Origin of the sequence: Streptomyces sp. NPDC005761 (assembly GCF_040630635.1) — a bacterium.
Lineage (GTDB): Bacteria > Actinomycetota > Actinomycetes > Streptomycetales > Streptomycetaceae > Streptomyces.
Window position 1 is genome coordinate 57,672 of sequence record NZ_JBEXXX010000018.1, and the last position, 56,089, is coordinate 113,760.

At 72.6% G+C, this 56,089-nt stretch carries 53 protein-coding genes and 1 pseudogene (2 of these 54 only partly in view); 26 read left to right on the top strand and 28 right to left on the bottom strand.

Going from position 1 to position 56,089, the window contains the following annotated elements; all coding sequences use genetic code 11:
• The 5 genes from ABZ434_RS18525 to ABZ434_RS18545 form a co-directional block, all read right to left on the bottom strand.
• Positions 1–2,042, bottom strand: the 5' portion of a protein-coding gene (locus ABZ434_RS18525) for a 3-hydroxyacyl-CoA dehydrogenase NAD-binding domain-containing protein (RefSeq protein ID WP_359137441.1). 88 nt of this gene lie to the left of the window's left edge; only the first 2,042 of its 2,130 coding nucleotides appear in the window; it begins with the start codon at positions 2,040–2,042; its stop codon lies off the left edge, out of view.
• Positions 2,039–3,265 (bottom strand): acetyl-CoA C-acyltransferase, encoded by a 1,227-nt coding sequence (locus ABZ434_RS18530; protein WP_359137444.1) that lies wholly within the window; start codon positions 3,263–3,265, stop codon positions 2,039–2,041. The genes ABZ434_RS18525 and ABZ434_RS18530 overlap by 4 nt, the downstream gene beginning before the upstream one ends.
• Before the next feature lie 244 nt (positions 3,266–3,509).
• Positions 3,510–4,784, bottom strand: coding sequence for a ribonuclease D (locus ABZ434_RS18535; RefSeq protein WP_359137447.1), 1,275 nt, complete (start codon positions 4,782–4,784; stop codon positions 3,510–3,512).
• Between the two features lie 125 nt (positions 4,785–4,909).
• Complete coding sequence (locus ABZ434_RS18540) at positions 4,910–5,572, bottom strand: response regulator transcription factor (RefSeq protein ID WP_093899280.1); 663 nt, start codon at positions 5,570–5,572, stop codon at positions 4,910–4,912.
• A gap of 244 nt (positions 5,573–5,816) precedes the next feature.
• Positions 5,817–6,476: a DUF3000 domain-containing protein gene (locus ABZ434_RS18545; protein ID WP_359137451.1), complete on the bottom strand. Its 660-nt coding sequence runs from the start codon at positions 6,474–6,476 to the stop codon at positions 5,817–5,819.
• 92 nt (positions 6,477–6,568) lie between these two features.
• Here ABZ434_RS18545 and hemE point away from each other — a divergent pair, with 92 nt between their 5' ends.
• On the top strand, positions 6,569–7,642 hold the full coding sequence (gene hemE, locus ABZ434_RS18550; RefSeq protein WP_359137454.1) for a uroporphyrinogen decarboxylase: 1,074 nt from the start codon (positions 6,569–6,571) through the stop codon (positions 7,640–7,642).
• Positions 7,643–7,666: 24 nt separating this feature from the next.
• Here hemE and ABZ434_RS18555 read toward each other — a convergent pair whose 3' ends face one another.
• Both ABZ434_RS18555 and ABZ434_RS18560 read right to left on the bottom strand, forming a co-directional pair.
• Positions 7,667–9,049 (bottom strand): FAD-dependent oxidoreductase, encoded by a 1,383-nt coding sequence (locus ABZ434_RS18555; RefSeq protein WP_359137457.1) that lies wholly within the window; start codon positions 9,047–9,049, stop codon positions 7,667–7,669.
• Between the two features lie 83 nt (positions 9,050–9,132).
• Positions 9,133–10,065 (bottom strand): DUF4349 domain-containing protein, encoded by a 933-nt coding sequence (locus ABZ434_RS18560; protein WP_359137460.1) that lies wholly within the window; start codon positions 10,063–10,065, stop codon positions 9,133–9,135.
• Between the two features lie 142 nt (positions 10,066–10,207).
• Between ABZ434_RS18560 and hemG the strand changes: the two genes are divergently transcribed.
• Both hemG and hemQ read left to right on the top strand, forming a co-directional pair.
• Positions 10,208–11,707, top strand: coding sequence for a protoporphyrinogen oxidase (hemG, locus tag ABZ434_RS18565; protein ID WP_359137462.1), 1,500 nt, complete (start codon positions 10,208–10,210; stop codon positions 11,705–11,707).
• Between the two features lie 4 nt (positions 11,708–11,711).
• A complete protein-coding gene (gene hemQ / locus ABZ434_RS18570; RefSeq protein WP_359137465.1) occupies positions 11,712–12,446 on the top strand; it encodes a hydrogen peroxide-dependent heme synthase in 735 nt (244 codons plus the stop codon).
• A gap of 134 nt (positions 12,447–12,580) precedes the next feature.
• On the opposite strand, the gene ABZ434_RS18575 is transcribed toward hemQ, so the two are convergent.
• The 5 genes from ABZ434_RS18575 to ABZ434_RS18595 all read right to left on the bottom strand — a co-directional run bounded on the left by ABZ434_RS18575 (position 12,581) and on the right by ABZ434_RS18595 (position 17,647).
• A complete protein-coding gene (locus tag ABZ434_RS18575; RefSeq protein WP_359137468.1) occupies positions 12,581–13,387 on the bottom strand; it encodes a TIGR04222 domain-containing membrane protein in 807 nt (268 codons plus the stop codon).
• Positions 13,388–13,451: 64 nt separating this feature from the next.
• The gene (locus tag ABZ434_RS18580; RefSeq protein ID WP_359137471.1) at positions 13,452–14,468 is read right to left on the bottom strand and encodes a TIGR04222 domain-containing membrane protein; all 1,017 of its coding nucleotides are present in this window, start codon (positions 14,466–14,468) and stop codon (positions 13,452–13,454) included.
• Positions 14,469–14,474: 6 nt separating this feature from the next.
• Entirely contained in the window at positions 14,475–15,776 is a 1,302-nt protein-coding gene (locus ABZ434_RS18585; RefSeq protein ID WP_359137473.1) for a DUF692 domain-containing protein, read from the bottom strand.
• Between the two features lie 185 nt (positions 15,777–15,961).
• Positions 15,962–16,699, bottom strand: a complete 738-nt coding sequence (locus ABZ434_RS18590) for a DUF4142 domain-containing protein (RefSeq protein ID WP_359137475.1) — start codon at positions 16,697–16,699, stop codon at positions 15,962–15,964.
• Positions 16,700–16,951: 252 nt separating this feature from the next.
• The gene (locus tag ABZ434_RS18595) at positions 16,952–17,647 is read right to left on the bottom strand and encodes a peptidyl-tRNA hydrolase (protein ID WP_359137674.1); all 696 of its coding nucleotides are present in this window, start codon (positions 17,645–17,647) and stop codon (positions 16,952–16,954) included.
• Between the two features lie 123 nt (positions 17,648–17,770).
• Between ABZ434_RS18595 and ABZ434_RS18600 the strand changes: the two genes are divergently transcribed.
• The 4 genes from ABZ434_RS18600 to ABZ434_RS18615 all read left to right on the top strand — a co-directional run bounded on the left by ABZ434_RS18600 (position 17,771) and on the right by ABZ434_RS18615 (position 20,469).
• Positions 17,771–18,448, top strand: coding sequence for an AIM24 family protein (locus ABZ434_RS18600; protein WP_359137478.1), 678 nt, complete (start codon positions 17,771–17,773; stop codon positions 18,446–18,448).
• 11 nt (positions 18,449–18,459) lie between these two features.
• Positions 18,460–19,317: an ATP-binding cassette domain-containing protein gene (locus ABZ434_RS18605; protein WP_359137677.1), complete on the top strand. Its 858-nt coding sequence runs from the start codon at positions 18,460–18,462 to the stop codon at positions 19,315–19,317.
• Entirely contained in the window at positions 19,314–19,985 is a 672-nt protein-coding gene (locus ABZ434_RS18610; protein ID WP_359137481.1) for an ABC transporter, read from the top strand. Before ABZ434_RS18605 ends, ABZ434_RS18610 begins: the two co-directional genes overlap by 4 nt.
• Before the next feature lie 292 nt (positions 19,986–20,277).
• Entirely contained in the window at positions 20,278–20,469 is a 192-nt protein-coding gene (locus tag ABZ434_RS18615; protein WP_359137484.1) for a hypothetical protein, read from the top strand.
• Positions 20,470–20,487: 18 nt separating this feature from the next.
• Here ABZ434_RS18615 and ABZ434_RS18620 read toward each other — a convergent pair whose 3' ends face one another.
• The 4 genes from ABZ434_RS18620 to zapE all read right to left on the bottom strand — a co-directional run bounded on the left by ABZ434_RS18620 (position 20,488) and on the right by zapE (position 25,015).
• A complete protein-coding gene (locus ABZ434_RS18620; protein ID WP_359137486.1) occupies positions 20,488–21,177 on the bottom strand; it encodes a polysaccharide deacetylase family protein in 690 nt (229 codons plus the stop codon).
• Between the two features lie 348 nt (positions 21,178–21,525).
• Positions 21,526–22,899 carry an alkaline phosphatase PhoX gene (locus ABZ434_RS18625; protein ID WP_359137489.1) on the bottom strand — a complete coding sequence of 458 codons (1,374 nt, stop codon included), beginning with the start codon at positions 22,897–22,899 and terminating at the stop codon, positions 21,526–21,528.
• A 514-nt stretch (positions 22,900–23,413) separates the two neighbouring features.
• On the bottom strand, positions 23,414–23,839 hold the full coding sequence (locus ABZ434_RS18630; protein ID WP_073734893.1) for an OsmC family protein: 426 nt from the start codon (positions 23,837–23,839) through the stop codon (positions 23,414–23,416).
• 84 nt (positions 23,840–23,923) lie between these two features.
• The gene (gene zapE, locus ABZ434_RS18635; protein WP_359137493.1) at positions 23,924–25,015 is read right to left on the bottom strand and encodes a cell division protein ZapE; all 1,092 of its coding nucleotides are present in this window, start codon (positions 25,013–25,015) and stop codon (positions 23,924–23,926) included.
• 35 nt (positions 25,016–25,050) lie between these two features.
• On the opposite strand from zapE, the gene ABZ434_RS18640 reads away from it, so the two are divergent.
• From ABZ434_RS18640 to msrB, 4 genes are all read left to right on the top strand, one after another.
• On the top strand, positions 25,051–25,821 hold the full coding sequence (locus tag ABZ434_RS18640; protein WP_359137495.1) for a pyrimidine reductase family protein: 771 nt from the start codon (positions 25,051–25,053) through the stop codon (positions 25,819–25,821).
• A gap of 143 nt (positions 25,822–25,964) precedes the next feature.
• Positions 25,965–26,417: an indole-3-glycerol phosphate synthase gene (locus tag ABZ434_RS18645; RefSeq protein ID WP_359137498.1), complete on the top strand. Its 453-nt coding sequence runs from the start codon at positions 25,965–25,967 to the stop codon at positions 26,415–26,417.
• 40 nt (positions 26,418–26,457) lie between these two features.
• On the top strand, positions 26,458–27,852 hold the full coding sequence (murC, locus tag ABZ434_RS18650; protein ID WP_359137501.1) for a UDP-N-acetylmuramate--L-alanine ligase: 1,395 nt from the start codon (positions 26,458–26,460) through the stop codon (positions 27,850–27,852).
• Positions 27,853–27,862: 10 nt separating this feature from the next.
• Complete coding sequence (gene msrB / locus ABZ434_RS18655; RefSeq protein WP_359137504.1) at positions 27,863–28,267, top strand: peptide-methionine (R)-S-oxide reductase MsrB; 405 nt, start codon at positions 27,863–27,865, stop codon at positions 28,265–28,267.
• A gap of 25 nt (positions 28,268–28,292) precedes the next feature.
• On the opposite strand, the gene ABZ434_RS18660 is transcribed toward msrB, so the two are convergent.
• Both ABZ434_RS18660 and ABZ434_RS18665 read right to left on the bottom strand, forming a co-directional pair.
• Complete coding sequence (locus ABZ434_RS18660; protein WP_359137506.1) at positions 28,293–28,754, bottom strand: hypothetical protein; 462 nt, start codon at positions 28,752–28,754, stop codon at positions 28,293–28,295.
• A 96-nt stretch (positions 28,755–28,850) separates the two neighbouring features.
• A complete protein-coding gene (locus ABZ434_RS18665; protein ID WP_359137509.1) occupies positions 28,851–31,301 on the bottom strand; it encodes a GTPase-associated protein 1-related protein in 2,451 nt (816 codons plus the stop codon).
• Positions 31,302–31,866: 565 nt separating this feature from the next.
• Here ABZ434_RS18665 and ABZ434_RS18670 point away from each other — a divergent pair.
• Entirely contained in the window at positions 31,867–32,763 is an 897-nt protein-coding gene (locus tag ABZ434_RS18670; RefSeq protein WP_359137512.1) for a LysR family transcriptional regulator, read from the top strand.
• 220 nt (positions 32,764–32,983) lie between these two features.
• Here the strand turns inward: ABZ434_RS18670 and ABZ434_RS18675 are convergent, their stop codons facing one another.
• The 4 genes from ABZ434_RS18675 to ABZ434_RS18690 all read right to left on the bottom strand — a co-directional run bounded on the left by ABZ434_RS18675 (position 32,984) and on the right by ABZ434_RS18690 (position 35,312).
• Positions 32,984–33,754: an oxidoreductase gene (locus tag ABZ434_RS18675; RefSeq protein WP_359137515.1), complete on the bottom strand. Its 771-nt coding sequence runs from the start codon at positions 33,752–33,754 to the stop codon at positions 32,984–32,986.
• Positions 33,755–33,935: 181 nt separating this feature from the next.
• Positions 33,936–34,346 carry a Rid family hydrolase gene (locus ABZ434_RS18680; RefSeq protein ID WP_359137518.1) on the bottom strand — a complete coding sequence of 137 codons (411 nt, stop codon included), beginning with the start codon at positions 34,344–34,346 and terminating at the stop codon, positions 33,936–33,938.
• Between the two features lie 76 nt (positions 34,347–34,422).
• Entirely contained in the window at positions 34,423–35,043 is a 621-nt protein-coding gene (locus tag ABZ434_RS18685; protein ID WP_148021529.1) for an L-threonylcarbamoyladenylate synthase, read from the bottom strand.
• A gap of 140 nt (positions 35,044–35,183) precedes the next feature.
• The gene (locus tag ABZ434_RS18690; RefSeq protein ID WP_359137521.1) at positions 35,184–35,312 is read right to left on the bottom strand and encodes a hypothetical protein; all 129 of its coding nucleotides are present in this window, start codon (positions 35,310–35,312) and stop codon (positions 35,184–35,186) included.
• A 174-nt stretch (positions 35,313–35,486) separates the two neighbouring features.
• Here ABZ434_RS18690 and ABZ434_RS18695 point away from each other — a divergent pair, with 174 nt between their 5' ends.
• The 6 genes from ABZ434_RS18695 to ABZ434_RS18720 all read left to right on the top strand — a co-directional run bounded on the left by ABZ434_RS18695 (position 35,487) and on the right by ABZ434_RS18720 (position 41,309).
• Positions 35,487–35,933 (top strand): MarR family transcriptional regulator, encoded by a 447-nt coding sequence (locus ABZ434_RS18695; protein WP_359137524.1) that lies wholly within the window; start codon positions 35,487–35,489, stop codon positions 35,931–35,933.
• Positions 35,934–36,249: 316 nt separating this feature from the next.
• Positions 36,250–37,086, top strand: coding sequence for an alpha/beta hydrolase (locus ABZ434_RS18700; protein ID WP_359137527.1), 837 nt, complete (start codon positions 36,250–36,252; stop codon positions 37,084–37,086).
• A 312-nt stretch (positions 37,087–37,398) separates the two neighbouring features.
• Positions 37,399–38,427, top strand: a complete 1,029-nt coding sequence (tdh, locus tag ABZ434_RS18705) for an L-threonine 3-dehydrogenase (protein WP_359137530.1) — start codon at positions 37,399–37,401, stop codon at positions 38,425–38,427.
• Between the two features lie 67 nt (positions 38,428–38,494).
• Positions 38,495–39,688, top strand: a complete 1,194-nt coding sequence (locus ABZ434_RS18710; protein ID WP_326739559.1) for a glycine C-acetyltransferase — start codon at positions 38,495–38,497, stop codon at positions 39,686–39,688.
• Positions 39,689–39,729: 41 nt separating this feature from the next.
• On the top strand, positions 39,730–40,650 hold the full coding sequence (locus ABZ434_RS18715; protein WP_359137534.1) for a LysR family transcriptional regulator: 921 nt from the start codon (positions 39,730–39,732) through the stop codon (positions 40,648–40,650).
• 95 nt (positions 40,651–40,745) lie between these two features.
• Positions 40,746–41,309, top strand: coding sequence for a cysteine hydrolase (locus ABZ434_RS18720; protein ID WP_359137537.1), 564 nt, complete (start codon positions 40,746–40,748; stop codon positions 41,307–41,309).
• Positions 41,310–41,381: 72 nt separating this feature from the next.
• On the opposite strand, the gene ABZ434_RS18725 is transcribed toward ABZ434_RS18720, so the two are convergent.
• Together ABZ434_RS18725 and ABZ434_RS18730 are read right to left on the bottom strand one after the other, a co-directional pair.
• Entirely contained in the window at positions 41,382–43,967 is a 2,586-nt protein-coding gene (locus tag ABZ434_RS18725; RefSeq protein WP_359137540.1) for an FtsX-like permease family protein, read from the bottom strand.
• The gene (locus ABZ434_RS18730; RefSeq protein WP_359137543.1) at positions 43,964–44,674 is read right to left on the bottom strand and encodes an ABC transporter ATP-binding protein; all 711 of its coding nucleotides are present in this window, start codon (positions 44,672–44,674) and stop codon (positions 43,964–43,966) included. The genes ABZ434_RS18725 and ABZ434_RS18730 overlap by 4 nt, the downstream gene beginning before the upstream one ends.
• 170 nt (positions 44,675–44,844) lie before the next feature.
• Here ABZ434_RS18730 and ABZ434_RS18735 point away from each other — a divergent pair, with 170 nt between their 5' ends.
• Positions 44,845–46,074: a sensor histidine kinase gene (locus tag ABZ434_RS18735; RefSeq protein ID WP_359137546.1), complete on the top strand. Its 1,230-nt coding sequence runs from the start codon at positions 44,845–44,847 to the stop codon at positions 46,072–46,074.
• On the top strand, positions 46,062–46,721 hold the full coding sequence (locus ABZ434_RS18740; RefSeq protein ID WP_359137549.1) for a response regulator transcription factor: 660 nt from the start codon (positions 46,062–46,064) through the stop codon (positions 46,719–46,721). The genes ABZ434_RS18735 and ABZ434_RS18740 overlap by 13 nt, the downstream gene beginning before the upstream one ends.
• Positions 46,722–46,727: 6 nt before the next feature.
• Here ABZ434_RS18740 and ABZ434_RS18745 read toward each other — a convergent pair whose 3' ends face one another.
• The gene (locus ABZ434_RS18745; RefSeq protein ID WP_359137552.1) at positions 46,728–47,114 is read right to left on the bottom strand and encodes a VOC family protein; all 387 of its coding nucleotides are present in this window, start codon (positions 47,112–47,114) and stop codon (positions 46,728–46,730) included.
• Positions 47,115–47,177: 63 nt separating this feature from the next.
• On the opposite strand from ABZ434_RS18745, the gene ABZ434_RS18750 reads away from it, so the two are divergent.
• Together ABZ434_RS18750 and ABZ434_RS18755 are read left to right on the top strand one after the other, a co-directional pair.
• Entirely contained in the window at positions 47,178–47,819 is a 642-nt protein-coding gene (locus tag ABZ434_RS18750) for a nucleoside/nucleotide kinase family protein (protein WP_359137555.1), read from the top strand.
• A gap of 147 nt (positions 47,820–47,966) precedes the next feature.
• Complete coding sequence (locus ABZ434_RS18755) at positions 47,967–49,097, top strand: aminopeptidase P family protein (RefSeq protein WP_359137558.1); 1,131 nt, start codon at positions 47,967–47,969, stop codon at positions 49,095–49,097.
• Between the two features lie 17 nt (positions 49,098–49,114).
• On the opposite strand, the gene treZ is transcribed toward ABZ434_RS18755, so the two are convergent.
• Complete coding sequence (gene treZ / locus ABZ434_RS18760) at positions 49,115–50,875, bottom strand: malto-oligosyltrehalose trehalohydrolase (RefSeq protein WP_359137561.1); 1,761 nt, start codon at positions 50,873–50,875, stop codon at positions 49,115–49,117.
• 165 nt (positions 50,876–51,040) lie between these two features.
• Here treZ and ABZ434_RS18765 point away from each other — a divergent pair, with 165 nt between their 5' ends.
• Complete coding sequence (locus tag ABZ434_RS18765; protein ID WP_359137564.1) at positions 51,041–52,396, top strand: GH1 family beta-glucosidase; 1,356 nt, start codon at positions 51,041–51,043, stop codon at positions 52,394–52,396.
• Positions 52,397–52,435: 39 nt separating this feature from the next.
• Here ABZ434_RS18765 and ABZ434_RS18770 read toward each other — a convergent pair whose 3' ends face one another.
• Positions 52,436–53,392: a GNAT family N-acetyltransferase gene (locus ABZ434_RS18770; RefSeq protein ID WP_359137568.1), complete on the bottom strand. Its 957-nt coding sequence runs from the start codon at positions 53,390–53,392 to the stop codon at positions 52,436–52,438.
• 174 nt (positions 53,393–53,566) lie between these two features.
• Between ABZ434_RS18770 and ABZ434_RS18775 the strand changes: the two genes are divergently transcribed.
• The 3 genes and pseudogenes from ABZ434_RS18775 (at position 53,567) to ABZ434_RS18785 (ending at position 55,797) form a co-directional block, all read left to right on the top strand.
• Positions 53,567–54,133 (top strand): FHA domain-containing protein, encoded by a 567-nt coding sequence (locus ABZ434_RS18775; protein WP_359137571.1) that lies wholly within the window; start codon positions 53,567–53,569, stop codon positions 54,131–54,133.
• A gap of 22 nt (positions 54,134–54,155) precedes the next feature.
• Positions 54,156–54,721, top strand: a pseudogene (locus tag ABZ434_RS18780) (LysR family transcriptional regulator substrate-binding protein); the annotation flags it as partial.
• A 47-nt stretch (positions 54,722–54,768) separates the two neighbouring features.
• Positions 54,769–55,797 carry a cytochrome P450 gene (locus ABZ434_RS18785; protein ID WP_359137574.1) on the top strand — a complete coding sequence of 343 codons (1,029 nt, stop codon included), beginning with the start codon at positions 54,769–54,771 and terminating at the stop codon, positions 55,795–55,797.
• Here ABZ434_RS18785 and treY read toward each other — a convergent pair.
• Positions 55,742–56,089, bottom strand: the final stretch of a protein-coding gene (treY, locus tag ABZ434_RS18790) for a malto-oligosyltrehalose synthase (protein WP_359137577.1). The gene runs 2,061 nt beyond the window's last position; the window shows 348 of its 2,409 coding nt (coding positions 2,062–2,409); its start codon lies beyond the right edge, outside the window — the gene reads right to left on this strand; it ends in the stop codon at positions 55,742–55,744. The genes ABZ434_RS18785 and treY overlap by 56 nt on opposite strands.

Here is a 56,089-nt window from a genome sequence, read left to right on the forward strand (position 1 = left end):
ATGCCGCCCAGGTGGAAGGGCCAGCCCGCGCCGGTGATCAGGCAGAGGTCGATGTCCTGGGCCTCGGCGACGACGCCCTCGTCCAGCATCAGGCCGATCTCCTGCGCCACCGCGTCCAGGACGCGGTCACGGGCCTGCTCCTCGGACAGGACGGTGTCGCCCTGCTTCAGGAGCGCGGCGACCTCGGGGTCCAGCTCCGGCTTGCCGGAGTCGTAGACGTAGAAGCCGCGCTTGCCGGCCTTGACGACCGCGGCCAGGTTCTCGGAGACCGTGAAGCGCTCCGGGAAGGCGCGGTTCAGGGTCTCGGAGACGTGGAGGCCGATGGCCGGGCCGACCAGCTCCAGGAGGACCAGCGGCGACATCGGCAGACCGAGGGGCTCGACGGCCTTCTCGGCGACGGCGACCGGGGTGCCCTCGTCGATGATGTTCTGGATCTCGCCCATGAAGCGGGTCAGGATGCGGTTGACGACGAACGCCGGGGCGTCCTTCACCAGCACCGCGGTCTTCTTCAGCTTCCGCGCCACGCCGAAGGCCGTGGCCAGCGAGGCGTCGTCGGTCTGCTCGCCGCGGACGATCTCCAGGAGCGGGAGGATCGCGACCGGGTTGAAGAAGTGGAAGCCGACGACCCGCTCGGGGTTCTTCAGCTTCGACGCCATCTCGGTGACCGAGAGGGACGAGGTGTTCGTGGCGAGGATCGCGTGTGCCGGGGCGACCGCCTCGACCTCCGCGAAGACCTGCTGCTTGACGCCGATCTCCTCGAAGACCGCCTCGATGATGAAGTCGGCGTCCGAGAAGCCCTCCGCCTTGTCCAGGACACCGGAGACCAGGGCCTTGAGGCGGTTGGCCTTGTCCTGGTTGATGCGGCCCTTGCCGAGCAGCTTCTCGATCTCGGCGTGGACGTAGCCCACACCCTTGTCGACGCGCGCCTGGTCGATGTCGGTCAGGACGACCGGGACCTCGAGGCGGCGCAGGAAGAGCAGGGCGAGCTGGCTGGCCATCAGGCCCGCGCCCACCACACCGACCTTGGTGACCGGACGGGCCAGGGCCTTGTCCGGAGCGCCGGCCGGGCGCTTCGCGCGCTTCTGGACCAGGTTGAAGGAGTAGATCCCGGAGCGCAGCTCGCCGCCCATGATCAGGTCCGCCAGGGCCTGGTCCTCGCGGTCGAAGCCGGCGCCCAGGTCGCCGTCCTTGGCCGCGGCGATGATCTCCAGCGCGCGGTACGCGGCCGGAGCCGCACCGTGCACCTTGGAGTCGGCGATGGCCCTGCCGCGAGCGACGGCATGGTCCCAGGCGTCACCGCGGTCGATCGCGGGGCGCTCGACCGTGACCGTGCCGTTCAGCACGTTCGCGGTCCAGATCAGCGACTGCTCCAGGAAGTCCGCACCCTCGAAGAGGGCGTCGGCGATCCCGAGCTCGTAGACCTGCTTGCCCTTGAGCTGGCGGTTCTGGTTCAGCGAGTTCTCGATGATCACCGAGACCGCGCGGTCGGCGCCGATCAGGTTGGGAAGCAGCGCGCAGCCGCCCCAGCCGGGGACCAGGCCGAGGAAGACCTCGGGCAGCGAGAACGCGGGCAGCGCCTTGGAGACGGTGCGGTACGAGCAGTGCAGGCCGACCTCGACCCCGCCGCCCATCGCCGCGCCGTTGTAGTACGCGAACGTCGGGACCGCGAGACCGGAGAGGCGGCGGAAGACGTCGTGGCCGCCCTTGCCGATGGCGAGCGCGTCCTTGTGCTCCTTCAGCAGCTCGACGCCCTTGAGGTCGGCGCCGACCGCGAAGATGAACGGCTTGCCGGTGATGCCGATGCCGGTGATCGCGCCCTCGGCGGCCTCCTTCTCGACCTGGTCGACGGCGGCGTTCAGGTTCGCCAGCGACTGCGGTCCGAAGGTGGTCGGCTTGGTGTGGTCCAGGCCGTTGTCCAGCGTGATGAGGGCGAAACGGCCCGCACCGGCCGGAAGGTCCAGGTGGCGTACGTGCGCCTGGGTGACGACCTCGCCGGGGAACAGCTCGGCCGCGCCCTTCAGAAGCTCAGTGGTGGAGCTCACTTGTCGCCTCCGGCGGTGTTGAAGTGCGGGTTCTCCCAGACGACCGTCGCGCCCATGCCGAAGCCGACGCACATGGTCGTCAGGCCGTAGCGGACCTCGGGCTGCTCCTCGAACTGGCGGGCCAGCTGAGTCATCAGCCGGACGCCGGAGGAGGCCAGCGGGTGGCCGTAGGCGATCGCGCCGCCGTACTGGTTGACGCGGGCGTCGTCGTCGGCGATGCCGTAGTGCTCCAGGAAGGCGAGCACCTGCACGGCGAACGCCTCGTTGATCTCGAAGAGACCGATGTCCGAGATGGACAGGCCGGCCTTCGACAGGGCCTTCTCCGTCGCCGGGATCGGGCCGTAGCCCATGACCTCCGGCTCGACGCCCGCGAAGGCGTAGGAGACGAGGCGCATCTTGACCGGGAGACCCAGCTCGCGGGCGACGTCCTCGGCGGCGAGCAGCGAGGCGGTGGCGCCGTCGTTGAGACCTGCGGCGTTACCGGCAGTGACGCGGCCGTGGGCGCGGAACGGGGTCTTCAGGCCGGCCAGGGACTCCATCGTGGTGCCCGGACGCATCGGCTCGTCGGCGGTGACCAGGCCCCAGCCCGTCTCACCGGCCTCGGCGTTGGTGCGGCGCACGGAGACCGGCACCAGGTCCTGCTGGATCTTGCCGTTGGCGTACGCCTTGGCGGCCTTCTCCTGCGAGCGGACCGCGTACTCGTCGGCGCGCTGCTTGGTGATCGTGGGGTACCGGTCGTGCAGGTTCTCCGCGGTCATGCCCATGAACAGGGCGGACTCGTCGACCAGCTTCTCCGATACGAAGCGCGGGTTCGGGTCCACGCCCTCGCCCATGGGGTGGCGGCCCATGTGCTCGACGCCACCGGCGACGACGACGTCGTACGCGCCGAACGCGATGGAGCCGGCCGTCGAGGTGACGGCGGTCAGGGCGCCCGCACACATGCGGTCGATGGAGTACCCGGGGACGGACTGCGGCAGCCCGGCCAGGATTCCGGCGGTGCGGCCCAGCGTGAGGCCCTGGTCACCGATCTGCGTGGTCGCGGCGATGGCGACCTCGTCGATCTTGGCGGGGTCCAGGTCCGGGTTGCGGCGCAGCAGCTCCCGGATGGCCTTCACGACGAGATCGTCGGCGCGGGTCTCGTGGTAGATGCCCTTCGGGCCCGCTTTGCCGAACGGGGTGCGGACGCCGTCGACGAAGACGACGTCCCGGATGGTACGAGGCACGGTGGCTCTCCTCCAGGGTGCGGGATGGCACTGCTGCGGGGCACGCCCGGGAGCGTGCCGCCACCCTCATGCTACTTGCGGGTAACCAGACTGCCCAGTCCTTGTGACGGGAGCGGCGAAGGTCACATCCGCAAAATGGCCCGGGCGGCCCCGTGAAGGGGCCGCCCGGGCCATGAAGAGAGACGATTCGAGCGGTTGTGGGCCGCGCCAACCTGGCGTGAATACGCCCCTGTCCGATGCCTTCTCAGGCCTCCGAAGCGAGCGCGCGCATCAGGATCGGGGCCACCTGTTCGATCTGCCAGCGCCGCGCCCCGTATCCGGACAGGGCGCTCTCGACCGTGTCCGGCGTGAGCTTCTTCGGCGGTTCCCAGCACACCCGGCGCACGGTGTCGGGGGTGATGAGGTTCTCCTGCGGCATGTGCAGCCGCTCCGCGAGCCCGGACACCGCCGTGCGCGCGGCCGACAGGCGGGCTGCGGCTGCCGGGTCCTTGTCCGCCCAGGCGCGGGGCGGCGGCGGCCCGGCCAGGGGCTGGCCGGGCTGCGGGAGCTCCGCATCCGGCAGCTCCTTCGCCCGGTCCACGGCCGCCTGCCACTGCTCCAGCTGGCGCCGGCCCATGCGGTGGCCGAAGCCGGGCAGCGCCGTCAGCGCGTGGGCGTTGGGCGGGAGCGCGAGGGCCGCCTCCACGATCGCGGCGTCGCCGAGGACCTTCCCGGGGGAGATGTCGCGGCGCTGGGCGATCTGGTCACGCATGGTCCACAGCTCCCGGACCACTGCCATCTGCCGGCGCCGGCGGACCTTGTGCATGCCGGACGTGCGTCGCCAGGGGTCCTGGCGCGGGGGAGCGGGCGGCGCCGAGGCGATGGCGGAGAACTCCTCCTGTGCCCATTCCAGCTTGCCCTGCCGGTCGAGCTCCTCCTCCAGGGCGTTGCGCAGGTCGATCAGCAGCTCGACGTCGAGTGCCGCGTAGCGCAGCCACGGGTCGGGCAGCGGGCGGGTCGACCAGTCGACGGCCGAGTGGCCCTTCTCCAGCGAGTAACCGAGCACGCTCTCGACCATCGCGCCGAGGCCGACCCGCGGGAAGCCGGCCAGCCGTCCGGCCAGCTCCGTGTCGAAGAGCCCGGTCGGCATCATCCCTATTTCGCGCAGACAGGGCAGGTCCTGGGTCGCCGCGTGCAGGATCCACTCGGTGCCCCGCAGCGCCTCACCGAGCCCGGACAGATCGGGGCAGCCCACCGGGTCGACGAGCGCGCTGCCCGCACCGTCGCGGCGCAGCTGTACGAGATAGGCGCGCTGCCCGTACCGGTAGCCGGAGGCGCGCTCGGCGTCCACGGCCACCGGGCCGGAGCCCGCGGCGAAGGCCGCGATCACCCCGGCCAGGGCATCGTCGGAGGCCACCACCGGTGGAATGCCCTCGCGAGGTTCGAGCAAGGGGATCGGCGCCGGGGCGACGTCGTCCGGGGGGGCGCCCCCGGTGGTTCGCAGTGAAGTGTCTGCTGCGGTCTCTTGGGCGTCGGTCACGTGTCAAGGGTATCTGTGTATGCACGGCGCCCGTCGACGGAATGATCCGTCGGCGGGCGCCGATGCATGTAATCCAGCCGGTTCCGCATCTCTGCACACCGGCGGGGGTGTCGATTCGTTGGGATTCAGTGGATGATGCCCGTCCGCAGGGCGACGGCGACCATGCCTGCGCGGTCTCCGGTGCCGAGCTTGCGGGCGATTCGGGCGAGGTGGCTCTTGACGGTGAGGGCGGACAGCCCCATGGAGACGCCGATGGCCTTGTTGGACTGTCCTTCGGCGACGAGCCGCAGGACCTCCACCTCGCGGCCGGACAGTTCGCGGTAGCCGCCCGGGTGGCTCGGGGTGCCGGGGGGCCGGCGGTGCATACGGGCGGCGGTGGCGCCGATGGGGGCGACGCCGGGACGGGTGGGGTGGCCGATGTTGGTACGGGTGCCGGTGACGACGTAGCCCTTGACGCCGCCCGCGAGGGCGTTGCGCACGGCGCCGATGTCATCGGCGGCGGAGAGGGCGAGGCCGTTCGGCCAGCCGGCGGCTCGGGTTTCGGACAGCAGGGTCAGCCCGGAACCGTCGGGCAGGTGGACGTCGGCAACGCAGATGTCGCGCGGGTTGCCGACGCGGGGGCGGGCCTCCGCGATGGACGACGCCTCGATGACGTCACGTACTCCGAGTGCCCACAGATGGCGGGTGACGGTGGAACGGACGCGCGGGTCGGCCACGACGACCATGGCCGTCGGCTTGTTCGGGCGGTAGGCGACCAGGCTTGCGGGCTGCTCGAGGAGAACGGACACCAGGCCTCCTGGGGAGTGGCGGGACGGGCCGGCTCGGGGATGAAGCCGGGGCGAACCGTGCTTGAAGGGTCATTGACTCCTTCGGCAGCAGACCCCTGCTCCTTTAGAGGAAGATCACGATTTGGTGAGTAACAATTCGGGCAAATAGGACGCGCGATCGATTGTACGAAAAGAGAGCCGGTGCCTGTGCGAGGTTCTGTGACACAGCGTCACGGAACCGGGCGAGTGGGAAGGCGGGGCAGCCCTACGAGGTCTGTGGACCGCGCCGCTGCGGAAGGGACACCACGGCGGCGTCCACCGGCTCCGAGGGCGGGAGGCCGGCGATCTGGCACAGCAGGTCGCCCCACGCCATCAGATGGGCCGCCGTGTCGGGCACCCCGCCCCGGCCCTCGCGCGGTGTCCACGACGCCCGGATCTCGATCTGCGTGGCCGGGCGCCGCGCCGCCAGCGCACCGAAGTAGTGCGAACCCGCCATCGTGACGGTGCCGCCCGCCTCCCCGTACGACAGACCGCGCGCCTCCAGCGCACCGGTCAGCCACGACCAGCACACCTCCGGCAGCAGCGGATCGGAGGCCATCTCCGGCTCCAGTTCGGCGCGCACCAGCGTCACCAGCCGGAAACTGCCCTGCCAGGCCTCGTGCCCGTCCGGGTCGTGGAGCAGGACGAGCCGCCCGTCGGCGAGGTCGTCCTCGCCGTCGACGACCGCCGCCTCCAGCGCGTACGCGTACGGCGCCAGGCGCTTCGGCGGCCGTGTCGGCTCCACCTCCAGCTCGGGCCTCGGGCGCGCCGAGCGCAGCGCGTCCACCGCCGAACGGAACGCGGGCGGGACGGACTCACCCTCCGCACTGTCCGCGCCGTCAGCACCATCGGATTGATCGGAGAAGTGTCCCTGCGCCGAAGCCATGCCGGGAAGAGTAGGCGGAACCGGAGCCGGGCGCGCGGAAGGACACCCGTGCGGGGCAGGGCTCATTACGCGCGCATGCGAAGATTCTGTGCGTGAGTGCCATTGACCGCCCCTCGGGCCACCAGACGAAGACCTCCGCCACCCATGAGTCGGCGTTCCTGAAGGCGTGCCGGCGCGAGCCCGTGCCGCATACGCCGGTCTGGTTCATGCGCCAGGCGGGGCGCTCGCTGCCCGAGTACCTGAAGGTGCGCGAAGGCATCCCGATGCTCGACTCCTGCACGATGCCGGAGCTCGTCGCCGAGATCACGATGCAGCCCGTCCGCCGCCACGAGGTCGACGCCGCTGTCTACTACAGCGACATCGTGGTCCCCCTCAAGGCCATCGGCATCGACCTCGACATCAAGCCCGGCGTCGGGCCCGTGATCGCCGAGCCGATCCGCACCCGCGCCGACCTGGCCCGGCTGCGCGACCTGACGCCCGAGGACGTCCCGTACGTCACCGAGGCCATCGGCCTGCTCACCGCCGAATTGGGGGCCACGCCGCTCATCGGCTTCGCCGGGGCGCCGTTCACCCTCGCCAGCTACCTCGTGGAGGGCGGGCCGTCCCGCAACCACGAGCACACCAAGGCCCTGATGTACGGCGACCCGGAGCTCTGGGCCGACCTGCTCGACCGTCTCGCCGAGATCACCGGCGCCTTCCTCAAGGTCCAGATCGAGGCCGGCGCCTCCGCGGTGCAGCTCTTCGACTCCTGGGTGGGCGCCCTGGCACCCGCCGACTACCGCCGCTCGGTGCTGCCCGCCTCGGCGAAGGTGTTCGACGCCGTCGCGTCGTACGGTGTGCCGCGCATCCACTTCGGCGTCGGCACCGGCGAACTGCTCGGCCTCATGGGCGAGGCCGGCGCGGACGTCGTCGGCGTCGACTGGCGGGTCCCGATGGACGAGGCCGCGCGCCGCGTCGGCCCCGGCAAGGCGCTCCAGGGCAACCTCGACCCCGCCGTGCTGTTCGCCCCGACCGCAGTCGTGGAGGCCAAGACCCAGGAGGTGCTGGACGCGGCCGCCGGTCTGGAGGGCCACATCTTCAACCTGGGCCACGGCGTGATGCCGGCGATGGACCCGGACGCGCTGACGCGCCTGGTCGAGTACGTCCACACCAGCACCGCCCGCTGACCTCGGCCGGAAGGCGGGTGCCGCTCAGGCGGTGCCCGCCTTCCGCAGCGCCGTCACCGTCTTGCGGGCCGCCACCAGGACCGGATCCCAGACGGGGGAGAACGGCGGTGCGTAGCCCAGGTCCAGGGACGTCATCTGCTCGACCGTCATGCCGGCGGTGAGCGCCACCGCGGCCACGTCCACCCGCTTCGCCGCCCCCTCACGGCCCACGATCTGCACGCCCAGCAGCCGCCCCGTGCGGTACTCCGCGAGCATCTTCACCGTCATGGTCCGCGCCCCCGGGTAGTAGCCCGCCCGGCCCGTCGACTCGACCGTCGCCGTGACGAAGCGCAGGCCCACCGCGCGGGCGTCCTTCTCGCGCAGACCGGTACGGGCGATCTCCAGGTCGCAGACCTTGCTCACCGCCGTACCGACCACGCCCGGGAACGTCCCGTAGCCGCCGCCGACGTTGGCCCCGATGATCTGGCCGTGCTTGTTGGCGTGCGTACCCAGCGCGATGTGGCGGGTGCGGCCCGCCACCAGGTCGAGGACCTCGACGCAGTCGCCACCCGCCCAGATGTTGTCGTGGCCCACCACCCGCATGGACAGGTCGGTGAGCAGTCCCCCGTGCGGACCGAGCGGCAGCCCGACGGCGCGCGCCAGCGTCGTCTCCGGCTCGACACCGATGCCGAGCACCACCACGTCCGCCGGGTAGGAGGCATCGGCCGTCTCCACGGCGCTCACCCGGCCGTCCGTACCGGTACGGATCGCGGTGACCCCGGCCCCGTTCACCGTCGTGATCCCCAGCCCGTCCATGGCGTCGTGGACCAGGCGTCCCATGTCCGGATCGAGCGTCGCCATCGGCTGCTCGCCGCGGTTGAGCACGGTCACCTCGAAGCCGTGCTTCAGCAGCGCCTCGGCCATCTCGACGCCGATGTAGCCGGCGCCGACGACGACCGCGCGCCGGCCCTTCGCACGCTCCAGGGTGTCGAGCAGGGCCTGCCCGTCGTCCAGGGTCTGCACGCCGTGGACCCCTGCCGCGTCCATGCCGGGCAGCGCGGGCCGCACCGGGCGGGCTCCCGTCGCGATCACCAGCTTGTCGAAGCCGGTCCAGGAGGTCTCGCCCGATTCCCGGTCCAGCGAACGGACCCGCCGCCCCGCGACATCGATCTCGGTCACCTCGGTGCGCATCCGCAGGTCGATGGCGCGGGCCCGGTGTTCCTCGGGGGTGCGGGCGATCAGGTCGTCCCGCTGCTCGACGTCACCGCCGACCCAGTACGGGATGCCGCAGGCGGAGTACGAGGTGAAGTGGCCCCGCTCGAAGGCGGTGATGGTCAGCTCGTCGGGGCCCTTGAGCCGTCGCGCCTGGGACGCGGCGGACATGCCCGCCGCGTCACCGCCGATGACCACCAGTCGTTCCGTCGCCATGCCAGGTCCCTTCGACGCCACTGCGAAAGGCCCACGCTACGGCGCGGCGGATCCCGGGGGCGCGGCGGCGCCCCCGGTGGACCTCACTCGCCGGCCGGCGGCTGCCCCGCCTTCGTGCCCCGGCGGCGCGACAGCATCCGCCACAGCACCAGCAGGAGGGCCGCGGCGGCCAGGAACGGGGCCGCCGCGCCCACCGCCACCGCGAGCCACCGCAGCATCGTCAGGAAGGCGTGCCAGCCGCCGCTCAGCGCGTCCAGGAACCCGGGGTCCCCCTCCTCCTCGGGCGCTGCCTCCGGTTCCATCAGGTCGAGCGTGATCGTGGCCAGCGCCGTACGGTCCTCGAGCGAGGCCTGCTGGGCGAGCAACGACTCCAGGGAGGCCTGACGGCTGCTCAGTTCGCCTTCCAGCGTGACGACGTCGGCGAGCTTGTCGGCCCGGTCCATCAGCTTGCGCACCCGCGCCACACTGGAGCGCTGGGTGGCGATCCGGCTCTCCACGTCGACGACCTGGTCGGTGACGTCCTTCGCGGTCGAGGTGCGGGAGAGCAGCTTCCCCGCACCCGACAGCTCGCGCAGCACACTGTCGTACCGGCCCTGGGGTACACGCAGGACGAGATGCGAGGAGTCGTGCGTGTCGTCGACCTGCTCGGTGGTTTCGCTCGCGACGAGCCCTCCCGCGTTCTGCGCGACCGTACGGGCGGTGGCTGCCGCCCGGGAGGCGCTCCGCACCTCCACGGACAGGGACGCGGTCCGGATGACGTGCGTCGCCGTAGCCGTCACCGGATCCGGCTTCTTCGGTGACCCCGGCTCCGCCCCGTCCTGCTTGGCGTCCGAGGCCGCCTCCCCGGCGCCCGCCTTGTTCTGGCCGGCCGCGGACAGAGCGCGTTCGTCGGAGGACGAGGCATCGTCGCTGTCGCCCGCCGCTCCGCAGCCACTCAGGGCCAGAACGGCGGTGAGCAGCCCGGCGGCGAGCGCGGTGCGCGTACGGCCGACGGCTCGTACGTCGGTACGGGTCATGGGTGCTGCCTGCATAACTGTCCCCCCAGGACGGGTGATTGATGGCTTCGGTTCGACGTACGAGGTGGCTCTGCGGGTTTCGGGGAACCGGTTTCGAAGCGGTCACGGTCGGGACTCGGAAGCGGTTTGAGAGAGTGGGGGTATGCAGCGTTCAACACACCGCGCGGACAGGGCCCCCGGTCACGTCGTCGTCATCGGCGGCGGCATCGCCGGACTCGCGGCCGCCCACCGGCTCCTCGGCACCGGTCTCAGGGTCACCCTCCTGGAGGCCACCGACCGGCTCGGCGGCAAGCTCATGACCGGTGAGATCGCGGGCGTGCGGGTCGACCTCGGCGCCGAGTCGATGCTCGCCCGCCGGCCGGAGGCGGTCGCCCTGGCCCGCGCGGCCGGCCTCGGCGGACGGCTCCAGCCGCCCGCCACCGCCACCGCCTCGCTGTGGACGCGCAACGCGCTGCGCCCCATGCCCAAGGGACATGTGATGGGCGTCCCCGGCGACCCGTCGGTCCTCGGCGACGTGCTCTCGCCCGAAGGCCTCGCCCGCATCGCCCAGGAACGCGACCTGACCCCGACCGCCGTCGGTGACGACGTGGCCGTCGGCGCGTACGTCGCCGACCGGCTCGGCCGAGAAGTCGTCGACCGGCTGGTCGAACCGCTCCTGGGCGGGGTGTACGCGGGCGACGCCTACCGGATCTCGATGCGCGCCGCCGTACCGCAGCTCTTCGAGGTCGCCAGACAGGCGGGCTCCCTGCTCGACGGGGTCTCCCGGATCCAGGAGCGGACCGCGGCCCGGCAGCAGGCCGGGCCGGTCTTCCAGGGCATCGACGGGGGCCTCGGCACCCTGCCGAATGCCGTGGCCGACGCCGTACGCGCCGGGGGCGGGGAGATCCTCACCGAGACCCCCGTGCTGGGCCTGACCCGCAGCGCCGACGGCTGGGACGTGCGCACCGACGCCCGGGTCATCGCCGCGGACGGCATCGTCCTCGCCGCCCCGGCATGGTCGGCCTCCACCCTGCTGGCCGCCGAGTCCCCGGCCGCCTCCGCCGAGCTCGCGGGCGTCGAGTACGCGTCGATGGCCCTGGTCACCATGGCCTTCCGGCGCTCCGACGTGACGGGCTCCAAGGCGTTCGACGGACGTTCCGGCTTCCTGGTGCCCCCCGTCGACGGCCACACCATCAAGGCCGCCACCTTCTCCACCCACAAGTGGCAGTGGGTCGCCGACTCGGCTCCCGACCTGTTCGTCCTGCGGACCTCGGTGGGCCGCTACGGCGAGGAGGACCATCTGCACCGCGAGGACGGCGAACTCGTCGACGTGTCGCTGAGCGACCTCGCCGCGGCGACCGGACTGGCCGCGAGGCCCGTCGCCACCGAGGTCACCCGGTGGATCGGCGGACTGCCCCAGTACCCCGTGGGCCATCTCGGCCGCGTCGCCCGGATCCGCGACGAGGTCGCCAAGCTGCCCGCGCTGCGCGTCTGCGGAGCGGTCTACGACGGAGTCGGCATCCCCGCCTGCATCGCGAGTGCCCACCGTGCCGCGGACGAGATCGTCCGGGACATCACGGGCGATGACGGCGGGAAGAAGGACGGGGAGATCATCGCCACTGCGACCCTGGTTCAGGGCACACGGAGCGAGGCGGGACAATAGCCGTATGAGTGCTCCTGAGACTGTGACATCAAGCAAGGCCCCCAACGCCGGCAAGAAGGCGAAGGACCTCAACGACGTCGTCCGCTACACACTGTGGTCCGTCTTCAAGCTGCGCGACGTGCTGCCCGCGGACACGGACCGCGCGGCGTACTCCGGGGAGGTCCAGGAGCTGTTCGACCAGCTCGCGGCCAAGGACATCACCGTGCGCGGCACCTACGACGTCTCGGGACTGCGCGCCGACGCCGACGTCATGATCTGGTGGCACGCCGAGACGTCGGACGCGCTGCAGGAGGCGTACAACCTCTTCCGGCGTACCCGGCTGGGCAAGGGTCTCGACCCGGTCTGGTCGAACATGGCGCTGCACCGCCCCGCCGAGTTCAACAAGTCGCACGTGCCGGCGTTCCTCGCCGACGAGACGCCGCGCGACTACATCAGCGTGTACCCCTTCGTGCGCTCCTACGACTGGTACCTGCTGCCGGACGAGGACCGTCGCCGCATGCTCGCCGACCACGGCAAGATGGCCCGCGGCTACCCGGACGTGCGCGCCAACACCGTCGCCTCCTTCTCACTCGGCGACTACGAGTGGGTGCTGGCCTTCGAGGCCGACGAACTGCACCGCATCGTCGACCTCATGCGCCACCTGCGGGCCTCCGAGGCGCGGATGCACGTCCGCGAGGAGGTCCCCTTCTTCACCGGCCGGCGCAAGTCGGTCGCAGACCTGGTGGCCGGGCTCGCGTAGCGAGCGGGTTCCGATCACCCCAACCCGGAAGATCAGACGGCGGAACCCGCGGCACCCTGTGCCGGCCGCCGTTCCAGCGACACCGGGTTCGGCTCCCGGTGCGGCGCGCTTCCCGCGCGCCGCACCGGTGTTCTTCACGTGACGTTCCTCGGGGCCCCGCCACCGCCGCCGAGCGCGGCCCGCAGCGCCGGATCGGCCACCGCGCGCACGCCCCGCACGGCCACCGCCAGCAGCACCTCGCCCTCCGGGCCGCCCGCTGACGCCGTGCGCGCGTCCAGGAGCCGCTGACCGGCGGGGGAAGCCCAGGAACCGTACGGATGCACCTCCATCCGGGCGATGGCCAGACAGCCCAGCGTCAGGGCGAGCGGCAGCCCGAACCAGACGAGCACCGGCACCCCCGAGCCGCCCGGACCCGGCTCCCGTCCGGGTGTGAGCAGAGCGGCGGTGCCCATCGAGGCCACCAGCAGCGCAGCCCCACGGACCGCCCGCACCGCCGACGCGATGTCCGTCGCCGCCCCGCCCGGCAGCGCCAGGCCCGCGGAGACGAGCCGGTCGGCGAGCGCGCGAACGGCGTCGGCGGCGGCCGCCGCCGAGCGGACCGGCGGTATCGGTGACTGGCCCTGCGGGCCGATGGCACGGATCACCGTGCGCTCCACCTCGTCGCGGCCGTCCGGGTCGACCACCGTCGCCCAGCCCGTGTGCGCGAGCAGCAGCCGACGGCGCAGATGCATCGTGACGAGCGCCAGATCGGCGACCCGGTGCGGGCCGCCGGCCAGGAACGCGGTCTCGTACAGAGTGAGTTCAGGGTCTTCCGCCGCGCGCCGGACCTCCCGGGACAACGCGCCCGACGGCGGGGCCAGGCGGGCGGCAGCGAGGCAGAGCCTGACACACGAGATGGCCGCCGCACCCCATGCGACCAGCAGGAACAGAACCCAGAGCATGCCGGATTTCTATGCCGCCCGGACCCGGAGCGCCAGCGGATTCCACGATGCGGACGTCGACCGCTCAGGAACTGCTGCCGCAGCTCGACCCCGAACCGCAGCTCGACCCGGAGCTGCAGCTGGACCCGGAGCTGCAGCTGGAGCCGGAGCTGCAGCTGGACCCGGAACCGCAGCCCGACCCCGATCCGCACCCGCTCCCGCCACCCCCTCCGCCGTCCCCGGCAGAGCTGCCGCAGCCGCCGTCGCCGGGGCTCGACCCGGCGCACCACACCACCGGCACGAGAAGCAGCCCCGAGGAGTCCGACGAGTGGGGAGAGGGCGCGGCCGCTCCGGGGGGCCGCATCCGGGCCGCCGTGGTCAGGTGCGCCCGGACCTCCGGGTCGTCGAGTGCCCGCGGCCCCGACGTCGCCACCCGATGGGCCGCGCCCGTCTCGTAGGCGTGGGCGGTACGGAACTCCGCCGCGGCCCGGCGGCCTGCCCTGGTGATCCGGGCACGGGCGGTGGCCGCGACGACCAGTCCGGTGACGGCCCCGCCGAGAAGCGCCGGGAGCACCTTGACGATGAACGGCACCGGCGCCTGACCGAGGCTGTCGGCGGAGGCGAACTCGGCGATGGTCAGCGCGAGGGCCACCGGCAGGCCGAGCAGGCAGAGCAGCCCCTGTGTCATCCCCCAGCGGCGCCATTTCCGGTTCGCCCCGGGCGCGTTCAGCAGCCCGCGACCGGCCAGACCGTCCCCGACCTCCTGCACGGCGGGATGGCGCATGACCGCGTGCCGCAGCGTGTGCAGGGCACCGTTCGGAGCCGCGGCCTGCTCGTGGAGCACGGCCCGCTCCACCGGGTCGTGTGCGACCGGCCGCTGGACCGCGACGATCCCGGGCCCACCGACGAGCAGACGGCCGTCCTCCAGCATCGCGGCGAGCGCGGTGTCCACGACACGGCCGGGCCCGCCGTTCAGGAAGGCCACCTCGGACAGGTCGAGGACACTGCCGCCGGGCCCCTCGCGGGCCCGGCGCGCCCCGACGACCAGGAGCATCGAGGAGACCGCCACGGCGAGCGTCAGGACCAGGGCGAAGATGTTCATTTGCCGTCACCTCCCTGCGAGTACGGAACGGGCCGCCCGGGCCAGCCGGGCGGTGCGGCGGGGCGGCCGGGGAGCCGACCGGTCCTGCCACCAGTGGGTCAGCCGGCGGCGGGCCGCCTCGTCCGCGGGGCGGTCGGCGATGAGCAATTGCTCGGCGAAGTCCAGGGCGTCACGGCGGTACCCGGCGGACATCGGACGGTTCCTGGCGTACGCGAGGAACGCGTCCCGGTAGCCGCGGCCCAGGATCTGAGGGAGCTCGGGGGCCACCTTGGCGACGACGTCGGCGCGCTTGGCGGCCAGGGCCCGGCTCTGGACGCCGAGCCGGCGGTGGTCGAAGCCCTCGGGGGCAGGGGTGCCCGCGACGAGGGCGGAGAGCAGTGCTGCCTGCGCGACCGCCACCCGGTCACGGAGTGCCTCCGGAGCCCCGGCCGCGTGCACTGGGGGTTCGGCGTCCGGCGTGCGGGGGACGGGCCGTCGCAGCCCACCCCGGCCGGCGTCGAGCGTGGCGCGGATCGCGTCCAGTTCATCCGCCAGTTCGGCGGCCGGCGGGAAGTCGTCGTCGCGCTCCAGCAGGACCCCGGGCGGGGCGACGCGGGAGCGGAGTTCGGCGAGGACGTCGAGCACCGGAGCGGTGACCGGGTGGGCGTGCGTGTCGTGCCAGACGCCGTCCTTCTCCACGCCGCCTGCCACGTGGACGTACGCGATGGCCTCCACGGGGAGTTCGTCGAGTGCCGTGGCCGGGTCCTCGCCCCGGTTCACGTGGTTCGTGTGCAGATTCGCCACGTCGATGAGGAGCCGCACCCCGGTGCGTCCGACCAGCTCCGCCAGGAACTGGCCCTCGGTCAGCTCCTCGTCCGGCCAGGAGATCAGCGCCGCGATGTTCTCCAGCGCCAGCGGCACCGGCAACGAGTCCTGCGCCACCCGCACGTTCTCGCACAGCACGTCCAGCGCGGCCCAGGTACGCGGCACGGGCAGCAGGTGTCCCGCCTCCAGCACCGGCGACGCGGTGCGCGCTCCCCCCGCCCGGACGAACGCGATGTGCTCGGTGACCAGGGGCGCCCCCAGCAGGGTGGCCCGCGCCGCCAGACCGGCGAGCCGGCCGGCGTCGGGGCGGTCGGCCCCGCCCAGGCCGAGGGAGACGCCGTGCGGCACCACGGTGACGCCGCGCTCCCTCAGCCGCACCAGGGAGGCGGGGAGATGGTCGGGGCAGAGATTCTCCGCGACCGCTTCCACCCAGTCGATCCCCGGCAGGGCTTCCACCGCGTCGGCGATCTCCGGTCGCCAGCCGATCCCGATTCCCAGCTCCATGACGTCCCCCTTCGCTGTACCTGCCGGGGTCATGACCCCGCCGCACAGCGGTGAACCCGAAGAAGGGGACGTTCAGAGCTCGATTTGAGGTTCCCCGGCGCTCCGCACCGGCTCGGCGCCGGCTCTCACGTGGTCCGCCGGCTCGGCGCCGGCTCTCACGTGGTCCGCCGGCTCGGCGCCGGCTCTCAGGGCATCGGCGCCGTGGAGGGCCGCGAGGTGAACGACTGGTCCCCGGTCGGGACCGCCGGGACCGGCTGGGGCAGGACCGAGCCCCTCGGCGCCACCGCGGGCCCCGTCGGGCTGGCCGTGGCCGCCCCCGCCGCCTCGCGGGCCAGGGCGTCGAAGTCGATGAAGCCCGTGCCCTCCAGCATGGTGATGTGGTCGAGCACGGTCACGTTGGCGTCGGTCGCCAGCTGCCGGATCAGCGAGTTGCGGGTGGTGTGCCGCACCTGGGCGATCAACGCGAAGACCTTGCCGTGCGCGTTCCGCAGCAGATTGGCGAACTTCCGCTCGTACTCCTGGCCGCTCGCCGCGGTCATCTCCCGTAGCCAGCCCTGCTGCTGTTCGGTCGGCTGGTTCGGCAGTTCCACACCCAGTTTGGCGGCCACCTCCCGGGACCTGCGGTCCAGATCCGTGTGCCCGACCACCAGATGGTCCCCGGCCGCCTTGATCGCCTCGGTCGGTGCCCGCTCGATCGCCTGCTGCCCGGCGGGCAGCTCCCAGAGTCCGGCCAGGCGGACCTTCACCAGGAAGTCCCGGTCGGTCGCGGAGAGCGGTCCCCACTGGGTCGAGACGGACGACGCCTGGAGGTTGGCCTGGCCGGTGCCGGAGCGGTCGGCGTACGACCAGACCGGGTAGGCGAGGGCGCCGAGCGTGGCGACGAGCGCCGCGATGATGAGGGCCGTTCCGTTGATGCGTCGCACAGAGGGTTCTCCCGGGCCGAGGCGTGACGGCGTCCAATCAACCGCCGGTCCAACGGCCGGGGACTGACCGGCCGTTCAACCTACTGGGCAGTATTGCCAGTGCGGTGGCGTCAGGAGGTACGTATCGGCGGACCGGGTTGTTCAACGGGCCGGGACGAATCCGCGGACGAAGGGTGGACGACGCGGCCGGCCGGCCGTCGCGCGGACCCACCTGGCCCGAGGGGCCCGCCGGCGACCCTGCCGAGAAGCCTGTCAGCGGCGCAGCGCCGGATGGTCGGCGACCACCGTGCACGAGCCGGGGGCGATCTCGGTGAACCCCGCGTCCTGCACCACCGGCAGCCCGCTCCTCGTGAGTTCCCGCCAGCGGTCCGCGTCCGGGGTGGCGACCGAGAGCGGGAAGCCCGCCTCGCGCCAAGCCTTGCGCTCCGTCTCCGACAACTCCCACCAGGCGAGCTGCGCCCCGTGCCCGGCCTGCGCCATCTCCTTGCCCGCCGACATGCCGAGATCCGGGTTCAGCCAGAGGACCGGGCCGGCCGGGCCGGGCGCGGCCGGCGGCTCGGGGTCGTCCAGCTCCGTCCCCGAGACCTGGAGTTTCGCGAGTTCCTTCGGCCAGCCGTCGAGCGGCACCGGCGGGAAGACGCGCACCTCGGCCCCGTCCCCTGTGACGGTGATGCCGGGAAGCGCGCAGGCCTTCCGCCACTCCGCGCCGCGCGCCCGCCGCACCACCTTCCGGATGCGGGCGTCCTGCCAGTCGCGCATCACCTGGGCCCACTCGCCCTCGCCCGTCGACCGCTCGTCGGAGAGCATCACCAGCACCGCCCGGGCGGCTGTGCGCAGAGCGTCGGTACGGGCCGGGGGCGCCGTCTTCTCGATGTGCACCACCAACGGGAGTACGTACTGAGGTGCTTCGTCACGGTTCGTCCGCTCGGAGCGGAAGGGGCTGTCCATCGGCGGACCGGCGGGAACGGACGAGGGCTCGGGGTTGTCGTTGCTGCTCACCCGTCACAGTCTGCCAGCCGCCCCGAAAACCGTTCTTGGCGGAATGGAACACTCCGGGTGAGGATGCACCGCATGAAGAGCGATCTCTTTTCCAGCGAGCACATGGCGCAGCAGGCCACCGCCCCCGGCATGACCTTGCAGAACGCCAAATCCATCAAGTACGCGGTCAACGGCGAAATGCACGCACGCCAGGGATCGATGATCGCCTTCCGCGGTGACCTCCAGTTCGAGCGCAAGGGCCAGGGCCTCGGAGGCATGCTCAAGCGCGCCGTCACGGGCGAGGGGCTGCCGCTCATGGCGGTCCGCGGCCAGGGGGAGGCGTGGTTCGCGCACGAGGCGGCCAACTGCTTCATCGTGGAGATGGAACAGGGCGACGTCCTCACCATCAACGGCCGCAACGTCCTGTGCTTCGACGCCACGCTCGCGTACGAGATCAAGACCGTGAAGGGTGCCGGCATGACCGGCGGCGGACTCTTCAACAGCGTCTTCAGCGGCTACGGGAAGCTCGGCCTGATGTGCGAGGGCCACCCCATCGTGATACCCGTCACTGCCCAGCAGCCCGTGTGCGTCGACACCGACGCGGTCGTCGGCTGGAGCGCCCACCTGAACACGTCGCTGCACCGCTCGCAGAGCGTCGGCTCCATGCTGCGCGGCGGATCGGGCGAGGCCGTCCAGCTCCGCCTGGACGGCGAGGGATTCGTGATCGTACGGCCCAGTGAGCTGAAGCCCGAGAAGGCGTCGTCCAACTGAGTACGGACCTCCTGCGACTGAACGGGGTGGGCCGCCGGTACGGCCTCGCCGGCCCCTGGGTGCTGCGCGGGGTCGACCTCGGGCTGCCCAGGTGCTCCCTCGTCCGCGTCGAGGGAGCCAACGGCACCGGCAAGTCCACCCTGTTGCGGCTCCTCGCCCGGATCGATGCCCCCACCGAGGGCCGGATCACCGGCGGCCGGCCGCGCACGGCGTACGTTCCCGAGCGGTTCCCGGCGGCGCTGCCCTTCACCGCCGCCGGGTATCTCGTGCACCTCGGCCGGATCCACGGGCTGCGTACGGCAGACGCGGCCGCGCGCGCGACGGAGTGGCTGACCCGGTTCGGGGCCGTGGAACAGGCCCGTACGCCGCTCGCGGAGCTCTCCAAGGGCACCAGTCAGAAGGTCGCCGTCGCCCAGGCGCTCCTGGCCGAACCGGAGTTGCTGGTGCTGGACGAGGCCTGGACCGGCCTGGACGCCGCCGCCCGGGCCGAACTGGACCGGGCCGTCGCGGCACGCGCGGCCGCGGGCTCCACCGTCGTCTTCGTCGACCACGACCCGCACCGGCTCGCGGACGCGGTCGACGTGGTCCTGCGGGTCGAGGGGACCGGACTGGCAGCGGCGCCCCTCGCCCCTGCCGCGACGGCAGCCGGCCCCCGGGTCCGGATCGAGGTGACGGGCCCGCCCGGTGCCCCGCTCCCCGCCGGACTGCCCGGCGCCCCCGAGCGGAGCGCCGCCGGGGACGGAGCGCTGCGGCTGACCGTCGCGGCCGCATACTCCGACGCCCTGTTGGGCGCCCTGCTCACGGCCCGCCCGCCCTGGCACATCAGGCAGCTCTCGGCTGTGCCCGCCCGCCCCGGCGAGGCGGCATGACCGCTCTGATCCGCTACCGGACCGCCCTGCTGCTGCGCTCCCAGCGCTGGCTCGCGCCCGTGCTGCTGTACGCGGCCTTCCTCGGTGTCGGGGTCAGCTCGGGCCAGCCCGTACTGGACTCGCTCGGCTACACCGCGGCCGGGCTGCTCCCCGTCACCGCATGGCTCGTGCAGGTCTGCGCCACCCAGGAGCCGCCCGCCGCCCGGACGGTCGTCGCCGCGGCCGCGGGCGGGCAGCCGAGGGCCCACCTGGCGGCCCTGCTCACCGCGCTGGGGTCCGCCGGGCTCCTGGGTACGGCCGCCACGGCGGTCGTGCTGCTGATCAGCGAGCCGGCGAGCACGGACCACAGCGTCGAGGTCCCGCTGCTTTCCGCCGGGCTCGCGGGACTGCTCGCCACTGCCTGCTGCCTCCTGCTGGGGACGGCGGTCGGGGCGCTGTGCACCCGGCCGCTGCTGCATCGGCGCGGCTGGTCCCTCGCGGCGACCGTGCTCGCGAGCCTGCTGGCCCTGGTGGCCGGCGGATCGCCGGCGAAGTACGCGGTGACGGGGCTGGTCACCGGCTCCCGCACCGGCACCGTCCACGTGCCGCTCCTGCCGCTCCTCGGCGCGGCGGCCGTGGCGACCGCGGCTGCCGCGCTCGCCTGCCGGCTCACGACGGTACGCGGCTGAGTGAGGGCTGTGCCGCGCTTCCTGGCGGGCGCACGACGACAGCTACGGCACCTCGCCGCGCTGTCGAAACGCCCCGAGTACGTCCCGTATGCGGGCGCCTCTCCGCCTTGCGATGCACCGCATCCGACGCCGCGCGCTGATCCACCAGGAATGGCGGGACAGCCCTTACAACCGCGTGCACGATAAGCGTCGCCGCAGGTCAGCGGCGCTCGTCGTCGCGGCGCCCGAGCCTTTGACCTGCACGGATGCAGCGACGGCTCAAATCGTGCACGAGGTCGTTAGGCTCGTACGCATGAACGAACCCGCGAACGAGTCGTACTGCGAGGCGCCGGCCGTTCCGACGCCCGACAGCGCCGCCGGACCTCCGTACGCCGAGTGCGTGCTGTGCCGGAAGCCGACCGAGTACGCGGCATCCGTCAAGGGCATCACGCTCTGCCCGGTCTGCGAGTGGCAGGAGGCCCAGCGCACGGCATGCTCCGGCTGACGTCCCGGCCCGGCCGGATCAGCCGGCCATCAGTTCCGACACCTTCACGAAGCGGTATCCGCGTCTCCGCAGCTCCGGAACCACCTGCTCCACCGCCTCGTCCGTGACGGGTGCCGCGCTGCGGGTGCAGTGCATGACGACCAGCGAACCGGGCTCCACCCCCTCCAGCACCTGCTCGGCCACCGCGTCCGCGTCCGTCGCGAACGCGTCACCGCTGACGACGTCCCACTGCACCGCGGTCACCCTCTCGGGCGCGAGCGCGCGCAGCGCGTCGTCGTCGTAACAGCCGCCGGGGAAGCGGAAGTACGGCACCACGTTGCGGGCGCCGGTCCTCCGGATCGCGCCGAAGGCCCGCTCCACCTCGTCGCGCATCGCCTCCTTCTCCACGACCGGCAGGCCGTAGCAGGGCGAGGTGAAGGCGTAGTGGCTGTACGAGTGGTTGGCGATCTCGAAGAGCGGGTCCGTGCCGATGGAGCGCGCCTGGGAGGGATACTCCTCGGCCCACCGGCCGGTCATGAAGACGGTCGCGGGCACCTTCAGCCGGCGCAGCAGCGCGATCAGTTCCGGATGGTCGAAGTGCTCACCGGCGGCCGCCCGCGGCCCCTCGTCGGCCGTCATGTCGGCGTCGAAGGTGAGCGCGACGACCTTGTCCGTACGGTGCGCCCCGCGCGTGAGGACGGGGGTGAGGCCGGCGGGCCCGGCCGCCATGGTGGGTGGGCCCTTCGCGGACGGGGACGCGGCCGGGGGAGCGGCGGAGGGGACCTGGACGGCGGCCGCTCCCCGGCGCGCGGCCGTGGGCCGGTCTCCGGGTGTCTCGGCCCGGCTCCCGCATCCGGCAAGCCCACCTACGAGGACCGCTCCCAAAACGGTCGCATTGGTAACTTTGCGTGCAAATGTGGTCACTGTGAGACGGTAATGGATCGCCATCCGGCTGAGTGGGTGGCGCCCCGTGCCCACGTTGATCAAAACCGATCAAATGAACGTTGCCGTCCACGAATCAGGAACGGGGCGCGCCGCCTCTGTGCTCAGCCGGCCGACGTCAGTACGTCAGCAGGGTCAGCGCCATGGACCCGTCACCGCGAAGGTCGTCCCCGGCGTGTAGCAGTTGACGAACATCGTCTCCTGGTCCGGCGCGAAGGTGACCCCGGCGAACTCGCCCCACTCCGGCTCCTCCGCCGTCCCGATGTTCTGCCGCCCGCGCGCCATGGCGTACACCTCGCCGCGCCGCGTCAGGCCGAACACATGCTGCGCCCCTCCGCCGTCCTCGCACACCATCAGCCCGCCGTCGGACGCCAGACAGATGTTGTCCGGCGACTCGCCCGGCAGCTGGATGTCCGTGTCCGGCCCGAAGGCGATGACCAGCGTCAGCCGGCGCCGCTTCGGCTCGTACCGCCAGACCTGCCCGAAGTGGTCGGCCGCTGAGCCCTCCGCGCTGTGCGCGAAGCTGGAGACGAAGTAGACGGAGGAGCCGCCCCAGTAGCAGCCCTCCAGCTTCTGGCCGTGGGTGATGCCCTTGGGCCCGAAGTCCTGGAAGCGGATGGCTGTTTCGGCGGCCAGCGGATCCGGTACGGGCACCCACTCGATCCCCTCGAAACTCGTCCCCGTCTCCTGGACCGCGGAAAGATCGGGGACGCCCGGCACCCGCATGGCCTCCAGCCGGCCGCCGGCCCGGAGCGAGCCCGTGCCGCCGAGCGGCTTCTCGGGAAGGAAGCGGTAGAAGAGCCCGAACGGCTTCTCGAACGCGTCCTCGGTCTCGTACACGATGCCGTTGCGTGGATCGATCGCGATCGCCTCGTGCTGGAAGCGGCCCATCGCGGTCAGGGGCACCGCGCCGGTGCGGTGCGGATTCGCGCCGTCCACCTCGAAGATGAAGCCGTGGTCCTTGGTGTAGCCGTTGGTGCCGGCCTTGTCCTCGGTCTCCTCGCAGGTGAGCCAGGTGTCCCAAGGCGTGCGCCCGCCGGCGCAGTTCACCGCCGTACCGGCGATTCCGACGCGCTCACCGAGGACGTTGCCGCGGCCGTCGAGCTCCAGGGCCGTGCAGCCGCCCTTGCCCATCGGGTCGTACGTGAGCCCCTCGACCGTCGGCACGGCGATCTTCGCGGTGACCCGGTTCTCGTGGTTGCGGACCAGCCGGACGCGCCCGCGAGGGCCGGCGAACGCCGCCATGCCGTCGCAGTTGCTGGGGACCGGCCCCTCGCCGGAACGGAGCGGGTCGCCCTCCCGGGACAGCACCCGGTAGCGGAACCCCTTCGGAAGGTCGAGCAGCCCGTCGGGGTCGGGCACCAGCGGGCCGTAGCCCGCGTGGCCGCGCGCGGCAGAAGTCCCCGCGAAGAGCTCGCTGAAGGCCCCGGTGAAGGCGATCGTGGCGGCGACACCGCTCGTGGCCAGGATTTGTCGTCGTGTGGCAAGACGTCGAGGTGCGGTTGACATGTGGCAACTCCCTGTTGGCGGACAGGTGACATGGCATTGTCAAAAGCAGGCCTGCCCCGTCGAGGCCCTCCATGAACGTTGTCACGGCCGACTGGCCGGTCCAGGCCCGACGCTCCGGGGCGGAAGCAGCCGGAAGGCCGACCGGGAGCCCGGCCGTGTGTCGAGTCCGGGCCGCCCCGGGCGCGCATCGGCGATGCGGCGATGGACGGCCCGAGACCCGAACCGGGCTCGGGGTAACCCGCGCCTGTCACGGGCCCGCGATGGAAACGTTCGAACACCTGCCGGGCGGCGTCCGTCGGAAGCCGGCCCGTCATCGGCGACCCCGACCACGCACGCCGGGGTCCCGGGGGCAGCGGCCCCGCTCGGGAGGCCGGTCCCTCCGGTGTCTGCGGGCCGGGATCCTGAGCGGGAGATCCAGGACGGCCGGAACGTGAACACGGTCCTCGTGTGCGGGGGAGCGCACAGCACTGTCCCCGGGCGGCAGGGCCGGCCCGGGGACAGTGGGGGAGAGGGATCAGGCGAGGGAGGCGCTCAGAGTGATCGTCGTGCCCGTCAGCGCCTGACTGACCGGGCAGTTCGCCTTCGCGTCCTCGGCCGCCTTGACGAAGCCGGCCTCGTCGAGACCGGGCACCTCGCCCTCGACCGTGAGGTGGATGCCCGTGATGCCGGTGCCGGGCTGGAAGGTGACCTCGGCCTGGGTGTTCAGCCGGGTCGGCGGGGTGCCGGCCGTGGCGAGGCCGTTGGAGAGCGCCATCGAGAAGCAGCTGGAGTGGGCCGCGGCGATCAGTTCCTCCGGGCTCGTCTTGCCGTTCGCCTTCTCCGCGCGGGACGGCCAGGAGACCGGGTACTCCCCGATCCCGGAGGAATCGAGGGTGACGACACCCTTGCCCTCGATCAGGTTGCCTTCCCAGACCGTGTGCGCCTGACGCGTGGTAGCCATGCTGGTTCCCTTCAAACGGAATGCGCGGTTGTACGGGGGTGGTGAGGCACTCCTTCGTGCCTCACCGGAGTCACGCCCCCGAACCTACTGCGCCACCAACCCCTTTGCGTCGCGCGCCAGCGCCGTGAGCCGGGAGATTGCCCGGAAGTACTTCTTCCGGTACCCGCCGTTCAGCATCTCCTCGCTGAACAGCCGGTCGAACGGCAGGCCCGAGGCGAGTACCGGAATCTCCCGGTCGTACAGCCGGTCCGCGAGCACCACGAGCCGCAGCGCGGTCGACTGGTCGGGTACCGGCTGCACCTCCGTGAGGCACACCGCCCGGATGCCGTCCGTCAGCGCGCCGTACCGGCTCGGGTGGACGCGGGCCAGATGGTCGAGCAGGGCGGGGAAGTCGTCCAGACTGGCGCCCTCGGTCGCGTACGCCGCCCTGGTGACCTGCTCCTCGGAGTACGGGGGCGGGGCGTCGGGCAGGCCGCGGTGGCGGTAGTCCTCGCCGTCGATGCGCAGCGGGCGGAAGTGCGAGGAGAGCCCCTGGATCTCACGCAGGAAGTCCGCGGCTGCGAACCGGCCCTCGCCGAGCTTGCCGGGCAGCGTGTTGGAGGTCGCGGCGAGCGCCACCCCAGCCTCGACCAGCCGGCTCAGCAGCGAGGAGACCAGCACGGTGTCGCCCGGGTCGTCGAGCTCGAACTCGTCGATGCACAGCAGCCGGTGACCGCTGAGGGTCTGGACGGTCTGCTGGAAGCCCAGCGCGCCCACCAGGTTCGTCAGCTCCACGAAGGTGCCGAAGGCCTTCAGCGAGGGCGCGGCGGGCGTGGCGTGCCAGAGGGAGGCGAGCAGATGGGTCTTGCCCACGCCGTAGCCCCCGTCGAGGTAGACCCCGCGCGGACCGCTCGGCGCCACGGCCTTCCTGCCGAACCACTTGCGCTTGCCGGCTCCCGTGGCGTGCGCCCCGCCGAGCCCGGACGCGAAGTCGGCGAGGACCTTGACGGCCTCGATCTGACTCGGCTGGGCGGGGTCGGGAACGTACGTGTCGAAACGCACGGAGTCGAAGCGCGGCGGCGGCACCATCTCGGCGACCAGACGGTCGGCGGGGACGTGCGGCTCGAGCGCGCACAGGGACTGCGGGGCCGTCTCGGCTATGGGGCTGGACCCCGGCACGGCGGTGGAGGAGGACACAACTCCCCAGCTTAGGCCGTGCCAGACTGCGGAACATGCGACGCCTGTTCCCTGTGACCGACCTGACAGCGGCCGACGACCGAGGCGAGTGGAGCCTGGACTCCCTCTTTGACGCCTACGCCTACCCGGAGACCGGCGGCCCCTGGCTGCGCGCCAACATGGTGTCGACGCTCGACGGCGCCGCCCAGCACGACGGCCGCTCGCAGCCGATCTCCTGCGAGAGCGACATGCGGATCTTCGGCGCCCTGCGGGGGCTGGCCGACGTCGTGATCGCGGGCGCGGAGACGGTGCGGCTGGAGGGCTACCGCCCCGCGCGGGCCCGGGAGGCCTTCGCCGCGCGGCGGGCGGCGGCCGGGCAGGGGCCCGCGCCGGCGATCGCCGTGGTGAGCGGGAGCATGGACCTGGACTTCTCGCTGCCGCTCTTCGTCTCGCCACTGGTTCCCACGCTCGTGCTCACAGGGGCGGGGGCGCCGCCCGGCCGGATCGAGACGGCCCGGAAGGCGGGCGTCGAGGTGGTGATCGCGGGGGAGGGCTCCCGGGTGGATCCTGCCCGGGTGGTGCGGGAGCTGGCCGATCGTGGGCACCGCCGGCTGCTGACGGAGGGCGGCCCCCGGCTGCTCGGCCAGTTCGTGGCAGCGGGGGTGCTGGACGAGATCTGCCTGACCCTGGCGCCCATGCTCACGGCCGGTGACGCGCAGCGGATCGCGGGCGGTCCGTCGGTGGCCGTGCCGGAACGATTCGCCCTGGCAGCGCTGCTGGAAGAGGCCGGGTTCCTCTTCTCTCGGTACCGTCGGATCCGACAATGAGCGGAATATTCCGTTCCGGTTAGCGTTCGGTGGGCAGAATGGATCTCGCAGACCCCGTGCGAGCACGGGGAAGGATGGTTTCAGCAGTGACCGGCGACGGCCACTGAAGCAGAAGGGCCCCTGTGGTGTTCACCAGCGTTTTGATGATCGAGAAGCCCCTCACTTCCGAGGACGTCGAGTTCGTCACCACCCTGCACGGGGAGGAGCGGGTCTCCTTCGTCGTGCTCATGCAGCCACGCGGTGACCAGGCGGATGTGCTGTTGCGGGCCATCGACGACCTGGCGATGGGCGAACTGAAGGAAGCGGCCAGGGAGAGCGAGGAGCCGGAGGGGAAGAACGCCAGACAGTCCGCCGAACTCGCGCTGGAGGTGTCCCTGGAGGCACTGCGCCAGTCGGGCTCGGAAGCCGTCGGCCAGGTGATCGAGAACCACCCCCTCGACAAGCTGAAGTCCGTCGTCGACGGGGCGGAGGCCGACGAGGTCATCGTCCTGACGGCCCCGCACTACGTGGAGGAGTTCTTCCACCGCGACTGGGCGTCCCGCGCCCGCCACAAGGTCGGCGTACCGGTGCTCAAGCTCTTCGCGCACAGCGAATAGGCTGGGAGCCCCTACCCGCACCACCCTGGGAGACACACGCATGGCACCCGGTATTCCTGCCGCCATGGAACGGCCGCACTTCATCGGCATCGGCGGCGCCGGAATGTCGGGCATCGCGAAGATCCTCACCCAGCGGGGCGCGAAGGTCGCGGGCAGCGACTCCAAGGAGTCCGCCACGGCCGGGGCGCTTCGCGCGCTGGGGGCGACCGTCCACATCGGACACGCCGCCGGGCACCTGGCGGACGACGCCACCTGCGTGGTCGTCTCCAGCGCCATCCGCGACGACAATCCGGAGCTGGTGCGCGCCGGGGAGCTCTCGATCCCCGTCGTGCACCGCTCCGACGCCCTTGCCTCCCTCATGCAGGGGCTGCGGTCCATCGCCGTCGCGGGCACCCACGGCAAGACGACCACCACGTCGATGCTGGCCGTCGCCCTCACCGAACTGGGCCTCGACCCCTCGTACGCGATCGGCGGCGACCTCGCCGGTCCCGGCACCAACGCCACGCACGGCGAGGGTGCGATCTTCGTCGCCGAGGCCGACGAGAGCGACCGGAGCTTCCAGAAGTACGACCCCGAGGTCGCGATCGTCCTCAACGTCGAGCTGGACCACCACGCGAACTACGCCTCGATGGACGAGATCTACGACTCCTTCGAGACCTTCACCGGCAAGATCGTGCCCGACGGCACCCTGGTCGTCTCCGCAGACCAGTCCGGCGCCGTCGAACTGACCCGCCGGGTGCGCGACCTGTCCTCGCTCAAGGTCGTCACCTACGGCGAGTCCCCGACCGCGGACGTACGCGTCCACAAGATCACCCCGAGCGGTCTGACCAGCGAGGTCACGGTCGTCCTGAACGGGAAGTACCTCACCTTCACCGTCTCCGTGCCCGGCCGCCACTACGCCCTGAACGCGGTGGCCGCCCTCGCCGCGGGCGTCGCCCTCGGCATCCCCGCCCACAACCTCGCCTCGGCCCTCGGCAAGTACACCGGGGTCAAGCGCCGCCTCCAGCTCAAGGGCGAAGCGGCCGGCGTCCAGGTCATCGACAGCTACGCCCACCACCCGACCGAGATGACGGCCGACCTCGAAGCGATGCGTGGCGCCGCCACCGACGCCCGGATCCTGGTCGTCTTCCAGCCCCACCTCTTCTCCCGCACCCAGGAGCTCGGAACCGAGATGGGGCAGGCCCTCGCGCTGGCCGACGCCTCCGTGGTCCTCGACATCTACCCGGCCCGCGAGGACCCGATCCCCGGCATCACCAGCACCCTGATCATCGACGCCGCCCGGTCGGCGGGCGCCGACGTCACCGCCGTGCACGACAAGGCGACGGTCCCCGAGGTCATCGCGGGAATGGCGAAGCCCGGCGACCTCGTTCTCACCATGGGGGCGGGCGACGTCACGGACATCGGCCCGCAGATCCTGGACCACCTGTCGAGCTGAGGGAGCCACCGTGCCGTACGACATCGAGAAGCCGGACGAGCAGTGGCGGGAGGAACTCTCCCCCGCCGAGTACGCCGTCCTGCGCAAGGCGGGCACCGAGCCGGCCTTTGTCGGCGAGTACACCGACACCAGGACCACGGGCGTCTACTCCTGCCGCGCGTGTGACGCTGAGCTGTTCCGCTCCGACACCAAGTTCGAGTCGCACTGCGGCTGGCCGTCCTTCTACGACCCGAAGGACACCGACGCGGTCGAACTGATCCAGGACCGCAGCCACGGCATGGTCCGCACCGAGGTCCGCTGTGCCCGCTGCGGCTCGCACCTGGGCCACGTCTTCGAGGGCGAGGGCTACCCGACCCCGACGGACCAGCGGTACTGCATCAACTCGATCTCACTGCGGCTGACGCCGGACGCCTGATCCGGTACGAGGACTGACGCGCGCGTCAGTCCTCGTCCGACGTCTCGGGCTTCAGCAGCGGGTGCACCACACCCGGGAAGACCCGGGCCCGCACCACCGGCTCGGCGGAGCCGCCCTGGATCACCGTCTCGGCGACACCCCAGGGGCGGCCGGGCAGCTCGACGATCAGCGTGTACGAGGCGGAGCAGCCGGTGCACTCGTACCGGTCCACCCACGTCTCCACCTCGGTGGTGCTCCCCGGGTAGCGCGCCACGTGGCGGTGGAGCGCGTGACAGCGTTCGCACCGCTCGCCCGGCTCGCACGTGCCTCCGCAGGGGCACGGCACGTCGAGGGAGTCCGCCGGGCGCCAGCGCTGCGTGAGGACGGCGTCGCGTGTGGCGCCCATGTCCTTCATCGCCTTGAGGTTCCGCGCGGCCACGTTGTACGACTCACCGGTCGCAGCCATCCGGTCGCGGATCACGTCCTTGCGCCCACGGTTCGTCGTCATCTGTTCCTCCTGGGGTTCACGCAGCCCGCCAGGAGCCCACGAGATCGTTGTGTCCCAACGGTACCCGGCGCGCGGGGCCCCCGACGACCCGCGCGTTCACCCCCGCCGTACCCGGCCCGCGATCCGCCGGCCGATCCGGCCCAGGGTGCCGCGGCCCCGGCGGTTCCAGTCGTGGAAGGCCTCGGCCCGGCCACTGCTCCCCGAGCGCCCCACGGCCTCCTCCACCGCCGCGATCCCGTCGGCGGACAGCGTGCGCACGGCGGGGCGCAGCACCTCCTCCAGCAGGGCGTCAGCGGTCCGGCTCCACTCCGCTCCGGCGTGCGGATGAGCGGTCCAGACGGCGAAGCAGTCGGCGGCGTACGCCGGTTCCGCCTTCAGCCGGGAGCGGACGCCGGCCTCGCGCGCAGCCCGGTCGTAGGCGGCGACGAGATCGGGGTCGCCGCTGTGCACGAGGGCGTACAGCTCGGCCTCCGGCCGCTCCGGTGCGAGCAGCCGTGTGGCGAGCGCCCCGAACGCATGGCGGAGCACCTCTGGCTCCACCGGCTCGGCGTCCTCGCGCAGCGCGCGGGCCCGCTCCGCCCACTCCGGGGCCGCCGCGCCCGACCGGATCTCGCGGGCGAACTCCAGGAGCAGCAACGCCCCGCGTTCCCGGCCATCGATCTCCTGCGGGAAGCCGCGCAGCAGGTCGTGGGCGAGTTCGGGCGCCTCCTCGTCCGTGGCGGGGGCACCGAGCGCCGCCGTGACCAGGTGCGACCAGGTGCCGGCCGTCCGGTGGGCGTCCGACGTGGCGGCCTCCAGCAGCATCCGGGCCTCGCCCGCCGTCACCGTGCCCTCCTCCCACACCAGCCCCACGGCCGTCCGCAGCACCAGTGGCTCCGCGAAGGGCGACATCCCGGCGGCCCTCAGCACCCGGTGCACCGCGCCCACCCGGTCCTCTCCGAAGCCCGCCTTGATCTCCGGCGCCTCGGCGCACATCCGCAGATGCGGAAGCAGCTGGGTGCCGGTGAACGGGAGCGGGACCCTCCCCAGCAACCGCTCGACCCCCGACGGGTCCTGCGGCGCGATCCGGTCCAGCGCACCGAGCAGGGCCGTACGGACGTCGAACTGCTCGTCCATCAGCTCCAGAAGCGCCGGCGCCCAGCCCGGCTCGCCCTCCCCGGGCTCCAGCAGGGCGGGCGCGAGCCGGCGGACGACCGAGGGCAGCAGCTCCGCGCAGTCCACACCCAGCAGCCGGGCCACCCGGAGGAGCTGCACCGTCCTGGCCACGTCGAGACCGACGCCCGCGCCGCTCAGCTCGGTCAGGATCTCCGGACCCAGCACCGAGGCGACGGCCACGCCCTCGGGACCACTGAAGGCGGTGCGGCCCGGAAGCTCCACCGAACCGTTGCCGCCCCGGACCGCCTCCGTGACCAGCATGGCGGCCAGCGGAGCCGTGGTCGTCACGGGCGAACGGCCGTCGAGCGCGGCGAACAGCCGCCCGGCGGCGTCGAATTCGGGGCCGGTGCGGTCATCGACGCCGGGCGCGGTGAGCGCGTCGATGAGCTGCCGGGTGCGCTTCGCGTCCAGCGCGTAGGGCCGCTCGGCGGCCCAGTCGGCCGCGGCGGCACGCCCGGCCGTGCCGAGGGCCGTCCCCGCGCACAGCGCAGTCACCGCCAGCGGTCCGGCGGCGAACGGTTCCCCGGGCAGTCCGGCCGCCTCGCGGAACAGCTCGGGCGCGCGGCTGCGCCAGATCCGGGCGGCCGTCTCCGCCCAGGCGTCGGCCCCGGTGCCCTCCGGGCGCGGTCCGGTACAGGTGTGCACGTGGATGCCGGGGCCGCTCAGTTCGTGCGCGTCCTGCGGCAGCACTCCGACGATCTGCTGCGGAGCGCGCTGCGGGTGGCGGGCGTACGTGGTGAACGTCAGCCGCTCGGCGAGCTCGTCGGGCAGTGCGACACAGGCCAGCGCGATCCACCGGGCCACGTCGTCGCTCTGCCGCTCGACGAGCACCACCTGACCGGAGGGCCCGTCCGGCCCGCACAGCCGACGCAGATCGGCCAGGACGCCCGCGAGCCAGGGGCCGCGGGAGACGGCGAAGTCGTTGAGCCCCTCACGGTCCCGGGCGTGACCGGTGGCGGGCAGGGCGGCGAGCGGGCCCGGCAGGGTGCGGTCCGGGGTGGTGGCCGACCAGCGGGCGGACCGGCAGGCGGTGATCGGGAGCGCCCCGCCCGGCAGCCGGGTGCCGGCCGGGAGATGGACCGCGTGCGCGTGGAAGCCCACGGAGGAGGACGGGGAGGAGCGGACCGGCACCGTCCGGGCCAGCAGATGGCTGCCGTCGGACAGTTGGCTGAAACTGAAACTCTCGGGCAGTGCGCGCAGTGTGGCGTCGGCGATCCGCGGCGCCGTGCCGGCGGGTGGTTCGTACGCCAGGAGCGGCCCCGCCTCGGTGAGCACGGACGCGGGTATCGCGGCGTCAACTGCGGTGAAACGGGCCGGTATCGGTTCGGCCTCGCCGGTGCCGGGGCCGTCCCCGCCGGTTGCGGAGGTGTAGTGCAACTGCGCGAGGCTCATGCGTCGGCTCTCTTCGTCCCTGCCGTGAAGGTCCCCTGCCACCCGCACCCGCCGTCCCGTGGTGGCCGCGCCGACCCGGGCAGAGCGACGACCCCGGCGGGGAGTGTTCCGCAGTCGCTGGGGCGACGCTATCAAGGACCCGCGTCCCCTTGCGGCGGGAAGGGCGGGCAAGAACGGCGGGGGCCGGAGCGGCGCGTCCCGGCCCCCGCCGGCACGAGGTCGGCCCAGCGTCCGAACTCCCCGGTGCGGTCGGCGCCGGGATGTCGTCCACCCCCCTGTCCGCCGAGCCTGCCGGGGCGCCGGAGACCACCGGCGCGCTGGTCATCGCGGTGCAACGCTGCTTCTCCGAGTCGGACATGGCGCCTGTGCGCTGGAGGATGCGGTCCGGTACGGATCGTGACGGGCCGTCGATCACCGCGTGGAGCCGGCAGTCGTCGTTGTTGCTCGGGGACCAGCCCTCGACCCGCTCACGGAATAGACGAGGCACTTCCCGCGATGTAACCGCTGTCAGTACGACGAATGCCGTGGGTGGGCCACCACCCATCGCGGAGAGGGACGGGAGCCGATGAGCCTTCGCCAGTTCGAGTACGCCCTGGCCGTCGCCGAGGAGGGCTCGGTGACGGCTGCGGCGGAGCGGCTGCGGGTTGCCCAGCCCTCCGTCTCCCAGCAGATCCGGAGCCTGGAGAGAGAACTGGGCGTGGAGCTGTTCGCCCGTACGCCGACCGGGCTGGTGGCCACCGTGGTCGGCCGGGCGTTCCTGCGGGAGGCGGAGGTCGCGGTGAGCGCGGCGCGGAAGGCGCGGGCGACCGCGCGGGCCGGTGCGGACGAGCTGGTGGGCGAGTTGGTGGTCGCTGCGCAGATGGGCTTCGGTACGCGGCAGCTGCCTGGTGCGCTCGAGGCGTTGCGCCTCCGCTTTCCCCGGCTGGAGGTGACCGTGTTCGAGGAGCCGAGCTCCGCGGAGCTGGAGCGGCTGTGCCGCCGGGGCGTGCTGGACCTGGCCCTGATGGCGGCGTGCGACCGCAGCCCCGCCGATGCCCACCACCTCGGTGACGAGGAGTTCGTCGTGGTGCTCGGCGACGGGCACCGGCAGCTTGCCGCGGACCGGGTCGACCTGCGCGATCTGGAGGGCGAGGCGTGGGTGAGGTTCGACCGTGACAGTGCGCTCGACGGCGTACTGATGAGCGTGCTGCGGGACAACGGTCTGACCCCCGCCACGGCCGCCCGCGTGTCGCAGACCGCGACGGCCGTGCGCTGGGCCGCTCACGGGCTGGGGGTGACGCTCGTCCCGGCCTCCGCAGTGCCCAGTGGCCACGAGCACCTGGTCCGCCCGGTGTTCCCCGCCGTGTCCCAGCCGGTCATCGCCGTGCTCCGGCAGGGGGCCGGGCCGGGGGAGACGGCTCTGCTCGACCTTCTGCGCGAGGAGACCTGGACCGAGTCCGCTCCCTTCACCCCGGTGTCCTGACACCGGGAGCTCAGGGCCCCTGAGCTCCCGGTGTCAGGGACCAAGGGCTGTCCCGCAATTCCTGGTGGATCAGCGCGCGGCGTCAGATGCGGTGCATCGCAAGGCGGAGAGGCGCGCATACTGGACGTATTCCTCGACCAACCCCCCATGAACGAAAGCGGTGGCGGTGCCTCGGCGCCGCCACCGCATTTCCTTTCTGTGTTCCGGAATTCCGTGGGAATCAGCCCCTGGGGAATTCCCCGCCGTCCACGGTGAGTATGTTTCCGGTCACCCAGCTCGCCCGGTCCGAAACGAGGAACAGCACCGCGTCCGCGATGTCGTCGGGCCGGCCGACGCGCCCCAGCGGCACGCCGCTGTCGTCCGCGCCCGTCCCCGGGACCAGGCGTGCCCACTCCTCCCGCGTGGCCTCGCCGCCGGGGGTCCCGGTCCTGCCGGGGCTGACGGTGTTGACCCGGACGCCGAACGGTGCCAGCTCCAGGGCCAGCCCCCGGCTGTAGTTCTCCAACGCGGCCTTGGCCGCCGTGTAGTGCAGGAACGGCGGGGGCGCGAACGGCGTCGCGGCCGAGGAGACGTGGACGATCGTGCCCGAACGCCGTTCCCGCATCCCCGGTGCCAGCAGTGCGTCCAGCCGTACCGACGCCAGGTAGTTCAGGTCCAGCTGGTTCTGCCACTCCTCGTCGGGGATGTCCGCGGTGTGCCGGAACGGCCCCGCCCCACCCGCGTTGTTGACCAGGATGTCCACTCCGCCGAGCACCTCCCGCGCGGCCGCGGCGAGCGTCTCCGCGCCGGCCTGCGTCCGCACGTCGGCCTCCACGAAGGTGACACCCTCCGGCAGTGCGCCCGTCGCCGACCGGGCGGTGGTGAGCACCTCGGCCCCCGCGTCGCGGAGTTGGCGCACGACGGCCGCTCCGATTCCGCGGGAGCCGCCTGTGACGAGGGCCCGCTTTCCGGTGAGTTCGCGCGTTTCCGAGCCATTCTCCGTCGTGGTCATGCCGCTGGTCCTCTCAGAAATGTCGTACACGTCCGCTCGACGGGAGTGGAATGCGTTGCCGTCGAGCTGTTTTGACGGTACGGCCGGGAGAGAATGAGAGGCAAAGACGAAATATCAGCGGGTGCCATAGGGAATTCCTATGGCGTCCTGCCCGTCCTCCTCCTGCGGGGAGCAGGGCGGTTCAGGAGTCGAGGACGGCGGCCACGGATTCGATCTCGACGAGCTGGTCGTGGTAGCCGAGCACGGTGACGCCCATCAGCGTGCTGGGAACGTCGTGGTCACCGAACGCGGCCCGGACCACCTTCCACGCGGTCACCAGGTCCTCCTGCCGGGTGGAGGCGACGAGCACGCGGGTGCTGATGACGTCCCGCACATCGGCGCCCGCGTCCTTCAGCGCGGTCCGCATGTTCTCCACGGCCTTGGCCGCCTGGCCCGCGTAGTCCCCGACGGCCGCCGTCGAACCGTCCTCGTTCAGCGGGCAGGCGCCCGCGAGGAAGATCAGCCGAGCCTCGGCGGGGGCCGTGGCGGCGTAGGCGTACTCGGCGACGTCGGACAGGGTGGCGGAGCGTATCAGTGTGACGGCACGAGGCATGGTCGGTGCGGTCCTCCGGTGTGAGGGATGGGGGAGTCGGGCCGGCGGGCCGGGGCTGCCCCCGGCCCGCGCCCGGCTACTCGAAGCGGGAGGGGTCGCCGGCTCCACGCCGTACGATCTCCAACTCGCCGCTGGAGAAGTCGATGACGGTCGTCGGTTCCGTGCCGCAGTCGCCTGAGTCGACGACGACGTCCACCTCGTGGTCGAGCCGTTCCTTGATCTCCCAGCCCTGGGTCATCGGCTCCTCCTCGTCCGGCAGGAGCAGGGTGCTGGACAGGAGTGGCTCGCCGAGTTCCTCCAACAGCGCCTGGACGACGGCGTGGTCGGGGATGCGGACGCCGACGGTCTTCTTCTTCGGGTGCAGCAGCTGACGCGGCACCTCCTTCGTCGCCGGAAGGATGAAGGTGTACTGGCCGGGGGTCGCGGCCTTGATGGCGCGGAACACGTCGTTGTCGATCTGCACGAACTGCCCGAGCTGGGCGAAGTTCTGGCACATGAGCGTGAAGTGATGACGGTCGTCGAGGTTGCGGATCGCGCGGATGCGGGAGATGCCGTCACGGCTGCCGAGCTGGCACCCGAGCGCGTAGCACGAGTCCGTCGGATACGCGACGAGTGACCCGGAGCGGATGCTTTCGGCCACGTTGGTGATGGTGCGCCGCTGAGGATTTTCGGGATGTACGTCGAAATACTTCGCCATCCGGCGAGTCTACGGCCGGGGCGGCAAGCGGTTCGAGGCAAAAGCGGGTTGTCCTGCCCCGGGGACGGGCAGGACAACCTTTTCGGGTGGTGGGGCGCCGCTCAAACCTTTTCGGCCAGGTCAGGCCTTGGTGGCGGTGACTACGGGCGTCGGGAGTCCGTGACGAGCGCATTCGCCTCGGCCGGTGCCCGTACGGGGATGAGTGCGGCGAGGACCGCCGCGGTGAGGGCGACGCCGCCGGAGCGGGCTGTGGGCCGGGGTGTGTTCACGGGGCTCCTGTGACTCTGCCGGGCCATGAAGGTTGCGTCCTGCATTTACCATGCGCAGTGCGCTGAAAGTGCATGATGCATATTGAGTGCATAATGCATAGCTGTGGTATATATGTACAAAAGAGGTCGCCCGCCCTGCGGGGAGGCGAGCCCGGCAGTCGAAGGAAGCCTCGCGTGGACATGCCTGTGGACCGGATCGAGTTCGAGACGATGCTTCTCGGGCGGCACATGAGTCTGCTGACCTCGCGAGGAGGCGGGCGGCTCGACCGGAGTGCCTACATCCTCCTGAGCCGCATCCGGGCCCAGGGCCCGATGTCCATCGGTCAGCTGCGCGACGCCTTCGGCCTCGACACCTCCACCCTGAACCGGCAGACCGCCGCGATGCTCCGGGTCGGGGTCGTCGAGCGCATCCCGGACCCGGACGGCGGGATCGCCCGGAAGTTCGCCATCACGGCCGAGGGCGAGCACCGGCTGGACAAGGACCGGGCCGAGAACCTGGACGGTCTGCAGCGCGTACTGGCCGAGTGGACCCCGGAAGAGGCGGCCCAGCTCGCGGACAGCCTCGCCCGCCTCAACCGCGACATCGAACGCCTCGACGGGCGGCCCTGGCCGCGGGACTGAGTGCGGCCGACGCCTCAGCGGGGCCGGGGGCCGGGGGCCGTTTCCGGCCCCCGGCCCCGCTGACGTGCGGCAGTCAGGTCCGGACAGCTCGGTGACGGCCCAGGTCCGGACCGCGGCGGAGGAGGGCCGCCTCCGGGGTGAGCCGATGCTGTGCCGACGATGCGGTCGGCGGTTGTCGGTCGGCGGCCCGGAGCCGTTGCATAGGAGGATGGGGCCGTCCTCGTTGTCGTGGCTGTCATCGGCGTCGGAAGTCCGGCCCCGCCCCTGGGTACGGTGAGGGGACGAGCAAGGGACTGACGCCGAAGAGGGGTACCGCATGGCCGAGTTGGAGCTTTCCGCAGGTGTCGTCGAGTACGAGGACACCGGCGGGGACGGGCCGGTCGTGGTCCTGCTCCACGGGGTGGCGATGGGCGGCTCGTTGTGGCGGCATGTCGTCGCGGACCTGAGACAGGGGTACCGGTGCGTCGTGCCGACGCTGCCCCTCGGCGGCCACCGGAGACCGATGCGGCCCGAGGCGGATCTTTCGGTCCTCGGCGTCGCACGGCTGGTCGCCGAGTTCCTCGACGCACTCGGCCTCACCGACGTCACCCTGGTCATGAACGACTGGGGCGGGGCCCAGGCCCTGGTCGCGGACGGGCGGGACCAGCGGATCGGCAGGCTGGTCATCACCTCCTGCGAGGCGTTCGACAACTTCCCGCCCGGCCTGCCCGGCAACAACCTGTACGCCGCCGCCAAGATGCCCGGCGGTCTCAAGGCGGCCTTCACCCTGCTGAAGCTCAAGCCGATGCGGCGACTGCCGATGACGTGGGGCCGGATGAGCAAGCGGCCCGTTCCGGACGCGGTGATGGACGCCTGGTTCCGGCCGTTGTGGACCTCGCCGGAGATCCGCCGCGACCTCAGGAAGTACGTCCTGGGCGTGCCGCCGAAGGCCGAGCTCCTGCGCTGGGCGGAAGCCCTGCGCACCTTCGACCGGCCGGCACTCGTCGCCTGGGCCTCGGAGGACCGCGTCATGCCGCTGGAACACGGACGCCGGCTGGCCGGAATGCTGCCCGAGGGCGAGCTGGTGGAGATCGCCGACAGCTACACCCTGATCCCGGAGGACAGGCCGCAGGAGCTCGCCCGGCACGTCCGGGAGTTCCTGCGGGCCACGTGAGGGCGCGGTGCGCCCGCACCGAACGGAGCAAGGGGCGCTCCGCGCGGTGCGCCCGCACCGAACGGAGCAAGGGGCGCTCCGGCCCGTTCAGCACGGCGTGAAGCGGAGCTGCGGGCGCGCTTAAGAAAACCTCGATGGACCTGGGGCGCGGGGTACGGCAGATTTCTCCGTGACGGCGGAGGATGGTGCGCGGCAGCCGGTCGAACGCGCTGCCACGCCGTCCTTCTCATACTTCCCCGGGCCGCAGGCTGCCTTCGGCATGCCCCCGGCCCGGGGCCATCAACGCCGCACCAGGTACAGGGAGCCGCAGCCGTGAAGGCACTCGTGAAGCAGAAGGCCGAGCCGGGACTCTGGCTGATGGACGTGCCCGAGCCGGAGACCGGCCCCTCGGACGTCCTGATCAAGGTGCTCCGTACCGGCATCTGCGGCACCGACCTGCACATCCGTAACTACGACGGCTGGGCCCAGCAGTCCATCAGGACCCCGCTCGTCCTGGGCCACGAGTTCGTCGGCGAGGTCGCCGCGATCGGTTCCGACGTCATCGACATCGCCGTCGGTGACCTGGTCAGCGGCGAGGGCCACCTGGTGTGCGGGAAGTGCCGCAACTGCCTGGCCGGCCGCCGTCACCTCTGCCGCTCCACCCTGGGACTCGGCGTCGGCCGCGACGGGGCCTTCGCCGAGTACGTCGCGCTGCCCGCCTCCAACGTGTGGGTGCACCGGGTCCCCGTCGACCTGGACATCGCCGCGATCTTCGACCCGTTCGGCAACGCCGTGCACACCGCCCTGTCCTTCCCTCTGGTCGGTGAGGACGTCCTGATCACCGGCGCCGGCCCGATCGGCATCATGGCCGCCGCCGTCGCCAAGCACGCCGGCGCCCGCAACGTCATGATCACCGACGTCAGCGAGGCCCGCCTGGAGCTCGCCCGCAAGGTCGGCGTCAGTCTCGCCCTCGACGTCGGCCCGCAGACCATCGCCGACGGTCAGCGGCAGCTCGGACTGCGCGAGGGCTTCGACATCGGCCTGGAGATGTCCGGCCGCCCCGAGGCGATGCGCGACATGATCGCGAACATGACGCACGGCGGCCGGATCGCGATGCTCGGCCTGCCCTCCGACGAGTTCGCCGTCGACTGGTCCCGGATCGTCACCTCCATGATCACGATCAAGGGCATCTACGGCCGCGAGATGTACGAGACCTGGTACGCCATGTCCGTCCTCCTGGAGGGGGGCCTCGACCTCGCCCCCGTGATCACCGGCCGGTACGGCTACCGCGATTTCGAAGCGGCCTTCGACGACGCGGCGAGCGGACGCGGCGGCAAGGTCATCCTCGACTGGACCGTCTGACCACGGCCCGCCCGACCTCCTGCCGCCTCCGTCCGGCCGCCTCCGTACCCAGCTGGGAGACACCTACATGTTCGACTCCGTACGCGACGACATGCGCACCACCCTCGAAGAGATCGAGGCCGCCGGGCTGCACAAGCCCGAGCGCGTCATCGGTACCCCGCAGTCCGCGACCGTGGCCGTCACCGCCGGTGGGCGCCCCGGCGAGGTGCTGAACTTCTGCGCCAACAACTACCTGGGTCTCGCCGACCACCCCGACGTGATCGCCGCCGCGCACGAGGCACTGGACCGCTGGGGCTACGGCATGGCCTCCGTCCGCTTCATCTGCGGCACCCAGGAGGTCCACAAGGAGCTCGAGCAGCGGCTCTCCTCCTTCCTGGGCCAGGAGGACACGATCCTCTACTCCTCCTGCTTCGACGCCAACGGCGGAGTCTTCGAGACCGTCCTCGGCCCGGAGGACGCGGTCATCTCCGACGCCCTCAACCACGCCTCGATCATCGACGGCATCCGCCTGTGCAAGGCCAAGCGCTTCCGCTACGCCAACCGCGACATGGCCGACCTGGAGAAGCAGCTCAAGGAGGCGTCCGGGGCACGGCGCCGCCTCGTCGTCACCGACGGCGTCTTCTCCATGGACGGATACGTGGCCCCGCTGCGCGAGATCTGCGACCTCGCCGAGCGCTACGACGCGATGGTCATGGTCGACGACTCGCACGCCGTCGGCTTCGTCGGTCCCGGTGGCCGCGGAACCCCCGAACTGCACGACGTGATGGACCGGGTCGACATCATCACCGGCACGCTCGGCAAGGCGCTCGGAGGCGCTTCCGGCGGCTATGTGGCCGCCCGCGCCGAGATCGTCGCCCTGCTGCGGCAGCGCTCGCGCCCGTACCTGTTCTCCAACTCGCTCGCCCCGGTCATCGCGGCGGCCTCCCTGAAGGTCATCGACCTGCTGGAGTCCGCCGGTGACCTGCGCGAGCAGCTCAATGCCAACACCGCGCTCTTCCGTACCCGGATGACCGAGGAAGGCTTCGACGTGCTGCCCGGCGACCACGCCATCGCCCCCGTGATGATCGGGGACGCGGCGAAGGCAGGCAGGATGGCGGAGCTTCTCCTCGAGCGCGGTGTGTACGTGATCGGGTTCTCGTACCCGGTCGTCCCGCAGGGCGCGGCCCGTATCCGTGTCCAGCTCTCCGCCGCACACTCCACGGCTGACGTGAACCGCGCGGTCGACGCCTTCGTCGACGCGCGGGCGGCTCTGGGGGAGTAGGCGCGACGGGGGCGCCCTCGCGACCTGGGACAATAGGTCACATGATCGATGCACGGCGGCTGCGCATCCTGCGTGCGGTGGCGGACCACCGCACGGTGACGGCCGCGGCCGCCGCGCTGTATCTGACCCCCTCCGCCGTCTCCCAGCAGCTTGCCGCGCTGGAGCAGGAGACCGGACACCGGCTGGTCGAGCGGGGCGCCCGAGGCGCCCGGCTCACCCCCGCGGGGGAGATCCTGCTGGCACACACCAACGCGGTGCTGGCGCAGCTGGAACGGGCCGAGGCGGAGCTGGCCGCGTACAGCGCGGGCGACGCCGGTACGGTCACCGTGGCCGCGTTCGCCACCGGCATCGGCCTGGTCCTCGCCCCCGCGATCGCGGCCCTGAACCGGACCGCACCCGGCATCAAGGTCCGCGTCCAGGACGCCGAGGGCGACGCGAGCGTCCCCATGGTGCTGGACCGGCAGGTCGATGTGGCGGTCGCCGTCGAGTACCGCGGCGCACCGGGTGAGGACGACCGGCGGCTGACCCGCGTGCCCCTGTACTCGGAACCGTTCGACGCGGTGCTCCCGGTGGGCCACCGGCTGGCCGGCCAGGAGCAGGTGGCCGTCGCCGACCTGGCGAAGGACGGGTGGATCGGTCCCTACCCCGGCAACCCCTGCCACGACGTCGTCGTCCTGGCCTGCGAGTACGCCGGTTTCGCACCGAACCTCGAGCACTCCTCGGACGACTTCCACGCGGTCGTCGCACTCGCCGGCGCCGGCGCCGGAGTGGCCCTGGTACCCCGTTCCGCGCTGCGCGGCGTGGCTCTGGCCGGCGTGGTGGTCCGCCCGGTGCAGGGCAGCGCCCCGACGCGCCGGGTCTTCGCCGCGGTACGCCGGGGCGCCGAGGCCCATCCGCTGATCGCCCCGGTGCTGGAGGCACTGGCGGGCGCCGCGGGCGACGACGTCCTCGGGGCGGGCTGAGCCCCCGGTCCCCTGCGGATCTCCCGAATGCCCTCGGCGGTCCCCACCGACCGGTCAGACTCTCTCGTGCCACCCGGCGACGAGAGGACAGCGGCATGGCGAAGAGCGCACTGCTCGTGATGGACGTCCAGAGCGGCATCGTGGACATCACCGGCGCCGACGCCCGATACCTGGAGCGCCTGAACCGGGCGATCGAGGGCGCCCGGGCGGCGGACATCCCCGTGATCTACGTGGCCATCGCGCTGCCGCCGGGCGATCCGGAGGTCAGCCCGCGCAACCGCGTGATCACGAATGCCGTGCGGGCCGGCTGGTTCACCGCGGGCGGGCCCGGCACCGCGATCCATCCCGCCGTCGCGCCCCGGCCGGGGGACGCCGTGGTCACCAAGAGGCGGGGGAGCGCTTTCTCGGGCAGCGACTTCGACCTGGTGCTCAGGGCTCGCGACATCGACAGTCTCGTCGTCACGGGCATCGCCACGAGCGGGGTGGTGCTGTCCACCCTGTGCCACGCCGTCGACCTGGACCTCGGCCTCACCGTCCTGGTGGACGCCTGCCACGACACCGAGACCGAGCTGCACCAGGCCCTCACCGGGCATCTGTTCCCGCGGTGGGGCGACGTCGTCACGGTCGAGGACTGGCTGAGGGCCCTCGCTGCGCGGTAGTCGACGACTGGCTCGAGGCCCTTGCCGCGCAGTACGCGGGACTTCCGGAATGCGCCCTGGGCCCGCCCCGGATCACCGCCCGCCGCCGCGCGCCCCCGGGAACAGCGTGCCCACGGCCGCCGCCGCGGTCACCGCCCCCGCCAGGACCGCGTACTGCACCGGCGGCAGGTACGGCAGCCCGCCCGTCGCCGGGAGCGCGAACGCCAGCAGCGGGATCGCCGCGACCACGGTCCCGATGGCCAGACCCGCCACCGCCACCAGGCCCGTCTCCAGCACCCGCATCCGCAGCAGCTGACCGCGCCCCGTGCCGACCAGCCGCAGCAGGCGGAACTCCGGGCGACGGCCGACGGAGATCAGGGCGAGGGTGCTGACTACGGCGAGCAGCGCGAAGCCGCCGATCACGCCGACGCCGATGACGATCAGGGCGTCACCCCGGGCGGAGGACGACGGGCTGATCCGCACGTCGTCCGGGGTCGCCGGACGTACCTCCAGTCCCTCGTACGGCGCCAGCGCACGCCGTACGGCCGACGTGGCGTCCTCGCCCGCCGAGCGCACCAGGATCTGCCGGTCGCGCGGAGCCGAGACATGCCCGGCCAGTGCCTCCCGGGGCAGCATGAACTCGCCCAGCCCCAGGGACCGTTCGTAGAGCGCCACCACTTCGGGCCGTACCCGCGTACCGTCCCCGAGACGCAGCGTGACCCTGTCCCCGACACCGATGCCCAGGTCGTCGGCCCGGTCCTTGCCGACGGCGACCGAGCCCCGGCCGGAGAGAGCGGCCGGGTCGCCCGCCGTGACCCGGGCGTCGAGCGTGCCGGCCCACTGGCCGGCCGTGAGACCCAGTACCGGGAAACGGTCCAGCGCCGGGTCGCCGGCCTCGCGGTGGGCGAGGACGACGGACGACCGCAGCAGACCCGTCGCCGCAGCCACCCCGGGCGCCCCGCGCACGGCCTCGGCCGCCTCCGCCGGGATACCCGCTGCGGGGCCCGTCACCACCAGGTCCGCCCGCAGCGCGTCCGCAGCCTGCCGGCCCGCGGCCCGCTCCAGCGTCGTGGCGGCCGCCAGCTGCACGCACACGAACGCGACGACCAGCACGATCGGAGTGAGCGCCGCACCGAGCCGGCGGTTGTGCGCGGCGGCGGACCGGGCGGCCAGGAATCCGGAGACCCCGCCCGCACGCCGCACCGGTGCGCCGAGAACCCGCATCGAGATCCGGGCGATCCACGGACCGAGCAGCGCCACCGCGATGATCAGCGAGGTCGCCGCGCCCGACGCGGCGAGCGCCGCGGCCTGACCGCTCTGCGTGGCCGCCGTACCGGCCGAACCGAGCCCGGCGACCGCCAACAGCACACCGGCGCCCGTGCGCCACCGCCCCGGCTCACCCGGCTCCGGCGCCCGCGCCGCGCTCAGGGCCGCCGCCGGCCGCATCGCGGTCACCGCACGCGCCGCGAGCAGCGCCACCGGCCGGGCGGCCAGGGCGACGAGTGACGCGCCCACGGCACCGGCCGCGACCGACAGCCACAGCGGGACGGGCAGCGGCAGCGGGTCCGTGCTCAGCAGCGACCGCATCAGCAGCCCGAGCGGCACGGCCCCGGCGGCGCCCAGCACCGCGGCGGCGACCGCGACCCGCCCCGCCTCACGGCCGACCGCCGACCTGAGCTGCCGCGGCGTCGCCCCGACCGCCCGCAGGAGCGCCAGTTCGCCGGAGCGCTGGTGCACGGCCTGGGAGATGGTGGTGGCGATCACGAGGAGGGCCACCATGACGACGGTTCCGGCGATCGACGCCAGCATCGCCAGCAGATCGCCGCGTCCGCCGAGTGCGTCGACGTGCTCCGCCTCGCCCCGTTCCGCCCCCGTCAGGACGCGCAGACCGCGCTCGCCTCCGTCGTGTCCTGCCACGACCCCGGCCAGGGATGTCCGCAGCGCGTCGGCGGACACACCCCGCTCGGCCACGACGCCGATCGCGTCCACCGTCCCGGGATGTCCGGCCAGTTCCATGAGCCGTGCCTCGGTGAAGAACACGGCGGGCGCGCCGCCCCGGTGAGCGGTGCCGGCCACCCCGCTGACGGTGTACTGCCGTGCCGCTCCGCCCATTTGCAGTGTGACGCGCCGACCCGGCTCGCCGCCCTCGGCCACCAGCGCCGCGTCCACGACCACCTCGGACGCCGACCTCGGGGCGCGCCCCTCGGAGAGCTCGTACGCGGAGAGCGCGGCCGAGGGCCAGGAGCGGCCCACCGCCGGTGCCCCGCCGCCCACGGACACCGGAACGGAGTCGTCCGCCACGGCCAGCGCGACGCCGTCCGCCGTTGCCGCCCTCGCCACGACGGCACGGTCCAGCCGCACCCGTTCCGGCAGATGGGCGGTGGCCGTCCGCGGCTCGCTGCCCCACGGCTTCGCCGTGTACGAGACCCGCTGATCGGCCACCACCACCGCGTCGGCCCCGGCATAGCGCTCCACCGGCGGCCGCGCCAGCAGCAGCGAGCCGAGCACCAGCGCGAAGGCGCCGAGCAGCGCGGCCGCGGCCGTCACCGCCGCGAACACCGCGGTCCAGGCCCGGCGATGGGCTGTCAGTGAGCGACGGGCCAAGAACGCCGAGGCCCGCCGGCTCCCGGCCCGCACGGCCACGCGAACCGGCTTACTTCGTGCATCGGTGGACGTCATCGCAGCCGGCCGCCGTCCATCGTCAGGACCGTGTCCGCCCAGCTCGCCGCCACCGGGTCATGGGTGACCATCACGACCGTGCGGCCGTCGAGCCGTACCGCGTCCCGCAGCAGGCCCAGCACCAGCGCCGCCGACTCCGGGTCCAGTGATGCCGTCGGCTCGTCCGCGAAGACCACATGCGGTTCGGTCACCAAGGCCCGCGCCACCGCGACCCGTTGCTGCTCACCGCCCGACAGCGTCCCCGGTGCGTCGCCGCCCCGGCCGGACAGTCCGACCCGGTCCAGCAGCCGCCGCCCGCGGTTCAGCACCCCCACCTCCCCGGGATCGGCGCCGGCCAGGACCAGCGGCAGCACGACGTTCTCCTCGATGCTCAGCGACGACACCAGGTTCAACGCGTGCGACTGGAAGACGAAGCCGATCCGGTCCCGGCGCAGCCGGGTCAGCGCCGCCTCGGAGAGTGCGCCGAGGTCGGTCCCGGCGATGTGCACCGTGCCCGACGACGGCCGGTCCAGGCCCGCCGCGCACTGGAGGAAGGTGCTCTTGCCCGACCCCGAAGGACCGACCACCGCGGTGAAGCTCCCCACGGGGACGACGCAGCTCACCGCGTCGAGGGCAACCGCCTCCCGGCCACTGCCGCGCCGCCCGTGGCGCCGGCTCACCGACTTCAGCTCCAGCGCCGCCGTGCGCACTGCCGTGGTTGTCTCCACCGTGGTCCCCTCGCTTCTTGACGTACTTCCTGACCTGCGTAAACGCTAGGAGGGCGAGGGGGGCGGGGCGAGGGGGCGCACTCCCGGACCGGGGGTGCAGCCAGCACCACCACGGCCCGGGGTGACCGCTCCACTCCGGCGGCGGTCAGGCCCCCGTACCGTGGTGCGGCATGAGCACCACCCCCACCCCGCTGACGCTTGCGGTCCGCCGTTCCTGGCATGCCTCGCGCTATGTCCTCATCGGCGTCCCGATCGCGCTGTTCGCGTACGTCGCGACGTTTCTGGTGGTGGCAGCGCTGCTGTTCGCGGTCGTGGTGATCGGGCTGCCGGCGCTGCCCGAGGCGGCCAAGGCGCTGCACCGGTTCGCGGAGTTCGAGCGGCGCAGGGCGGCGACGTACCTCGGCGTCCCTTTCCGGCCGATGCCGTATCCGCCGCTCGACGGCGGCGAACTCGCCGCGCGGGTCAGGCACGTGCTCTCGGACCCCGTCGTCCGGCGCGAGGCGCTGTGGCTGCCGTTCCAGGCGGTGGCCGGCAACGTCATCGGCTACCTCGCGATGGTGCTGTGGCCGGTCGGGCTGCTGGTCGACGGGATCGCGCTGACCGTCGTGCACCTGCTGGACCGGCGGAGCACCGACGAGTACGGCACGCCGCCGCCCGAGCGCCGCGGCCTGGCCCTGCGCTGGCACCCCGTACTCGCGGAACTGTCGGCGAGCTGGACCCGGTCCCTGCTGACTGCCCCGCACTCCGCCGGACTCGCCGAACGCGTCGTCCAGCTGACGGAGAGCCGGGCCGGGGCTGTCGAGGCGCACGGCGCCGAACTCCGCCGTATCGAACGGGACCTGCACGACGGCGCGCAGGCCCGCATCGTTGCCCTGTCGATGCGTATCGGCCTGGCCAAACAGGTCCTGGACCGGGACCCGGACGCCGCGCGGCAGCGCCTGGACGAGGCCCAGGACGGCGTCGACGCGGCGCTCGCGGAGCTGCGGCACGTGGTCCGCGGCATTCACCCGCCGATCCTGACGGACCGCGGACTCGCGGGAGCCGTACGAGCGTTGGCCGCGGACTCGGCCGTTCCCGTCACGGTGGAGCTCGACGGCGTCGAGGACGGGCTCCGCCTGCCGGCCGCCATCGAGGCCGCCGCCTACTTCGTCATCGCCGAGGCACTCACCAACATCGGCAAGCACAGCGGTGCGACGCTCGCGCGCGTACGGATCGACCGGGCCGACCACGCCCTGCTCGTGGCCGTCGGCGACGATGGGCACGGCGGCGCGGACGAACGCGGCGGCAGCGGGCTGGTCGGGATCAGGCGGCGGATCGCCGCCCTGGACGGCACCACCCGCATCAGCAGCCCCACCGGGGGGCCGACGGACATCGAAGTGGAGCTGCCGTGCGGATCGTGATCGCCGAGGACAACGTCCTGCTGCGGGAGGGGCTCATCCTGCTGCTCACCAGCTCGGGCCACGAGGTGGTCGCCGACGCCGCGGCAGGCCCCGAGGTGCTGCCCGCTCTGCTGGAGCACCGCCCGGACGCCGCCGTCCTCGACGTACGGCTGCCGCCCACGTTCCGCGACGAGGGGCTGCGCGCCGCCGTCGCCGCCCGCAAGGAAATGCCCGGCCTGCCGATCCTGGTCCTCTCCCAGTACGTCGAGGAGACCTACGCCGCCGAGCTGCTCGCCCAGGGCGCCCAGGGCATCGGCTACCTGCTCAAGGACCGGGTGGGCCGCGTCGACCAGTTCCTCCAGGCCCTGGACCGCGTGGCATCCGGCGGCACCGCGCTCGACCCCGAGGTGGTCAGCCAGCTGCTGACCCGCAAGGCGTCCGCGAAGCCGCTGCTGAGTCTCACGCCCAGGGAGCGGCAGGTGCTGGAACTGATGGCCCAGGGCAAGGCGAACGGCACCATCGCCACCGAACTCGTCGTCACCGAAAGAGCGGTGAGCAAGCACATCGGTTCGATCTTCGCCAAGCTCGGCCTCGAACCGGACGACGGCTCGGTCCACCGCAGGGTCCTGGCGGTTCTGGCGTACCTGGAGGGCAACGGGGCGCGCTGAGCGCACTCACGCGGGCTGGAGCAGATCCCAGCGGTTGCCGTACAGGTCCTCGAAGACCGCGACCGAGCCGTAGACCTCGTGCCGCGGCTCCTCCAGGAACCGGACCCCCGCCGCCAGCATGCGCGCGTGGTCACCGGCGAAGTCCTCGGTGTGCAGGAAGAAGCCGACCCGCCCACCGGTCTGCGCCCCGACACTGGCCCCCTGGACCTCGTCCTTGGCCCGGGCCAGCAGCAGCCCCGTGCCCTCGGTGCCGCGCGGGCGCACCACGACCCAGCGGGAGCCGTCGCCCCGGTCGGTGTCCTCCACCAGCTCGAAGCCGAGGGCGTCGGTGTAGAAACCGAGTGCTTCGTCGTAGTCGCGGACGACCAGGGTGACCAGGGCGATGTGGGACATGGGATTCCTCGCTGGACAGAAGGGGGAGAAAGGCCGCCAGGCCCGTAGCGGGACACTATCGTCATGGACACCAGCGACCTCACCGGGCTTACGGCCCGCGCCCGCCGCCTCGCCCTGGCCGGGGGCCGCCGCATCCTCGGAATCGCCGGGCCGCCCGGCGCCGGAAAGTCCACCCTGGCGGAGCAGCTCGTCGACGCACTGGGAGCGCTCGCCGTCCTCGTCCCGATGGACGGATTCCACCTGGCCCAGGCCGAACTCGAACGGCTCGGCAGGGCGGAGCGCAAGGGCGCGCCCGACACCTTCGACGCCGCCGGGTACGCGGCTCTGCTCCGGCGCCTGCGGACACCGGAGCCGGGGACCGTCGTGTACGCCCCCGCCTTCGACCGGTCCCTGGAGCAGCCCGTCGCGGGCGCCGTCCCCGTACCGCCGGACGTGCCGCTCGTCGTCACCGAGGGCAACTACCTCCTGTACGGGGAGGGCGCCTGGGCGCCGGTGCGGGGGCTTCTCGACGAGGCGTGGTTCCTGGAGCTCGACCAGGACGTACGCATCCGCAGGCTCGTCGACCGGCATGTGCGGTTCGGCAAGGCGCGGGCACGTGCGGAGCGCTGGGTGGCCGGTTCCGACGAGGTCAACGCGCGGCTCGTAGCCGCCGGCCGTGACCGAGCCGACCTGGTCGTACGGCTCGGTCACGGCTCGCGGTCCTGACTGCTCGCGCGCAACCGCCCCGGCGGGCAGGATGCGAGGAGCCGTTACAGCCACAGGTCCACCACGTCCCGCGCGAACGACCGCTGGAATGCGCACCATGTCCGGGTTCACGGCCACGATGTCCCACGCACCGCCAGGAGGCTCCGCATGACCAGCCCGTACCAGCCCGTGCCGTTCACCGCCGACGACTACCGGGCCCGGATGACGCGTGCCGCCGAGAGTGCCGCAGCCGCCGGACTGGCGGGCGTGCTGGTCGCGCCGGGCCCTGATCTGGTCTACCTGACGGGGTACCGGCCCACCGCGGTCACCGAGCGCCTCACCGTCCTCGTGCTCTCCGCCGGCCGGGATCCGGTGCTGGTCGTGCCGACCCTGGAGGCCCCGGACGCCGAGAAGGCCGTCGGCGCGCCCGCGCTGACCCTGCGCGACTGGACCGACGGCAAGGATCCCTACGCCGTCACCGCACCGCTGCTCGACGGACAGGGCCGGTTCGGGATCAGTGACAACGCCTGGGCGATGCATCTGCTCGGCCTCCAGCAGCTCCTGCCCGGGACCTCGTACGCCTCCCTCACCGAGGCGCTGCCGATGCTGCGCGCCGTGAAGGACACCCATGAGCTGGAGCGGCTCGCCGCGGCCGGGGCAGCCGCCGACGCCACGTACGACGAGATCCTCAAGGTCCGGTTCTCGGGCCGCAAGGAGACCGACGTCGCGGCCGATCTGTCCCGGCTGCTGACCGAGTCCGGGCACTCACAGGTCGACTTCACCGTGGTCGGCTCCGGACCGAACGGCGCCAACCCGCACCACGAGGCGGGTGAGCGCACCATCGAGCGCGGCGACATGGTCGTGCTCGACTTCGGCGGTCTCAAGCACGGCTACGGCTCCGACACCTCGCGCACGGTCCACGTCGGCGAACCCACCGCCGAGGAGCAGCGGGTCCACGACATCGTGCGGGAGGCGCAGGCGGCCGGCTGCAACGCGGTGCGGCCGGGCGTCGCCTGCCAGGAGATCGACCGGGCCGCCCGCGCCGTCATCACCGAATTCGGCTACGGGGACCGCTTCATCCACCGCACCGGCCACGGCATCGGCGTCACCACCCACGAGCCCCCGTACATGATCGAGGGCGAGGAACAGCCGCTCGTCCCCGGCATGTGCTTCTCCGTGGAGCCCGGCATCTATCTGCCGGGCCGGTTCGGCGTCCGGATCGAGGACATCGTGACCGTCACCGAGGACGGGGGCCGTCGCCTCAACGCCACGGCCCGCGAGCTGGCGGTCGTCGAGTAGGGCGGCCGCGCCGGTGGTCAGTCGTCGGCCAGCACCACGCACGACTCCGGCGGCAGACGCAGCGCCCCGTCCGCACCGGGTGCGTCGACGGGCAGCCAGGCGGCCAGCACCCTTCCCCCGCCGCTGCGGTGACGGCCGCCGCCCAGCGGGATCGTGGCCGGCTTCTCGTCGAGGTTGACGGCGATCCGCAGGTCGCCGCGGCGGAACGCCAGCCAGCGGGCACCGTCGTCGAACGCCGTCTTCACCGTCGCCAGATCCGGGTCGCTGAGGTCGGGCAGGGTGCTGCGCAGCGCGATCAGTTCGCGGTACCAGGCGTGCAGGCGGGCGTGCGGTTCGCGCCGCGGTTCGCTCCAGTCCAGACAGGACCGGTCGCGGGTGGCCGGGTCCTGCGGGTCCGGGATGTCCTCCTCGGCCCAGCCGTGCGCGCCGAACTCCCGCCGTCTGCCGGTGCGTACGGCCTCGGCGAGCTCCGGATCCGTGTGGTCGGTGAAGAACTGCCAGGGCGTACGGGCCCCCCACTCCTCGCCCATGAACAGCATCGGGGTGAAGGGGCCGGTGAGCACGAGAGCCGCCGCGCAGGCCAGCAGGCCGGGGGAGAGGGATGCGGCGAGCCGGTCGCCGAGTGCCCGGTTGCCGATCTGGTCGTGCGTCTGGGCGTAGCCGACGAAGCGGTGGGCGGCGGTGCGGGTGATGTCGAGGGGGCGGCCGTGGCTGCGGCCCCGGAAGCTGGAGTACGTACCGTCGTGGAAGAAGGCGCTCGTCATGGTCTTGGCGAGCCCGGCCAGCGGGGCGGCCGCGAAGTCCGCGTAGTAGCCCTGGGACTCGCCCGTCAGTGCGGTGTGCAGACAGTGGTGGAAGTCGTCGTTCCACTGGGAGTGCATACCCAGGCCGCCCGACTCGCGCGGAGTCGTCGTGCGGGGGTCGCAGAGATCGGATTCGGCGATCAGCGACAGCGGGCGGCCCAGTTCGGCCGAGAGCGTGTCGGTGGCCGCGGACAGCTCCTCGAGGAAGGTCAGCGCCCGGGTGTCGGCCAGTGCGTGGACCGCGTCCAGCCGCAGGCCGTCCAGCCGGTAGTCGCGCAGCCAGGCGAGGGCGCTGCCGAGCAGGAAGGCGCGCACCTCGTCGGAGCCAGGCGCGTCCAGATTGACCGCCGCGCCCCAGGGGGTGTGGTGCGTCTCGGTGAAGTACGGGCCGAAGGCGGGGAGGTAGTTGCCGGAGGGGCCCAGGTGGTTGTGGATCACGTCCAGGACGACCGCGAGCCCCAGTCCGTGCGCCGTGTCGACAAAGCGCTTCAGCCCCTCGGGGCCGCCGTAGGGTTCGTGCACGGCCCACAGCGAAACCCCCTCGTACCCCCACCCGTGGACCCCGGGGAACGGGCACACCGGCATCAGCGACACATGGGTGATGCCCAGCTCGGCGAGATGCCCGAGCCGGGCCGCCGCCGCGTCGAAGGTGCCCTCGGCGGTGAACGTACCGATGTGCAGCTCGTACAGGACCGCGCCCGGCAGCCCCCGCCCCGTCCAGTCGGTCTCCCAGGCAAAGGCGTCGTGGTCGACGACGGCGCTCTCGCCGTCCGGCCCGTCCGGCTGGCGGCGCGAGCGGGGATCGGGGCGCACCGGACCGCCGTCGAGGGTGAATCCGTACCGGTCGCCCGCAGCGGCCTGTGCCTCCGCGGTCCACCACCCCGCCCGCTCCGGATCACGCTCCATGGTCCGCGGCTCACCCGACAGCCGCAGTACGGCCGATTCCGCATCCGGTGCCCATACCTCGAACAACATGCAGCGCTCCCTCGTCTCCGTGTACCCGCCCATGGTCGGCAGAAGGCGCGATCTTCGACCCACGACACTGGATCGAGCTCGTTACTGGCGATTAAGGTCTGGTTCTGATCACTGCCCTGCCAGCTTCTGACATACGCACTCCCTCTTACGGCTGTGGAGGCCGAGATGACTGTGCCGCCGTTCCCGCCCGGTTTCCTGTGGGGGGCCTCCGCCTCCGCCTTCCAGACCGAGGGCGCCGTTGACACCGACGGCAAGGGGCCCTCCGGCTGGGACGCCTTCGCCGCGCAGCCCGGACGCATCAAGGACGGCACCGACACCACCCGTGGAACCGGCTTCCACCGGCACTACCGGGAGGACGTCGCCCTGCTGGCCGGACTCGGCGCCGACGCCTTCCGGTTCTCGGTGAGCTGGCCGCGCGTCGTGCCGGGCGGCAGCGGACCGGTCAACCCCCAGGGCCTCGACTTCTACGACCGTCTCGTCGACGAACTGTGCGCCCACGGCGTCACCCCGGCCCCCACCCTCTACCACTGGGACACCCCGCTCCCGCTGGACGAGGCCGGCGGCTGGCTCAACCGGGACACGGCCTACCGCTTCGCCGAGTACGCGGGCATCGTCGCCGAACGGCTCGCCGACCGCGTACCCATGTGGATCACCCTGAACGAACCCGCCGAAGTGACCATGCTCGGCTACGCACTCGGCGAGCACGCCCCCGGCCGCGCCCTCCTCTTCGACGCACTGCCCGCCGCCCACCACCAGCTCCTCGCCCACGGCCTGGCCGTGCGCGCACTGCGCGCCGCCGGCGCGGGCAACATCGGCATAGCCGTCTCGCACTCCCCGGTCTGGACCGCCGGTGAGTCCGAGGAGGACCGCTTCGGTGCCGAGCTGTACGACACCCTCACCAACCGGCTGTTCGCCGACCCGCTCCTCACCGGCCGCTACCCCGACGAGAACTTCGCCGCCCTGATGCCGGGCCCCGTCGAGGACGACCTGCGGACCATCTCCACCCCGCTCGACTGGTACGGCGTCAACTACTACAACCCCACCCTCGTCGGCGCCCCCACGGCGGACGCCCTCGACAGCTTCGCCGGCTTCGGCATGCCCGCAGAACTCCCCTTCGGCATAAGGGAGATCGAGGGGTACGAGAAGACGGACTTCGGCTGGCCCGTCGTCCCCGACGGACTGCGAGAGACGCTCGTCCAGCTGCGGGACCGATACGGCGACCGGCTCCCGCCGCTCTACATCACCGAGAACGGCTGCGCCGTCGACGAACCCACCGCGGACGCCCGCCGGATCGCCTTCCTCGACGGCCACCTCGGGGCCCTGCGGGAAGCCATCGACGCGGGCGTCGACGTACGCGGCTACTTCACCTGGTCGCTCACCGACAACATCGAGTGGACCGAGGGGGTCAGCAAGCGCTTCGGCCTGGTCCACATCGACTACGAGACGCTGCGCCGCACGCCCAAGGACTCGTACGCCTGGTACCGCGACGTCATCAGGCAACAGCGCGGGCACGGGGGCTGACGCGGGATCCGGCCGGTCCCTTCGCGGTGATCTCCGCTCTCAGTCGTCCCACACCATGTCGAAGGCGCGCTCGAAGTCGACGTAGCCCAGACGCGCGAAGGACTTCGCCATCGGTACGTTGCCCAGGTCCGTCGCCGCCCGGATACGCTCCACGCCGTCCTGTCGGGCGAGTACCCGGGTGCCTTCGGCGAGGAGCTCGTCGATGTGACCGTGACCGCGCCGCGCGGGCACGACGCCGATGTACGCGATGACGGGGTGGTAGCTGTTGCGGGCCGGGATCACGAAGCCGACCGGTTCGCCGTCCGGGAGTTCGGCGACGCGCCACCACTCCCGCGGCGTCGAGTAGTGGGCGAGCTCCTCGTCGTAGTGCTTCTCCGCGGCCTCACGCGCCGACAGCCCGGACGCCAGGTCCCGCTGTCCGTGGGCGTCGAGCGTGCCCTCCATCACCGGGGTCATCAACGCCAGGAGATCCTCGCGGCCGGCGACCGGCCGGAACCGCAGCCGGCCGCTGTCGGCAGGCACGGGGGTCCCCGCTCGCCACTCCAGGCGCAGCCGCTCCACGAGCATCCGGGCGCCCGTGCGTTCCATGACCCGGACACGGGCTTCCACGACGTCACGGGCCACCGGGTCCTCCCGCCAGTCGGGCGGTACGTAGCGCCCGTACTCGGGGCGTGGGGCACCGGCCGGAACGACGGCCGCGGTCGCCGCCTCCAGCAGCCGCAGTCCGCACTCCCCGCGCTCGGGCTCGGGCAGCGTGTCGTCCAGGTCGAAGAAGTCGAGGAGGAGCGGCTTCGTGCCGTCCTTGCTCCACCAGGCGATCCGCGCCACCACCCGGTCGCCCCGCAGTGCCACCCACATCCACTCCGGACGGCGACGGCCGCTCGCCAGGTCGTCCGCGAGCTCGTGGTCCAGGACGTAGGACAGCCGCCGGAAGAGGCCGAGCTCCTGCGGGCCGCTGATCGGACGGATGGTCAGGCCGAGTGGTGCGTCGAGCACGGATCTCCCACAGTTGTACGGGCTCGCCCGGCGGTCGCCGGGGCGGCACGGCGGCCGAGGGTAGCAATCCGCGGGCCCGCGGTGCCCCTGATATTCCGGGGCCGCGCAGGTCAGGACGGCGGAAAGCGGCGTTGTTCTGGACACCCCGGGGCGGTCGGCCCGACAATTGGCCGTGTGACGTCCTCCTTCGAGTCCCACACGTATCCCGCGCGGCTGTCCGACGCCCAGCGCGACCGTGTTCTCGGTGTGCTCAGAGAGGGTGCGGCGCAGGGCAAGCTCTCCCACGACACCTTCATGCGGCGCATGGAACTGGCGCTGAGCGCAGGCCGATCCGAGGAACTGGACGCGCTCACCGCCGACCTGGAGCGCGACGGACGCTGGTCGCGGCAGCTGTTCCGGGCCGTGGGCGGAGTCTCCGGCTTCCCCGAGCGGGTGCGCAGGGCATGGCGGGCCGAGCGGTTGCCCAAGCTGCTGCTCCCGGCGCCGAGTCCGCAACCTCTGCGCATCGGCCGCGACCCGGGCAACGGTCTCCGCCTCAGCCACGAGACGGTCTCCCGGATGCACGCCGAACTCATCGCCCACGGCGGCCGGTGGCTGCTGCGCGACCTCGGCTCGACCAACGGCACCTGCGTCAACGGGCAGCGCGTCACGGGCGACGTGCCGGTGCGGGAGGGGGACCAGGTGAGCTTCGGCAGGATGACCTTCCGGCTCTACGCTCCCGCGCTCCGGCCGCCGGCCTGAGGGCTTGCAGGGAATCAACCAACAGATCGAGCGCGGCACCGCCGACCTCGCCGTCGGGCCGCCGCCCCCGCACTGGTCCGGGCCGGTCGTCCCGATCGGAGCGGAGGACATCGTCCTGGTCGTCCCCTTCGACGATCCCCTCGCCGGTCGGGTCTTCGTCCGGCTCCACGAACTGGCCGAGCGGCCGTGGGTGCGGTGCGCGATGGAAGCGGTCGTCGAGGGCGGGCCCTTCCTCGACCGGGCCTGTGCCCGCGCCGGATTCGAACCCCGCACGGCGGTGCGCACCGAGCACACGTCGACCGCGGTACGGATGGCGGCGGCCGGCGTCGGCGTCGCGACCGCCCCCGCGCACGTCGTACGGGGAGCGGTCGGCGAGGACTGTGCGGTGCTCACCGTGGACCCGCCCTGGCGGCGGGAGCTCGCGGTCTTCTCCCGCGTCCGGCTGACCGGTGCCGCCGCGGCGTTCACCGATCTGCTGACCGCGTGCCGGCCACCCCACGTCCCGTCGGCCCGAAGCGGACGGTGAGCGCGCTGTCACCCGGACGGCCGTACGCCGACTGCGGTGGGACCGTTCAGGTGATCCCCTGACAGGGACCGCGCCGCGCACCGGCGCACCGGACACCCGGGGGAACGCCATGCAGGCAGACACGCCCGGAGACATACCGGCCCCGACGCCCTCGCCCGAACGGCGCAGCGCCCGTCGCCCGTCCACGCGGCCCCGCCGCGCCGCCCGGGCCGGCGGCGGCCCCAGTCTCCTCGCGCCCGGTGCGGCACACGACCCGTACCGGCTCTACCGGGTGCTCCGCGAGGAGTACCCGCTCTGCTACGACGCGCCGCTGGGCGCGTGGCTGGTCAGCCGGTACGACGACGTGGCCACCGCCCTCACCGACCCGAGGTTCGCGGGCTACCCGCACGACGGAGCGCCCCGGGGCGGCCCGGCCCCGCTCGGGCTCTGCCACGGGAACTTCCGCTGCCTGCCCAGCGACCGGTACACGGTCACGACCGGCTCCGTGCCCGGGCACCTGGCGGAGCGCGTCGAGCGGACCGCCTATGTGCTGGCCCGGCGCATCGCCGCACGCCCCCAGGCCGATCTCGTCGAGGAGTTCTGCCGCTGGCTCCCCGTCGGAGCGGGCGCCGGCACCGGCGCGGCCGGCGACGCCCCCTGCGCCCGCCGCACCGGACTGCGCGAGACCGCGCTCGCTTCCTTCCTCGCCAATCTGCTGGACGACCCCGACCTGATGGCCGTCATGCGCATCGAACCCGCACTCGCCGGCCGGGCCTGGACCGAGTCGCTGCGCCGCGACCCGCCCGTCCAGGTCGTGCTGCGCCGCACCGTCGCGGAGGTGACCCTCAGTGGCGGCACCCTGCCTCCACGGGCACCCGTCGCCTGTCTGATCGGCTCGGCGGGCCGGGACCCGGGACGGTTCGCCGCACCGGACGTCTTCGACCCCTTCCGCCGCGACCAGGACCGCGGCACAGCCGGACCCGCCGGGTGCCCCGCCGTGGTGCTCGGCCGGCTGGAGGCCGAACGGGGCCTGCGCGCCCTGCTCGACGCGATGCCCGGCCTGCGCTGGGCGGACGGCTTCCGGCCGGCGGCCACCGGCCTGCTCACACGGGGCCCGCGGTCCCTTCTCGTCCGTCCCCAGCACGCCCGCCCCGGCTGAGCAGGGCCACCGGCCGCTCCGCGAACAGCTCCGCCACCGGCACCGTGCCGCCGGTGAACTTCCGGCCCGGTGTCAGCAGGTCGCGCCACACCCCCTCGTCCGGCAGCGCCAGTTCCGTCTCCTGCCAGCCGCCCGACTCCGCCAGCCGCAGCGAAAGCCGGGTCACCGCGGTGACCACCTCGCCGGAGCGGCAGAAGGCCAGGCAGTGCGCCGCCGCCGGACCGGAGGCGGTCAGCGGGGCGTACGTACCCGACTCGCCGAACACCTCGGGCCGTTCCCGCCGCAACCGCAG

Bases quoted from the DNA above. Each gene is read 5' to 3' on its own strand.
- ABZ434_RS18680 (WP_359137518.1), bottom strand. From the start codon at position 34,346: ATGCCTCGTGCCGTCACACTGATACGCTCCGCCACCCTGTCCGACGTC.
- ABZ434_RS18675 (WP_359137515.1), bottom strand. From the start codon at position 33,754: ATGACCACGACGGAGAATGGCTCGGAAACGCGCGAACTCACCGGAAAG.
- ABZ434_RS18755 (WP_359137558.1), top strand. From the start codon at position 47,967: ATGACCAGCCCGTACCAGCCCGTGCCGTTCACCGCCGACGACTACCGG.
- ABZ434_RS18615 (WP_359137484.1), top strand. From the start codon at position 20,278: ATGAACGAACCCGCGAACGAGTCGTACTGCGAGGCGCCGGCCGTTCCG.
- ABZ434_RS18725 (WP_359137540.1), bottom strand. From the start codon at position 43,967: ATGACGTCCACCGATGCACGAAGTAAGCCGGTTCGCGTGGCCGTGCGG.
- ABZ434_RS18710 (WP_326739559.1), top strand. From the start codon at position 38,495: ATGTTCGACTCCGTACGCGACGACATGCGCACCACCCTCGAAGAGATC.
- murC (WP_359137501.1), top strand. From the start codon at position 26,458: ATGGCACCCGGTATTCCTGCCGCCATGGAACGGCCGCACTTCATCGGC.
- ABZ434_RS18685 (WP_148021529.1), bottom strand. From the start codon at position 35,043: ATGGCGAAGTATTTCGACGTACATCCCGAAAATCCTCAGCGGCGCACC.
- ABZ434_RS18750 (WP_359137555.1), top strand. From the start codon at position 47,178: ATGGACACCAGCGACCTCACCGGGCTTACGGCCCGCGCCCGCCGCCTC.
- ABZ434_RS18560 (WP_359137460.1), bottom strand. From the start codon at position 10,065: ATGACCCGTACCGACGTACGAGCCGTCGGCCGTACGCGCACCGCGCTC.
- ABZ434_RS18745 (WP_359137552.1), bottom strand. From the start codon at position 47,114: ATGTCCCACATCGCCCTGGTCACCCTGGTCGTCCGCGACTACGACGAA.
- ABZ434_RS18575 (WP_359137468.1), bottom strand. From the start codon at position 13,387: ATGCTCTGGGTTCTGTTCCTGCTGGTCGCATGGGGTGCGGCGGCCATC.
- ABZ434_RS18700 (WP_359137527.1), top strand. From the start codon at position 36,250: ATGGCCGAGTTGGAGCTTTCCGCAGGTGTCGTCGAGTACGAGGACACC.
- ABZ434_RS18765 (WP_359137564.1), top strand. From the start codon at position 51,041: ATGACTGTGCCGCCGTTCCCGCCCGGTTTCCTGTGGGGGGCCTCCGCC.
- ABZ434_RS18785 (WP_359137574.1), top strand. From the start codon at position 54,769: ATGCAGGCAGACACGCCCGGAGACATACCGGCCCCGACGCCCTCGCCC.
- ABZ434_RS18555 (WP_359137457.1), bottom strand. From the start codon at position 9,049: ATGGCGACGGAACGACTGGTGGTCATCGGCGGTGACGCGGCGGGCATG.
- ABZ434_RS18715 (WP_359137534.1), top strand. From the start codon at position 39,730: ATGATCGATGCACGGCGGCTGCGCATCCTGCGTGCGGTGGCGGACCAC.
- ABZ434_RS18660 (WP_359137506.1), bottom strand. From the start codon at position 28,754: ATGACGACGAACCGTGGGCGCAAGGACGTGATCCGCGACCGGATGGCT.
- ABZ434_RS18595 (WP_359137674.1), bottom strand. From the start codon at position 17,647: ATGGACAGCCCCTTCCGCTCCGAGCGGACGAACCGTGACGAAGCACCT.
- ABZ434_RS18625 (WP_359137489.1), bottom strand. From the start codon at position 22,899: ATGTCAACCGCACCTCGACGTCTTGCCACACGACGACAAATCCTGGCC.
- ABZ434_RS18580 (WP_359137471.1), bottom strand. From the start codon at position 14,468: ATGAACATCTTCGCCCTGGTCCTGACGCTCGCCGTGGCGGTCTCCTCG.
- ABZ434_RS18600 (WP_359137478.1), top strand. From the start codon at position 17,771: ATGAAGAGCGATCTCTTTTCCAGCGAGCACATGGCGCAGCAGGCCACC.
- ABZ434_RS18640 (WP_359137495.1), top strand. From the start codon at position 25,051: ATGCGACGCCTGTTCCCTGTGACCGACCTGACAGCGGCCGACGACCGA.
- ABZ434_RS18645 (WP_359137498.1), top strand. From the start codon at position 25,965: ATGATCGAGAAGCCCCTCACTTCCGAGGACGTCGAGTTCGTCACCACC.
- ABZ434_RS18665 (WP_359137509.1), bottom strand. From the start codon at position 31,301: ATGAGCCTCGCGCAGTTGCACTACACCTCCGCAACCGGCGGGGACGGC.
- hemG (WP_359137462.1), top strand. From the start codon at position 10,208: ATGCAGCGTTCAACACACCGCGCGGACAGGGCCCCCGGTCACGTCGTC.
- ABZ434_RS18610 (WP_359137481.1), top strand. From the start codon at position 19,314: ATGACCGCTCTGATCCGCTACCGGACCGCCCTGCTGCTGCGCTCCCAG.
- ABZ434_RS18620 (WP_359137486.1), bottom strand. From the start codon at position 21,177: ATGGCGGCCGGGCCCGCCGGCCTCACCCCCGTCCTCACGCGCGGGGCG.
- ABZ434_RS18720 (WP_359137537.1), top strand. From the start codon at position 40,746: ATGGCGAAGAGCGCACTGCTCGTGATGGACGTCCAGAGCGGCATCGTG.
- ABZ434_RS18630 (WP_073734893.1), bottom strand. From the start codon at position 23,839: ATGGCTACCACGCGTCAGGCGCACACGGTCTGGGAAGGCAACCTGATC.
- ABZ434_RS18670 (WP_359137512.1), top strand. From the start codon at position 31,867: ATGAGCCTTCGCCAGTTCGAGTACGCCCTGGCCGTCGCCGAGGAGGGC.
- ABZ434_RS18735 (WP_359137546.1), top strand. From the start codon at position 44,845: ATGAGCACCACCCCCACCCCGCTGACGCTTGCGGTCCGCCGTTCCTGG.
- ABZ434_RS18545 (WP_359137451.1), bottom strand. From the start codon at position 6,476: ATGGCTTCGGCGCAGGGACACTTCTCCGATCAATCCGATGGTGCTGAC.
- ABZ434_RS18585 (WP_359137473.1), bottom strand. From the start codon at position 15,776: ATGGAGCTGGGAATCGGGATCGGCTGGCGACCGGAGATCGCCGACGCG.
- hemQ (WP_359137465.1), top strand. From the start codon at position 11,712: ATGAGTGCTCCTGAGACTGTGACATCAAGCAAGGCCCCCAACGCCGGC.
- treZ (WP_359137561.1), bottom strand. From the start codon at position 50,875: ATGTTGTTCGAGGTATGGGCACCGGATGCGGAATCGGCCGTACTGCGG.